Genomic DNA, 56780 nt, shown 5'->3' with positions numbered 1-56780 from the left:
AGGCCGGCCAATCCGGCCTCGCCCACCAGCTTGCGGCTGAGATAACGCAGCAGCACGCCGTAGAGCGGCACAAACAATCCCAGGCTTATCAGCAGCTTGAACACGTAGTCCACGGTAGCAATCTCGACCCAGTGCTCGGCCATGAAGGGATCCGTACTGCACCAGAAAGCGATGGTGAAGAAAGCGATGGTGTCCACCAGGTTGCCGAACAGAGTGGAGGCAGCCGGTGCCACCCACCAGGCTTTCAGCAGCCGCAGCCGGTTGAACACCACCACGTCCATGAACTGACCCACCAGATAGGCCATAAAACTGGCTAACGCAATCCGGGCAACAAAGAGATTGAATTCGGCCAGGTTGCCGACGCCCTGGAAGCTACCCTCGAAGAACAGTACCGACAGGGCATAGGAGATGGCCAGCGCCGGCAACATCACGGTCTGGATGATCTTGCGCGCCAGACCGGCACCGAAGATCCGCACCGTCAAGTCGGTGGCCAGAAAGATGAACGGGAAGCTGAAGGCACCCCAGGTAGTGTGGAAGCCGAAGATGGTGATCGGCAGCTGCACCAGGTAGTTGCTGCTGGCAATGATCAGGATGTGGAACAACGAGAGGCGCACCAGCGCCATCTGGTGCTGAGCAGGGGTCAGATTCATATTGTGACCTTTTTGGTTAATGGGGTTAGGGAACCCATACCGCCACCATTGGCGATAATTGAGGGGCGAGATTATACGCCCCCACACTGATAGTTCAATCCTTATGCGGTTGCTGAGGCTGCCATACCATCCTCACCCCTGATGCTGACGGGCCAGCCAGAGCAGCACCTCGGCATCGACAGGCAGCTCCGCCGCCAGCCAGCAGCCGCTGTAGTGTTCGTACTCGAGCCGAAAGCGGCTCCCCTCGAACTCCAGCAACCAGCTGTGACGATCGGCACCGCACTCCCGCTCGAGCACCACCAGCTCCCACTCCTGCAACAGAGCCTCGGCCAGAGTCGGAAAGCTGTCCCAATCGAGCGCGGGGTTCACCAGCGTCACCACCCCGGCCTCCCTGTCTGTCTGCGCGATACGCCAGTTCATCTGCGGCTCCTCAACTGCTGCAAGAGAGCTCGCCACTGCAATACCATGCCGGTTGCGGAGTCGCGAGATCCTCGTATTCGGGTTGCTCATCATAGGGGTGCTGCAGGGCCGCAAACAGTCGCTCGAACGGCGCCATGTCGCCCTGCTCGGCAGCCTCGATCACCCGCTGGGCCAGCGCGTTGCGCAGCACATACTTGGGGTTGACCGAATCCATCTGCACCTTGCGTACGCCATCCTCGCTCCCTTCCCGGGCCAGGCGCGCCCGATAGGCCTCAAGCCACCCTTGCCAGGCGGCAAGATCCGGCAGCAGAGCCAGCAGGCTGGCGGGCCATGCCCCCTCTTGCGTCACCTCACCGAGACGACGCAGGAACAGGTGGTAATCCACTCCGTGCTCCGTCAGCAGCCGGAACAGCTCGCGGAACAGCGCCGGATCGTCGTCTTCCCACACCGCCAGCCCCAGTTTGGCGCGCATCAGTTCCGAGTAGTGCAGCATCAACTGGTGTTCATACTGGGCCAGGGCCGCAGCCAGCGCGTCCCCATCGACGTGGCCGGCCAGCGCTTGCGCCAGCTTTTGCAAGTTCCAGTAACCGACCGCCGGCTGCTGATCCAGCGCATAGCGACCGCCCGGATCCGAGTGGTTGCAAACAAAGTCCGGCACATAGGCATCGATGAAGCCGTAGGGACCGTAATCCAGCGTCAGTCCGAGCAGCGACATGTTGTCGGTGTTCATCACCCCGTGGCAGAAGCCTGCCGCCTGCCACTTGGCGATGAGCCGCGCGGTGCGGCGTACCACTTCGGCAAACAGCTCGGCACCATCGACCAGCTCGGGGAAATGGTGGCGTAGCAGATAGTCGATAAGGGTCGGGATTCGATCCCCCTGCCCGCTCCAGGCGAAATACTCGACGTGGCCGAAGCGCAGATGACTCGGGGCGGTACGCAGCACGGTCGCGCCTGTCTCCACCTGCTCGCGGTAGACCGGCTCCTGGCTGCCCACCAGCACCAGGGCCCGGGTGGTGGGGATGCCGAGGGCATGCAGCGCCTCGGAGGCCAGATACTCGCGAATGCTGGAACGGAGCACGGCGCGGCCATCGCCGAAACGGGAGAAGGGGGTCTTGCCCGCCCCTTTCAGGTGCAGATCCCAGCGGCTGCCATCCGGCGCCTGCTGCTCCCCCAGCAGCAGGGCGCGGCCATCGCCAAGACGCGGGCTGTAGCCGCCGAACTGGTGGCCCGCATAGACCTGGGCCACCGGCTGCATGCCGGGCAAGGGCTGCCCATGGCCACAGCAGGCCAGCCAGTCGGCCTCGCTCACCGCCCCCAGCCCCAGCTCGCCGAGCAGCGCACGGTTGAGGTGCAGCAGGCCGGGGGCATGCAGTGGCTGGGGTGCAACGGGCTCACAAGCCCAGGGCAGTTCGGTGGCAAAAGTGTTGATCAGCTTCATGGTGGTGCGGTTCGTCCCTGCGTATGCTCGTGTCACTCTTTATACCGCCGTCGGCCAGCACTGGCTAACGGACGATGCGCTATTTCATTTCAAGGAGAAGAAGATGCAAAGATGGTTGGGCACCCTGCCCCTGTTGCTGTTGTTGTGGGGGCCGGCCCAGGCGGCCGATGTCGAGGCAGGCAAAGCCAAGGCCGCCGTCTGCGCCGCCTGTCACGGGGTCGAAGGCAAGGCTCTTATTCCCAACTATCCCCATCTGGCGGGACAAAACGCCGCCTATCTGGTCAAACAGCTGAAGGCCTTCAAGGATGGCAGCCGCAAGGAGCCCTTGATGGTGCCCTTCATGGCGCCACTCACCGATGCGGACATGGAGAACCTGGCGGCCTATTACGCCAGCCTCAAATAACCGGCGCGCCCGGCAGACGGACGCCCGTTGGCGACGCGCCCGGTGCAGCTTCACCAAGCTCCTACCGACGGCAGTAGTCGATGATCAGGTCCATAAAGGCTTCGCCGAAGCGTTCCAGCTTGCGGTGACCCACGCCGTTGACCGCCAGCATTTCCGCCTCGGTCATCGGCATCAGCTGCGCCATCTCGACCAGGGTGGCATCGTTGAACACCACATAGGGCGGCACCTCTTCATCCTCGGCGATCTGCTTGCGCAGGGCGCGCAGCTCCTTGAACAGCCGCTTGTCGTAGTTGGCGTTGTCGAGCAGGCCGTTGCGCTTCTCCTTGCGGCTGGAGATGGGCTGCAGGCGCGGCACCGCCAGATCCAGTTTCACCTCGCCGCGCAGCACGGGACGGGCCGCCTCGGTCAACTGCAGCACCAGATTGCGGGTGATGTTCTGGGTCAGCAGCCCCTTGTGGATCAGCTGGCGGATCACGCTCATCCAGTACTCGTGGCTCTGATCCTTGCCGATGCCGTAGGTCGACAGCTTGTCGTGGCCGTGGTCCTTGATGCGCTGGTTCAGCGACCCGCGCAGCACCTCCACCACATAACCCACCCCGAAATTCTGCCCCACCCGCCAGACGCAGGAGAGCGCCTTCTGGGCATCTTCGGTGCCGTCGTAGCTCTGGGGCGGGTCGAGGCAGATGTCACAGTTGCCGCACGGCTTGTCGTTGTACTCGCCGAAGTAGTTGAGCAGCACCTGCCGGCGGCAGGTCTGAGCCTCGGCGAAGGCCGCCATCACGTTGAGCTTGTACTGCTCCACCTGCAACTGCTGGGGGTTTTCGATGTTGTCGAGCAGCCGGCGCACCCGGCCGATGTCGGCTGGATCGTACAGCAGCAGCGCCTCGGCCGGGGTGCCGTCGCGGCCGGCCCGGCCGGTCTCCTGATAGTAGGATTCGATGTTCTTGGGGATGTCGTAGTGCACCACGAAGCGCACATTGGGCTTGTCGATGCCCATGCCGAACGCCACCGTCGCCACCACTATCTCGATGTCGTCCTTGAGGAAGGACTCCTGAGTGCGCTGGCGCAGCTCGAGCGGCAGGCCGGCGTGATAGGGCGCCGCCTTGCAGCCGTGGCGGGAGAGCCGCTCGGCCACCTCTTCCACCCGATTGCGGCTGGAGCAGTAGACGATGCCGCAGTTGCCCTTCTGGCTCTGCACATAGCGCAGCAGCTGCTCCGCCGCCTTGAATTTCTCCACCAGGCTGTAGCGGATATTGGGCCGATCGAAGCTGGCGGTATGGATAAAGGGGTCGTGGAGTTCCAGCCGATGCAGCATGTCGCTGCGGGTCGCCTCGTCGGCGGTGGCGGTGAGCGCCACCACGGGCACCTGCGGGAACCACTGCTTGAGCCGGCCCAGCGCCGCGTATTCCGGTCGAAAATCGTGTCCCCACTGAGAGACGCAGTGCGCCTCGTCGATGGCAAACAGGCCGAGCGGCAGCTCTGCCAGCCGATCCATGAACTCGTGCTGCAGCAGGCGTTCGGGGGAGACGTAGACGATTTTTATCTCGCCGCGCCGCATGGCGGCAAAATTCTGGATCATCTCCTCCCGGCTCAGTGCCGAGTTGATGTAGACCGCCGCCACGCCGTTGGCGCGCAGGCTGTCCACCTGATCCTTCATCAGCGAAATGAGGGGAGAGACCACTACCCCGAGCCCGGGCCGCAACAGCGCCGGGATCTGGTAGCAGAGCGACTTGCCGCCACCGGTGGGCTTGAGCACCAGCGCATCGCGCCCCGCCACGATCTGCTCGATGATTTCGAGCTGGCCCGGCCGGAATTGCTGATAGCCGAACACCGCCTGCAGCAGGGCAAGCGGATTCTCTGGCTGGGGGTCAGGCAGGGTTTCGGCAATGGCGGTCATGGGCTCTCCTTTGGGGTCGCCATTCTAAAGCAGCAGCCGCTCACAATAAACCTGCCATTGCGACTGTTAAGGAAGTGTTGCAGACTGGCTGGAGTTTTTACTCGGTCGTACTGCCAGGGATCGGACTCAAGGAATGAAACAGATGCTCAAGAAGATGGCGCTCAGTGGCATTGCCAACCTGTTCGCCGAGAGGATGCCGTTCAACAAGCTGATCGGCATGCAGGTGACGCACTACGACTTCGACAAGGTGGAGCTGCGCATCAAGATGGAGGAGAAGCTGATCGGCAACCCCTTCCACAACATCCTGCACGGCGGCGTCACCGCCAGCCTGCTCGATGTGGCCGGCGGCATGATAGTCGCCGCCTCCTGCATCGACGAGCTGGAAGACTTCTCCCCCAGCTACCTCAAGGAGCGCTTCTCCCGCCTCGGCACCATCGATCTGCGGGTGGACTACCTGCGACCGGGGCGCGGCAACGAGTTCATCGCCACCGCCCACATCATCCGGGCCGGCAGCAAGGTCGCGGTTGCCCGCATGGAGCTGCACAACGAAGAAGGGACTCATATCGCCTTCGGTACCGGCACCTACCTGGTGGGCTAAGCCAGCCTATTGCATAAAAACCACGCTGCTAATCTGATTTTAATCATTAGAAACCTTACCCCCTCTGCCGCCACCGGGTTCATACTGAAAGTCGGGATTGTGTGCAGAGGGAGGATTGCAGGCGATGAGTGCGAAACTGGCCACCAAACCATCCAGAGCCTTGTTGAGGCAACTCGAGTCCATGCTCGACGAGGTGCAGACACCCGAGTGTCGCCACTGGCTGGAACAGGAGCTTGAGGGATACTCTCTCTGTTCGCCCCTGCCTTGGTATCGCATCATAGCCTGTCGGCAACGCGGTCACTTCTTGGACCTGAAGACGGGAAAATACCTGACTTGTCATATCAACAGTCAAACGCTAAGCCAACGCGATCTGGCCCAAATTCAGTTCATCTATGCCCGTGAACCCGCCGCCCACTATTTGCTGCAACGCAATTCCGGTATTGAGCCCTGGCCAGAACAGCTGCTGGAAGATTATCAGGAGCAGCTGATCCCCGGCCACCTATGCCTGCAAGCCTGGCATGAGCCCGTGTCTTCATTACGTGAACAACTGATGGAGGGAATCGAACATTTCATTAGTGAGTACCCCAAGCACGCGGCCTTGCAACCTCAACACGGCTTCAAGGCATTGCGGCATCAGCACTGGCATATCTAACAGGCGCCTGGCGCGCAAGGAGGGCACATAGACAGAACCCAACCAGAGATTGCCACAATCTAGAGTGCCGGAGTCAGGATCAGACTCCACCCTGGGCCACCGAGCGGTGGCCCTTTTATTGCCCAGCGCCGGGCAACGGAACTGACGAGACGGATGAAACAGAGAGACAGAGGAGCATTGCAGTTACCCTAGAACGCCGCCAGCCTGAATATCTCCCTCGACTTGCGCAAACGCCAAATGCGAAAAGGCCGCTCTATTGAGCGGCCTTTTCTAATGTGGTCGGTGTGAGAGGATTCGAACCTCCGACCCCTTCGTCCCGAACGAAGTGCGCTACCAAGCTGCGCTACACACCGATGTCTGCGGGACGGGAATTTACCGAAAGCCCCGACTCGACACAAGCCTTTTTTACGTTTGGAAGGAAAAAAATGGCTGTTCGCTCAACTATTCGTCAGTTCCATCCATCCTGAGCCGTCAGCGGCCAAAAAATGGCCTGGCAACGCTTATGACGAAGCGAGCTGGAATTCGGCCGGGCCGAGCAAGCGGCGACGCCAGTCAGCGATCACACCATGCTCCAGCCAGTCTGCCGCATGCTTGCGCCAGTTGGGCGAGAGGGCCGGATTTTCCAGCAGCAACAGCAGGTCCGCCTCGTTGCGCAGCTGGTTGAACAGGATATCGGCGGTACGCTTTACCGTGAGTTCAGGGTAGGGCCTGTCCACCAGCGCCAGCCGCTCCTGCGGCATCACCATCCCCTCTTCCAGCACCCGTAGCAGCCAGCCGCAGCGACCGCTGAGCTGCATCACCTGCGACATCTGGCCATAGCCGAAACGCTGGTTGAGCTTGAAGCAGGGGGATCTGGGCTGGCTTATCTGGATCAGCGCCTCGCCGAGTCGATAGACATCGCCGATGCAGGCCTGCGCCTCGGTCAGCCCGATCCCGGAGAGGTTCTCGCCGAAGGCGGCCGGTTGCCAGGGAGTACGCGGGGCTGGCAGACCCAGCGCCGTCTGCCAGTTGTGCCACCAGGGGTAGTGGTCGGCGGGATAGTGGTGCAGCGCCCGATCCGGGCCGCCATGGTGGCGCTGGTCGCACTGTTCATCGCCAGCCAGACCATTGGCACCGCACCAGAGCGGTATGGTAGTGGCTTGTTTGTGGATGGCACTGACAAGGCCGGGAACCAGTTCGGTACCCTGGCCGCTAAAGATGGAGATCCGCATTCTCATCCTCCGGATTGACGAGAGAATGCGGATCTTAGCACGAGGTCAGGCGACTGCCTGCATCTGGGTGGTCATGGCGATCTCGGCGCGGCGACGTTTCTCCGCCTTGGCCATCAGATACCAGCTGCCGAAGGTGAACAGCGATACTGACAGCAGGATGAGGCTGGCCACCGCGTTGATCTCGGGTTTCACCCCGAGCCGCACCGCCGAGAAGACCTCCATCGGCAGGGTGGTCGAACCCGGGCCGGAGACGAAGCTCGCCAGCACCAGGTCATCCAGCGACAGGGCAAACGACATCATGCCGCCCGCCGCCAGCGACGGGGCAATCATCGGGATGGTGATCAGGAAGAACACCTTCCAGGGTTTGGCCCCCAGATCCATGGCCGCCTCCTCGATGGAGAGATCCAGCTCCCGCAGTCTGGCCGACACCACGATCGCCACATAGGCGGTACAGAAGGTGGTGTGCGCGATCCAGATGGTCACCATGCCCCGCTCGGCGGGCCAGCCCACCAGCTGGGCCATGGCCACGAACAGCAGCAGCAAGGAGAGACCGGTGATCACCTCGGGCATCACCAGCGGCGCCGTCACCATGCCGCCGAACAGGGTCCGGCCACGGAAGTGCGGGATCCGGGTCAGCACGAAGGCCGCCACCGTCCCCAGCGCCACCGCTGCGATGGCGGTATAGAAGGCGATCTCCAGCGAACGCAGTACCGAACCTATCAACTGCTTGTTGTCGAGCAGGCCGAAATACCACTTCAGCGACCAGCCACCCCATACCGTCACCAGCTTGGAGGCGTTGAAGGAGTAGATCACCATGATGATCATCGGCAGGTAGATGAACAGCAGCCCCAACCACAGCATCAGCTTGGCAAAACCAAAGCGCCTCATACTTTACCCTCCAGCTCTTTGGCCTGGTTGCGGTTGAACAGGATGATCGGAATGATCAGCACCGCCAGCATCACCACCGCCAGAGCGGACGCCACCGGCCAGTCGCGGTTGTTGAAGAACTCCTGCCACAGCACCTTGCCGATCATCAGGGTCTCGGGGCCGCCCAGCAGCTCCGGAATGACGAACTCGCCCACTACCGGGATGAACACCAGCATGCAGCCGGCGATGATGCCGTTCTTGGAGAGCGGCACCGTGATCTGCCAGAACCGGGTCAGGTTGCGGGCACCGAGGTCGGAGGCCGCCTCCAGCAGACTCTGGTCGTGCTTGACCAGGTTGGCGTAGAGCGGCAGCACCATGAACGGCAGGTAGGAGTAAACGATGCCGATGTAGACCGCCAGGTTGGTGTTGAGGATCTGCAGCGGCTCGTTGATGAGGCCGATGCCCATCAACAGGCTGTTGAGCAGGCCGTTGTTGCTGAGAATGCCCATCCAGGCGTAGACCCGGATCAGGATCGCGGTCCAGGTCGGCATCATGATGAGCAGCAGCAGAACGGTCTGGGTCTCCTTGTTGGCCCGGGCGATGGAGTAGGCCATCGGATAGCCGATCAGCAGACAGAGCACTGTGCTGATGAAGGCCATCTTGAGGGAACCGAGATAGGCCGCGATGTAGAGCTCATCTTCCTGCAGCAGCAGGTAGTTGCCCATGTGCAGCAAGATGGTGAGCTGATCGTCGGCCCAGCTCACCACGTCGGTGTAGGGCGGGATCGCCACGTCCGCTTCGGCGAAGCTGATCTTCACCACTATGATGAAGGGCAGCAGGAAGAACAGGAACAGCCAGAAGAACGGGATGCCGATCACCAGCTGCCGCCCCCCCAGTGCCTTCAGTCGTCTCAATGCCATCATGATTGCAGCACCACGCCGCTGTCATCTTCCCAGTAGAGGAACACCTGGTCATCCCAGGTCGGCCGCTTGCCGTGGCGTTCGGCATTGGCGATGAAAGCCTGAACGATTTTGCCCGAAGGCAACTGGATGTGATAAACCGAATGACCGCCCAGATAGGCGATGTCATAGACTTCGCCCTTGGTCCAGTTGAAGTCCGGATGCTCGATCTCCACCGGCTTTTGCAGACTCATCAGCAGTTTTTCCGGCCGCAGGGCGTAGGTGACCTTCTTGTTCTCGGCGCGAGAGCTGATGCCGTGGCCCACATAGATGGGCTGCTCCAGATCGGCGCAGGCGATGGTGGCGTGGTCCTGCTCATCCTCCACCAGCAGACCGTCAAACAGGTTGACGTTGCCGATAAACTCGCACACCAGCCGGCTGGCCGGGGTTTCATAGATGTCCATCGGGCTGCCGATCTGTTCGATGCAACCCAGGTGCATGATGGCGATCCGCTCGGCCATGGTCATCGCCTCTTCCTGGTCGTGGGTCACCATGACGCAGGTTACCCCGACTCGCTCGATGATCTCGACCAGCTCGAGCTGCATCTGGGAGCGCAGCTTCTTGTCCAGCGCCCCCATGGGCTCATCCAGCAACAGCAGCTTGGGCCGCTTGGCCAGCGAGCGCGCCAGCGCCACCCGCTGGCGCTGGCCACCGGAAAGCTGATGGGGTTTGCGACGGGCATACTGGGTCATCTGTACCAGCTTGAGCATCTCCTCCACCCGGGCATCGACCTCCGCCTTGGGCAGGCCATCCTGCTTGAGGCCGAAGGCGATGTTCTGCGCCACCGTCATGTGGGGGAACAGGGCGTAGGACTGGAACATCATGTTGATGGGGCGTTCATAGGGCGGCATGTCGGTGATATCGACCCCGTCGAGGAACAAGCGTCCCTCGGTGGGACGCTCGAACCCCGCCAGCATCCGCAGCAGGGTCGATTTGCCGGAGCCGGACCCGCCCAGCAGGGCGAAGATCTCGCCCTTGTGGATGTTGAGGGACACGTTGTCGACCGCCAGCGTTTCATCGAACTGCTTGCTTACCCTGTCTATCTTGACCAGCACTTCTTTGCGTTGCTGGCTGCCCTCGAGGGCTTTCTTGTAGGCACTGGAGGCTATCGCCATTACCAAACTCCCAAAGGTAATACCGGCCGGGGCCGATCCATAAAACAGTCTGGCGCCCCGGGATGGGCGCCAAGGTTAGGTTCCGGACTTGATCTTGGTCCAACTCCGGGTGATCAGGCGCTGCACCGCGCGGGGATGTGCCTGCTGCACATACAGCCGCTCCAGCACCGCCTGGGGTGGATAGACGGACTCGTCATTGCGCACGTGTTCCTCCATGAACTCCCCCGCCTTGGCGTTGGGGTTCGCGTAACCCACATGATTGCTGATCTGGGCAATCACCTCGGGCTGCAGCACGTAGTTGATGAGGGCGTGCGCCTCTTTCACGTTGGTGGCATCGGCCGGGATCGCCATCATGTCGAACCAGAGGTTGCCCCCCTCCTTCGGTATGCTGTAGGCGATCTTGATCCCCTTGCCGGCTTCGTCGGCACGGGCCGCCGCCTGCAGGATGTCGCCGGAGAAACCGGCCGCCACGCAGATGTCGCCGTTGGCGAGATCGCCGATGTACTTGGAGGAGTGGAAATAGGCCACGTAGGGACGCACCTTGAGCAGCTGCTCCTCGGCACGCTTGAGATCCGCCGGATCCTGGCTGTTGGGGTTGAGCCCCAGATAGTTGAGCGCCGCCGGGATCATCTCGTCTGCCGAGTCGAGGAAGGCGACCCCGCAACGGGCCAGTTTCTGCATGTTTTCCGGTTCGAAGATCACGGCCCAGGAATCAATCTTGTCGACCCCCAGCACGGCCTTGACCTTGTCGATGTTGTAACCGATGCCGTTGGTGCCCCACAGATAGGGCACGGCGTACTGATGACCCGGATCCACCTTGTCGAGCTGCTTGAGCAGCACGGGATCCAGGTTGGCCAGATTGGGCAGCAGGGCGGGATCCAGCTTCTGGAAGGCCCCCGCCTTGATCTGTTTGGCCAGGAAATTGTTGGAGGGCACCACCAGATCGTAACCGGTGCGTCCGGTCAGCAGCTTGCCTTCGAGGGTTTCGTTGGAATCAAACACGTCATAGACGGTCTGGATCCCGGTCGCCCGCTGAAAGTCGCTGAGGGTGGTCTCGCCGATATAGTCGGACCAGTTGTAAAAGTGGACCACAGGGGCTGCCTGAGCCACATTTGCCAACCCCAGAGCCAGGGCCATCGTCACTATCTTGGTTGTGTGCACTTACTCAGTCCTCTTAATGTGTGATTTGCCAGTCGCGCATCCTTACGCGCCGTCCAACCTGTCGGGTGGGTCACCTCCCTCCCGGCCGAACTGCGGACCGGGAGGGGCACTCGTCACTTACTTGCCTGACTTGATCTTGGTCCAGCTACGCGTCATCAGACGCTGCACCTTGGCCGGCAGATCCGGGAAGGTGTAGATCTTGGCCAGCGTCTCGTCGCTCGGGTAGATGCCCGGATCGTTGCGGATCTTCTCGGACACCAGCGGCACGGAGGCCTTGTTGCCGCTCGGGTAGCTGACGGCGTCGGAGATCTTGGCGATCACCTCCGGCTTCATCAGGTAGTTCAGGAACACATGGGCCGCTTCCACGTTCTTGGCATCGGCCGGGATGGCCAGCATGTCGAAGAAGCTGCCAGCCCCCTCTTTCGGGATCACGTAGGTCAGGTTGACGCCGTTCTTGGCCTCGATCGCCCGTGACTTGGACTGCTGCAAGTCACCGGAGTAACCGACCGCCACGCACAGGTTGCCGTTGGCCAGATCCGAAATGTATTTGGAGGAGTGGAAGTAGGCGGTATAGGGACGGATGGAGAGGAACAGCTCCTCCGCCTTCTTCAGCTCGTCCGGCTTCTGGCTGTCCGGCTTGAAGCCCAGGTATTGCAGGGCGGCCGGCAGCATTTCGGTCGGCGAGTCGAGGAAGGAGACACCGCACTCCTTCAACTTGGCCATGTTTTCCGGTTTGAACACCAGATCCCAGGAATCCACCGGCGCCTTGTCACCCAGCACGGCTTTCACCTTCTCCGGGTTGTAGGCATAACCGATGGTGCCCCACAGGTAAGGAATGGAGTACTGGTTACCCGGGTCGCTCGGTTCGAGCGCCTTGAGCAACGAGGTATCCAGGTTTTGCCAGTTGGAGAGCTTGGACTTGTCCAGCTTCTGGAACACGCCCGCCTTGATCTGCTTGGCCAGGAAGGGGTTGGACGGCACGACGATGTCATAGCCCGAGCTGCCGGCCAGCAACTTGGCTTCCAGCACCTCGTTGCTGTCGAACACGTCGTAGACCACCTTGATGCCCGTCTCTTTCTGGAAGTCTTCCAGCGTGTTTGGCGCGATATAATCGCTCCAGTTGTAGACGTGCAACACCTTGTCCTCGGCCATCGCCCCGGTACTCATCATGACCAGTGCCACAGAGGCTGCAATCATTCCCGTTTTGAAAGACATCGTCCTTGTCTCCTAAGCAAATTGTATGCGCAAGCCAACCTGCCCGGCGCCCGCCTATCCCCGCAGCTTTGCCGCCGTCAGATCGAGACTGAGCCTGGCCAGATTGACCAATTCATCCACCTGTTCCTCGGTGATCACCAAGGGGGGCGATATGATCATGGTATCGCCGACCGCCCTCATCACCAAGCCATTGTTAAAGCAGAACTCCCGACAGGTCATACCGGCCTGCAGCCCAGCCGGGAAGCGGCTGTTGGTCTGCTTGTCCTGCACTATTTCCAGCGCGGCCACCAGGCCTTTGCCACGGGTTTCGCCCACCAGCGGATGGTCCGCCAGCTCCGCCCAGCGGCGCTGCAAATAGGGGCCGATGGTATCATGAACTCGCTTAACTATGCTTTCGTTTTGCATAAGCGTAATGTTGGCAATCGCCACGGCGCAGGCCACCGGATGACCGGAGTAGGTGAAGCCATGGTTGAACTCGCCCCCCTCTTCCACCAGCACCTTGGCGACCCTGTCCCCCACCATCACGGCCCCCATCGGCAGATAGCCGGAGGTGATCCCCTTGGCCAGGCACATGAGATCCGGCTTGATGCCGAAGCCTTCGCTGGCGAACCAGTGACCGGTGCGGCCAAAGCCGCAGATCACCTCGTCGGCGATCAGCAGGATGCCGTACTTGTCGCAGATGCGCTGGATCTCCGGCCAGTAGCTGTCGGGCGGGATGATGACGCCGCCGGCGCCCTGGATCGGCTCGCCGATGAAGGCGGCTACCTGGTCTACCCCCAGTTCCAGAATCTTCTCCTCCAGCTGACGGGCACGGGCCAGCCCGAATTCATGGGCACTCATCCCCTGCCCCTCGCCGAAGTGATAGGGCTGGTCGATGTGCACGATACCGGGGATCGGCAACCCGCCCTGGGCGTGCATCCCCTTCATGCCACCCAGGCTGGCGCCCGCCACGGTGGAGCCGTGGTAGGCGTTGTGGCGGCTGATGATCACCTGCTTGTCCGGCTGCCCCTTGCTGGCCCAGTAGTGGCGCACCATGCGCAGCACGGTATCGTTGCACTCGGAGCCCGAGCCGGTGAAGAAGACGTGGTTGAGGTGCGGCGGCGTGATCTCGGCCAGCAGGGTCGCCAGCTCGGCAGCGGGCGGGTGGCTGGTCTGGAAGAAGAGGTTGTAGTAGGGCAGTTGCTGCATCTGGCGGGTGGCAGCGTCCACCAGCTCCTGGCGGCCATAGCCCAGGTTGACGCACCACAGGCCGGCCATGCCGTCCAGAATGCGCTTGCCTTCAGAGTCTTCCAGATAGACGCCTTCGGCCCGGGTGATGATGCGGCTGCCTTTCTTGTTCAGTGCCTGAAAATCGGTAAACGGATGCAGGTGATGGCTGGCTTCCAGTTGCTGCCACTCACGGGTGGTATGCTGCATTGCTTGCTCCTCGGTTCCTTCGATTTAAGCGATGTTTGTTGGTCAGTTGATGAGGGGCGGACACTCCCCCGGTCACGGTGACGCACCGGGTGTCGTGCAGTGCCTGCGCCCCAACTGTCTCGATTCACGCGGGAGGGGCCGGCGGCCCCTCCGGGCAGGGTGATGCGCGACCGGCGCGCATCCGGGTCACACGTTCAGCAGCAGGAACTCCCGCTCCCAGCGGCTGATCACCCCGAAGTAGGTCTCATATTCCTTGCGTTTGACCGCTACGAAGGCGCGGGTAAAGCGCTCGCCCAGCATCTCCTTGATGGGGTCGCACTGCTCCAGGTGGCTCAACGCCTCCTCCAGCGAGCGGGGCAGGCTGTAGGGCAGCTCATAGGCGCTCGACTTCATCTCCGGCAGCGGTTCCAGCTTCTCCATCATGCCGAGGTAGCCGCAGGCCAGGGTGGCAGCCAGCGCCAGATAGGGGTTGGCGTCGGCGCCGGCGAAGCGGTTCTCCACCCGACGGGCACTGGCCTCGGAGAAGGGCACCCGCAGCCCGCAGGTGCGGTTCTCCACCCCCCACTGCACGTTGCGCGGCGCGCTCTCGCCAAAGGTGAGGCGGCGGTAGGAGTTGACGTTGGGGGCCAGCAGCGCGGTCACCGCCGGCGTGTATTTCTGCAGGCCGGCGATGAAGTGCATGAACAGCTCGGAGTGGCCACCGTTCTCGGTGCCGAACAGGTTGCGGCCATTTACATCTTCCAGACTCTGGTGAATGTGCATGGCGGAGCCGGGCTCGTCGCTCATCGGCTTGGCCATGAAGGTGGCGTAAATCCCGTGGCGGTGGGCCGCTTCCCGCATGGTGCGCTTGAACAGGAACACCTGATCCGCCAGATCGACAGCGTCGCCGTGCAGGAAGTTGATCTCCATCTGGGCAGCGCCGGACTCGTGGATCAGGGTGTCCACCTCCAGCTCCTGCGCCTCGCAGTAGTCGTACATGTCTTCAAAGATGGGGTCGAATTCGTTGACCGCGTCGATGCTGAACGATTGGCGGGCCGTCTCGGGGCGGCCGTTGCGCCCTACCGGCGGCACCAGCGGATAGTCGGGGTCTTCGTTGCGCTTGACCAGGTAGAATTCCAGCTCGGGGGCCACCACCGGCTTCCAGCCCTGCTTCTCGTAAAATGACAGGACCCGACGCAGCACGGAGCGCGGCGCGATGTCGATCAGCTTGCCATTGATATCGAAACAGTCGTGGATCACCTGGGCGGTCGGCTCCAGCGCCCAGGGTACGAAACGAATGGTGTTGGGATCGGGATAGAGCTGCATGTCCCGCTCCAGCGGGTCGATCATGCTGTCGTCATCCGGATACTCGCCGGTCACCGTCTGGGTGAAGATGACCTCGGGCAGCCGCATGCCCCCCTCGCGCAGAAACTTGTTGGCTGGAATGATCTTGCCTCGGGCATTGCCGGTGAAATCCGGAAACAGGCACTCCACTTCCGTGATGCGATTGCTCTCCATCCAGCCCTTGATACTGTCCATGTTAAACCCCGACTCTACGGTTGCCATTGGCAAGGGTGTCTAATATATGGAACACCCTTGTTATCAAATTGTAATCAACACCACCATAAAAGCCCGCCATCAGGGGCAATGTCAAGCGGTGGTGTTTAAAAAACTATAAATAACGGCGCATATAATGACCATCGCGGGGACAAATACTAAACACCCTGGCGTGATAACGACTCACTGCAAGCCCGGTGCCAACAAGCTTGCAGGATCCCCCATGTTCTCAGTCAGACCCTGTCTGAATCGGGTCATTTTTTTGCAAGGGCGCACAATACTTGTCCTCTTTGCTTTGCATGCCTGCATTTTTTTGGTACAAGGCCCGCCCTGATTTGCACTCTCCTGCTTGGATTTGGTGCAAATTCAGGACACAGGGCTTGGTCTGCAGGCAGACAGCCCCCATAAACAGGGATAATTGGGTTAGTAAACTGACTGGTAGTAAATCGTATGTGTGATTTCATGACTGAAGACCAACTGGCCTTTTACAAGGGACAGATCGAGCGCCAGATCCTCGAACTCGAAGATCGCCTCAACTCCCAGGCCAGCCAGGCCATCGCCACCGATACCAACGAGATGGCTGATGAAATTGACCGTGCCAGCATCGAGGAAGCCCGTCGTCTGGAGCTGAACCGCATCGAGCATGACAAGCTGCATCTGCGCAAGCTGCGTGGTGCCCTCAAGCGCATCAGCGAAGGGGATTTCGGTTACTGCGAATCCTGCGGTGACGAGATCTCCCTCAAGCGGCTGCAGGCTCGTCCCGAGTCCCGCTTCTGCGTTGAATGCCAGAGCACCAAGGAGTTCAACGATACCCACGTGTATCGTCGCGTCGCCTGACGCCTCGCTGCCTGCTCACATTCGCTCGACGAGCGTCGCCAGCGGGGCGGGCATGCAGGTGACAATGAGGACACCAGGCTGCTCACCCTGGCGGGTCACGGCTACGCAGCAAGAGAGTGACAAGTTCTGTTAGACTCCGGGCAAGCCCGGAATCTACAGGAGAGCAGAGAGTGAAATGGTTCCTCAAACTGTGCTTGTGTCTGCCGTTGCTGGCACAAGCACAGACCCTCACGGTCAAGGTTCCCAGCCGGCCGATCAACGACCTCGACAAAGAGTACCAGCTCAAGCTGCTGGAACTGGCGCTGACCCATGCCGGCCAGCCGTTTCGCATCAAGCAGGTCGAACTCAACCTCAACCAGTACAGCCTGCAGCAACAGCTGAGCAAGGGCCAAACCATCAATGTGTTCTGGATGGGCACTTCCAGCGCCCTCGAATCCTCGCTCATCGCCGTGCCGATCCCGCTGTTTCGCGGTCTGGAAGGGCTGCGGCTCTCCTTCATCCACGCCGATGCCCAGGAGAAGTTCAACCAGATCAACTCGCTGGCCGATCTCAAGCAGCTGAAGGCGGCGCAAGGGGTGGGCTGGGCCGACAATAAGATCCTCGAAAACGCCGGCATCCCCACCTATTCGGGGCGCTACAGCAACCTGTTTCGGCTGATCAACGACGGCGACAAGCTGGACTTCTTCCCGCGCAACCTGGTGGAGATCTTCGCCGAGCGCAGCGAGCTGGTGGCGCAATATCCCAATCTGGTCATCGATCAGCACCTGCTGATCCGCTACCCCTTCGCCGAGTTCTTCTTCGTCAGCCCGGAATCCCCCAAGCTGGCCAAGGCGATCCAGACCGGGCTTGAGCGGGCCTATGCCGACGGCAGCTTCATGAAATTCTTCCGGGAGAACCCCAAGATCCGCGAGGCCCTGGCCAGCGCCAATCTCGAACGGCGGGTCACCATCTCCCTGCCCAATCCCGACATGACACCGTTGCTAAAATCCATTCCGGCCCAATATTGGGAGTATCCCCCGCAGGGATAAGAGTCGGCCACCTCAACAGGGGTGGCACCCACAGCGCGCCAGGGAGGTGCCATGAAGGGAATCGAGGAGTGGTTTGAACTGTACAGCCAGAGCCACCGGCACCCGGTCAATGTGGCGATCCACAAGCTGGCAGTGCCCGGTATCTATCTCTGTGCCCTGGCCCTGCTCTGGTGCCTGCCAGCCGGGCCGCTGCCGCCGTCGCTCAACTGGGCCGCGCTGGCGGCCATCCCGGTGCTGGCCTTCTACCTGCGGCTGTCGTTTGCGCTGTTTGTGGGCATGACGGTGCTGACCGCGCTGGGGCTGGTCATTTGCCACAGCTGGCAAGGCCCCTTGCTGTGGCCGGCGCTGGCCGGGTTCGTGCTGCTCTGGATAGCCCAGTTCGTCGGTCACAAGATCGAGGGCAAGCGTCCCTCCTTCCTCGCCGACCTGCAGTTTTTGCTGATCGGCCCCGCCTGGGTGCTGGCCAGCCTCTATCGTCGTTTGGGCATTCCCTACTGAGGGAAGCCAACAGGAGAGACCATGAGACATCCTCAGATCCTTGCTCGCGCCCTGCCACTGCTGCTGGGTACACTGGTTGCCGGCCCGGCGCTGGCCGACAAGGCCGACCCGGTCGGCGAGGTGAGCACCGCCTTCAAGCTGTTTGGCCCCAACCACAAAATCCTGGTGGAAGCGTTCGACGATCCCCGCATCGACGGCGTCGCCTGCTACCTGGCGCGCCCCAAGACCGGCGGCGTCAAGGGCGGGCTCGGGCTGGCGGAAGATCCCTCCCACGCCTCCCTCTCGTGCCACCAGATCGGCCCCATCACCCTGCCCGCCAAGCTGAAAGCGGGGGAAGAGGTGTTCGACGTCAGTACCTCGCTGGTGTTCAAGGAGCAGAAAGTGGTGCGCTTTTACGATCAGAAGCGCAACGCGCTGGTTTATCTGACTTACAGCACCAAACTGGTGGATGGTTCTTACAAGAGCGCGGTCAGCGCCGTGCCCATCATGCCGTGGGGCTGAATCCCCACCATTTATCCCGTGATGACGACCAACATTTGTTGTAATTTAACTACATCATTATCTGCGGAGAGCGCACCATGAGAGTCGCCGTTTTCAGTACCAAGAGCTACGACAAAGAGCACTTCAATCAGGCCAACAGCCAGTACGGTTATGAACTGGAGTTCTTCGACGTGCGGCTGGAGGCCAAGACTGCCCGGCTGGCCCACGGCTTCCCCGTGGTGTGCCTGTTCGTCAACGACGATGCCGACCGTGAGGTGCTGACCGAGCTGGCAACTAATGGCACCAAGGTGATCGCCCTGCGCTGTGCCGGCTACAACAACGTGGATCTGGCCGCCGCCAAGGAGCTGGGGCTGAAGGTGGTGCGGGTACCCGCCTACTCCCCGGAAGCGGTCGCCGAGCACGCGGTGGGCCTGATGATGACCCTCAACCGTCGCATCCACAAAGCCTATCAGCGCACCCGTGACGCCAACTTCTCGCTGGAGGGGCTGGTCGGCTTCAACATGCACGGCCGCACCGCCGGCATCATCGGCACCGGCAAGATCGGCATAGCCACCCTGCGCATCCTCAAGGGCTTCGGCATGCGCCTGCTGGTGAGCGATCCCTATCCGAACCAGGCGGCCATCGATCTCGGCGCCGAGTACGTGGATCTCGATACCCTGTTCCGCCAGTCCGACGTCATCAGCCTGCACTGCCCGCTGTTCAAGGAGAACTACCACCTGCTGAACAAGGAGGCGTTCGCCAAGATGAAGGACGGGGTGATGATCATCAACACCAGCCGGGGCGGCCTGCTCGACTCCAACGCCGCCATCGAGGCGCTCAAGACCGCCCGCATCGGCGCGCTGGGGCTGGACGTCTACGAGGAAGAAGAAGATCTCTTCTTCGCCGACAAGTCCAACGAGGTGATCACCGATGACGTGTTCCGCCGCCTGTCGGCCTGCCACAACGTGCTGTTCACCGGTCACCAGGCCTTCCTGACCCGCGAGGCGCTGCACGCCATCGCCGACACCACCCTCAGCAACATCCGCGCCATCGACAGTCAGGGTCGCTGCGACAACGAGGTGGAGTAAACCACCGCGCAATAAGCGAGGCGCCGGGTTGTGAGACCCGGCGCCTTCGGGTAGGCTACCAGCCCTTTTTTGCTCAGGAGTCTGGCTGCCCATGTTTATCGGATTTGATTACGGTACCTCCAACTGTGCCGTCGCCGTGATGGAACAAGGCAGCCCCAGGCTGCTGAACCTGAGCGGTGCCCACTACCTTCCCTCCACCCTGCACGCGCCCCACCGGGATGCCATCGCCGGCCTGCTGGCCGAAGGGCTGGCCCCCGCCCAGCAGAGCGAGTACCTCAAGCTGCGCGGCCCCGTGGTGACCCGGGCCCAGGCGGTACGCCGCCAGATGCGCGAAGAGGGGCTGATCGACGAGCTCAGCTTCGGCGCCGCGGCGCTGGAGCGCTATCTGGAAGAGCCGGACGACGGCTACTACCTCAAGTCGCCGAAATCCTTCCTCGGCGCCTACGGCCTCAAGGCACCGCAGATCGCCCTGTTCGAAGACATCGTCTGCGCCATGATGCTGCACGTGCGGCGCGAAGCGGAGCAGCAGCTCGGTGCGCCGATCCGCCGCGCCGTGGTCGGCCGCCCGGTCAACTTCCAGGGGCTGGCGGGGGAAGAGAGCAACCGTCAGGCCATCGCCATCCTGAGCGAAGCGGCCCGCCTCGCCGGGTTCGAGCAGGTGGAGTTTCTCTATGAGCCGGTGGCGGCCGGCTTCGAATTCGAGGCCCGCCTGACCGAGGATGCGGTGGTGCTGGTGGTGGACATCGGCGGCGGCACCACCGACTGCTCGGTGCTGCGGATGGGCCCGAGCCACCGCGACCGGCTCGATCGCGACGGCGATCTGCTCGGCCACAGCGGCCAGCGCATCGGCGGCAACGACTTCGACATCCGGCTGACGGTCGAAGGCATGATGCCGCTGCTCGGCATGCACGAGACCCTCAAGACCGGCAAGCCACTGCCCCACCCGCTGTTCTGGGACGCCGCCGCCATCAACGACGTCAGCGCCCAGAGCCGCTTCTACAGCCTGGATACCGCCCGCCAGCTGCAGGATCTACAGCTCGACAGCCAGCCCGGCAGCAAGCTGGGCCGCCTCGCCAGCCTGCGCGCCCACAAGCTCAGCCACCAGCTGGTGTGGCGTGCCGAGCAGGGCAAGATCGCCCTCTCGACGCAGGAATCCAATCACCAATCGCTGAGCGAGCTGGAAAAAGGGCTGGAGGCGGAGCTGACCCGCGAACAGCTGGCCAATGCCTCTGCCCTGCTGCTGGAGAAAATTGGCGAGCTGATGGATGAAGCCATCGCCGCCGCCGGCGTGCAACCGGATCGAGTCTTCATCACCGGCGGCAGCGCCCGCTCCCCGCTGATCCAGGCCTTCATCCGCCAGAAGCTGCCCCAGGTGCCGCTGGAAGGGGGTGATGACTTCGGCTCGGTCGCCTCCGGCCTGGCCCGTTACGCCGAGCGGCTGTTTGGCAACAGTCAGCCCACCCCGATCTGACCCAAGTGCAGCCAGGCATGGGGGTTGTGTTGCCATTTAACGACACAGGCCCCACCCACAGGGCGACAGAAGCAGTCGGGGGCGCTCCCCCTCGCCCTGCCTGAGGGCGCGCACAGAGGGTATGCTTGTCACTCCCACAACCGGAGCCCTTTCATGCCCAGATTCTTGCTACTGCTGCTCGCCCTGCTTCTGCTCAGCGCCTGCAGCAGTACTCCCCGCTTCGCCTCGCAAGACCTGCAGCACCACCACTGGGTGCTCGACAAGCTGGATGGCCAGCCCGTTGCCGCGCCGCGAGACAACCCGCCCGACTTCGAGATAGGTGAGCACTTCACCGTCAACGGCATCGCCGGTTGCAACCGCTACTTCGGACAGGGCCACCTCGAGGGGAACAAGTTCTGGGTGACCAGTCTGGGCAGCACCGAGATGGCCTGTCTGGCCCCGCTCGATGCGGTGGAGCAGGCGGTGCTGACCACCCTCACCGAAGGGGCCACCCTGGACGGCACTACCCAGACCCTGATCCTGCAGGGCAAACGGCATCGTTTGGAATACACCCTGCGCGACTGGGTGCTCTAGGGCTCACAAACCGGCATCACAAACAGGAACATGTGCCCCGCCTGTGGCACAATATGAGGCAGTGCTCGCAATGGAGGCTGCCTCAGCCATGTCGATGGACCGTCTGTTTGACAAGATCAAACAACTCCCCACTATCCCGCAACTGCTGCATGAGTTGATGCAGAGCTTCAGCGATGAAAATGCCCGCATCGACGAGATTGCGGCCAAGATCGCCATGGACCAGGTGATCAGCGTCAAGGTGCTGCGAATGGCCAACTCGGCCGCCCTGCGCCGTGGCAACGAAGTCACCTCCATCGAACAGGCGGTGATCCGCCTCGGTTTCAACCGGCTACGATCTGTGGTGGTCGCCTCCGGCATCATCGGCAGCTTCAAGGCGCCTCCCAGCTTCGACAAGAACAAGTTCTGGACCGAGACCTTCCAGGTCGCCACCATCGCCAAGACCCTGGCCCAGGAGGCCAAGGTGCTCGATCCCGAGACCGCCTTCACCTGCGCCCTCATCCACAACATTGGCGAGCTGCTGATCCAGAGCACCTTGCCGGAAGAGGCGGAGCTCATCAGTCTGGCGATCCAGAAGGGAAGTAGCCGGGTCGAGGCCCAGCGCGAGATGCTGGGTTACGACTATGCCCAGCTCGGCGCCGAGCTGGCACGGCGCTGGAACCTCTCCGAGGCCTTCGTCGATGCCATCTCCCAGCAGCTGGATCCCCTCTCCCACGACCCGGTCAGCAAGGAGGCGGTGCTGATCCGCCTGGCGGTCTTCATCTCCTTCGCCTGGAACGCGGGAGTGCCGGCCCAGGCCATCATCGCCCGCTTCCCCAAGCCACTGGCCGACCAGCTGGGGCTGGATCCCAAGTCGCTCGCCGGCCAGCTCGAAACCTTGCATGAACAGGGCAACGCCCTCGCCGATCTTCTGACTCAATAAGCATCATGACCCATCCATTTCTGTTTCATCCCCAGGTGGCGCCCTGGTTCAAAGAGAGCGCCGATGCCCTGCAACTGACCCTGTTCAGCGAGCTGGATGCCCCGATCCGCGAGGTGTGGCTGCGCCATGAGCCGGACAACGAGGAGTACCTGATCCCGATGACGGCGGTCTCCACCCGCGACCGGCTGCAGGTATGGCAGGCGACCCTGCCGCTCATCAAGGGGCAGGACATTCACCTCTACTGCTTCAAGTGTCTGACCGATGAGGAGCAGTGGTGGCTGCACGGGGCCGGCGTCAGCGCCGCCATGCCGCCGCGCGAACAACATTTTCGCTTCAACAGCCTACACCAGCCACCGGCCTGGGTGCAGGATCAGGTCTTCTACCAGATCTTCCCCGATCGCTTCTGCAACGGCGACCCGTCGCTCAGCGTCAAGCATCACGAGTACGAGTACCGCGGCAAGGCGGTGATCAGCAAGGCGTGGGGCGAGCCGGTCAGCCGCCACGAAGAGGGCCACGGCGCCTGCGAATTCTACGGTGGCGACCTGGCGGGCATCGATGCCAAGCTGCACTATCTGCAATCCCTCGGGGTAACGGCGCTCTATCTCAACCCCATCTTCGATTCGCCGAGCAACCACAAGTACGACACCCAGGACTACTTCAAGGTGGATGCGCACCTCGGCACCAACGCCCAGTTTGCCGAGCTGACCCGCAACCTGCACCAGCGCGGCATGAAGATCATCCTGGATGCGGTGGTCAACCACACCTCGACCGAGCACCCCTGGTTCTGCCCGCCGCTCGGCGCCCAGAGCAACCCAGACTCACCGTGGCGCAGCTTCTACACCTTTGACAACGAGGGGGATTACGTCAGCTGGAAAGGCATCCGCAGCCTGCCCAAGCTCGACTTCTCCAGCGAACAGGTGCAGGATGCAGTCTATCGCGCCGACGACGCCATCCTGCGCTACTGGATGCGCGCCCCCTACCAGATCGACGGCTGGCGCTTCGACGTCATCCACATGCTGGGGGAGCGCGGCACAGCCGAAGGCAACCGCGGCCACGTGCGCGCCATTCGCGGCGCGGTGAAGCAGGAGAACCCGGACGCCTACGTGCTGGGCGAGCACTTCTTCGAGGCAAGCCAGTGGCTGCAGGGGGATCAGGAGGACGGCGCCATGAACTACTACGGCTTCGCCCACCCGATCCGCGCCTTCCTAGCGGGGCAGGACATCGCCTACCACCCCATCAAGATCAGCGCCGAAGAGCTGGATCGCTGGCTCAAGCTGGCGAGGGCCCACATTCCGTTCAAAAACCAGCTGGCCCAGTTCAACCTGCTGGACAGCCACGACACCGCTCGCTTCCTCCACCTGCTGGGGGAAGACAAACAGCGGATGCGGCTCGCGGCCACCCTGCTGCTCACCTACATCGGCGTGCCCTCCATCTACTACGGCGATGAAGTGGGGCTCTCTGGCGGCAACGATCCGGACTGCCGCCGCTGCTTCCCGTGGGAGACCACCGCCTGGGATCACGTGCTGCACGACCACTACCGCCGGTTGATCCAGATCCGCCGACAGCGCCCGGCTCTGCGCCGCGGCGACATCCAGACCCTCTATGCCGGCCCGCACAGCTATGTGTTTGCTCGCACCCTGCAAAGCGATCAGGTGGTGGTGGCCTGCAACCGTCACCCCAGCGAGCCGCGCACCATCAGCCTGCCCCTGTGGCAGACCGCCAGCCCCGCCAGCCGCTTCACCGACGCCTTCAACGGCGACAAGTTCGAAGTGGTGCAGGGCGAGATACAGCTCACCATCCCCGCCAACTCCGCCAGAGTACTGCTCTCCAGCTAGGCGTCAAAAAAGCGGAACCCTGTGTTCCGCTTTTTGTTAAAGCCCCCGAGATCGCATAAAGTTGTTTGAGCTGGGTTGGATTTCTCTATGAATCATCTAGTTAGTTCACTCAGAGTGGAATAAAACTGGCATCATACAAGGCCGCATCAGCCCCTTTTCGGCTAAACTGGCCCAAGGCACATAAATTGCTTGTCACTTGGCATCACTAGCGAGAATCCGTCATGTTCGACAATAAAACCCTATTGATTACCGGCGGCACTGGCTCGTTTGGCAAGATGCTGGTCAAGACAGTGCTGGAACGCTACAAGCCGAAACGGCTGATCATCTACTCCCGCGACGAGCTGAAACAGTTCGAGATGCAGCAGGTCTTCAACGCCCCCTGCATGCGCTATTTCATCGGTGACGTGCGGGATGCCAACCGGCTCACCATGGCGATGCGCGGGGTCGACTATGTGGTGCACGCGGCGGCGCTCAAGCAGGTGCCGGCTGCCGAATACAACCCCATGGAGTGCATCAAGACCAATATCCACGGGGCCGAGAACGTCATCCAGGCCGCCCTGCTCAATCAGGTCAAGAAGGTGATCGCCCTCTCCACCGACAAGGCCGCCAACCCCATCAACCTGTACGGCGCCACCAAGCTGGCCTCCGACAAATTGTTCGTCGCCGCCAACAACATCGCCGGCCAGGATCCAACCCGTTTTGCGGTAGTGCGCTACGGCAACGTGGTGGGATCGCGCGGCTCTGTGGTGCCCTTCTTCCAGAAACGAATCGATCAGGGCGCCACTACCCTGCCCATCACCCACACCGAGATGACCCGCTTCTGGATCACCCTGCAGCAGGGGGTGGACTTCGTGATGAACAACTTCCCGCGCATGAAGGGGGGGGAGATTTTTGTGCCCAAGCTGCCCTCGGTGCGCATAACCGACCTAGCTACCGCCATGGCCCCTCAGCTGGACCAGGAGATCATCGGCATCCGCCCGGGTGAAAAACTGCATGAAGTGATGTGCCCGTGTGACGACTCCTACCACACCTTCGAGTTCGACGACTTTTTCATCATCGGACCGACCATCAACTTCAACAATCGCAACAATGACTTCTCCGTCACCGCCTCAGGTGAAAAGGGAGCCATGGTGGCCCAGGGATTCGAGTACAACTCCCGTGACAACGAGGATTTCCTGACAGTTGAACAGCTGAAAGAATTGAACAGCAAGGTGGTAATGGAATGATCCCATACGGCAGACAGTCGATCAGCGAAGCGGATATCGAAGCCGTGGTCGAAGTATTGCGATCCGATTTTCTCACCCAAGGGCCCGTGGTGCCGCGCTTCGAGCAGGCAGTGGCGGATTACTGTGGTGCCCGCTTCGGGGTGGCGGTCAACTCAGGTACGGCCGCTTTGCATATCGCCTGTCTGGCACTGGGTGTCGGCCCGGGTGACTGGGTCTGGACCTCCCCCATCAGCTTTGTCGCCTCTGCCAACTGCGCTCTCTATTGCGGAGCCCAAGTCGATTTCGTCGACATCGAGCCCGATACCGGCAACCTGTGCGCCATGGAGTTGGAGCGCAAGCTGGTAGCAGCCAAGGCTCAAGGATGTCTGCCCAAGGTGGTCATCCCGGTACACTTCGCGGGCCTGCCCTGCGATATGAAAGAGATCCATCGCCTGGGACAAGAGTACGGTTTTCGGATCATCGAGGATGCCTGTCATGCCCTCGGCGCCCGCTATCACGGTGAACCCACCGGCAACTGCCGCTACAGTGACATCACCGTCTTCAGCTTCCACCCGGTGAAGATCATCACCACCGGCGAGGGCGGCATGGCGATGACCAATGACCCTGCGCTTGCCAAAACCATGAGCATGCTGCGCAGCCACGGCATCACACGGGATCCGGCCGACTTCATCAATGAGCCAGATGGCCCTTGGTACTACGAGCAGCAAATGCTGGGCTTCAACTACCGGATGACCGACATCCAGGCCGCGCTGGGGTTGAGCCAGATGGCGAGTCTAGAAAGTTGGATCGCCAAGCGGGGCGAAATTGCCCATCGTTACTTTGAAGCTTTGTCTCCTGAGCGTCTGCCCCGTTATTTCGGCGAAGAACGACGCAGCGCCTTCCACCTGTATGTACACCATGTTGCCCCCGAACAACGCAGTGACCTGTTCCAGCGACTACACGATCATGGCATCGGGGTCAACGTGCACTATATGCCAATCTACAAGCAGCCTTGGTATCAGCACAAACAGCAAACATCATTACTGCATGCCGAACAGTTCTATGCCAGTGCCATCACCTTGCCGCTCTTTCCGAGCTTGAGCTCTGCCCAGCAAGACCTCATACACGCCTATTTGTTGCCAACATTCTGATCTTGATCCGCGGAGCGCCTTATGCACATTCTGATCTACGGGACCTCGACCCAAGCACTTCATTTCTTACCGGCATTGGCATTGAACCATACGCTGCAGGGCTTTGTTGACAGTGATCCGGCCAAACAGGGCTCGCACTGGATGAACAAGCCGGTGTATCACCCCAGTCAGCTTGCGGGGCTTCAATTTGATAAAATCATTATTGCAAGCTGCTTTGTGAGCGAGATCAACCAGACTCTAGCGAGTTATGGCATCAAGCCGGGGATTCCGGTCGAAGAGTTTGACGAGATCGTCGTGCAAACCAGCCGCGAATATGAAAATGCCCTGCAAGCAGTGCGTTCCAAACGCGAGGATTCGCTGCCGAAGATCCCCTTACTACAGCACCATATCGAGGGTGCAGCCCTGTTGACCGATCGGTTGGCACTGCTCGAGAAATTACCTACCCAGGGCGTCGTAGCCGAACTTGGCGTGGCTGCTGGTGATTTCAGTCGCCAGATCGTAGATATCTGTGCTCCTGCTCAGTTACATCTGGTGGATATATGGAGTTCGGATCGCTACGGCGAAGAGTTGTACCTGAGCGTCAAAAACCATTTTCAGCAGCAACAACAGTGTGGGGAGGTAATTATTCACCGAAAACCCTCTCTGGAAGCGCTGGAGAGTTTTCCGGATCAGACCTTTGATTGGGTATATATCGATACGACACACAGTTATGAATTGACCAGAGAAGAACTCAGAGCCTGTGATCGAAAGGTAAAATCAGCCGGTATTATTGCTGGCCACGACTACATTCAGGGAAACTGGCGTTCCCAATATCGCTATGGCGTCATCGAAGCAGTGCATGAATTTTGTGTGGAATGTAACTACCGAATTATTTATCTGACGATGGACATTTCTGAATGCTTGAGTTTTGCGCTGATTAAAAACAGTGATGATGCTCTCCAATAATAAATTAAATCATGTACACTCCATGCTGCCATGGTCATGGAATAAGGAGATATAAAAGCCTCTTTCATACCTATAAAATGTAAACTATCATTTTTTCACCTGCACGCTATTGATAACTATACATAAAACTAATTATCCGCTCACAGACAGTATCGACCTGAACATTCGACAAATCAAAACACATCGGCAAACGGACAATAGAATTTGCGAAATCATCCGAACTGGGTTGCGGGTGTCTATCATACAGCCCTGAACATATGGGCTGTAATACAAAGATTGATAATTTAAAACAATCTTTATCCCGGCTAAATCGAGATATTGAGTCAATTGACTATGCTGTTGAAGGCTAGCACAGTCAGGATAAAAATATATTGGTATTATTCGTGGCATAATCAGGAATCAATGGCAATTTGATACCACATATAGGGCCTGTAAATATTGATACCCTGCTTCCAATTAGTGCCATTAATCACATCCAACAGCCCTAACTGTACATATAAATAAGCTACAATGATTTTCGGCTGTACCTATACTACGCCTTACTAAATAATGGAGATAATTGCTGAACTAAAGTTTTCAGTAGTTGAGGATTGTCTGATTTTTTATTGGATGTATAAACCGATTAACCATCACGTGATTGAATCGATAATTTTTCATTCATAGAATTGTTAGCCATATCAATCCACTTATGTCAGTTCAATAAAAAGTTTAATTGCCATATAGCCACTCTCGATGCGGTATAGGTTGATATCACATATTACTTACTTAGATAAAACTGACGTTGAATCGTCTGGCTCCAGTAACAACTTTAGCTGCGCCAAGTAGTTGGTCAGGTACCTCAACCCAATTCACATCGGAAGCCACAAACAGTTGATCACAAATATCCTCGAGGCGTGACCCCTCCCTTACGAGGATCAGATCTGCAAAAGCTCCAACCGTCATCGCAATCGGCCGAAACGGTGATCGCTTGATGAAATGAGCTACGGCTTCAAGTACGCCAAGATTCTGCAGCATACCGTCATTCGAAAAGGCACAATCGTTGAGCATGATGCAGCCATCGGGCGAGACAAGCTCCTGATATAACATCAGATCACGCAATACCCACTCATATTGATGGTTTGCATCCACATATACACACTCAAAATGTGCTCCCTCCGCCTTTAGAGACTCAAAGGCAACCTCCGTTGACGCGCGCAACATACGAATATTCGATATCGCTTTGAAGCGTTCACAGCAACTCTCATACAACGCGTCGAAAGTTGTTTGCTCGCGCATTGAGCCACCAAAATAATCGGCGAACACGTCTGGATCACTAACCCAACTTGGCAACTTGTCAAATGGACTGTAAGCTCCTAATTGTGGAAGTGGTGGTAACGCAAGCCAACTATCCACCAATGTCATGTGACTTGGCTGCATAATTTGGTACATCACCATCGCATTCTCACCACGCAAAACGCCAAGTTCAGTCAAACGTGGTTGGATACCAAGTGAAGAAAATGCCGCTGCCAAAATTTTATAAAAATCGTTCCGTGTCCAATTTATTACTTTCAATCGTATCCCCTTATTAGAGATGGCAGAAATCTTGGCCATTACATAATAAACTTGATTGCTTTGCAGTATCGATTATGATTATTAAAAATTATGACTGATTATTTTTAAAGCGATGCTACCTTTTTAGCTCACATATAACCAACTTGCCGTAAATATTGACCAACATTACATATGTTATCATTGGCAACACCAAGAGATTCTAATTGTTTAATAATCGCGGCATAGTAATCCGAAGCAACAAAAAAGAAGGAGTCAAGAATATTAACAGCACTTATATGCTGACATTTCAATGCGCCGACCTGAGTGCCATTTTTACTCCATGAATTGTCTACATAACCAGTAATTTTAATTACACTGTACTCTGGATATTTCCGACAATATTCATTAAATATTTCGTGGAAATTACAGCCTAATCCACCGGCACCAAATATATAAATAGCCCCCTTGTGCTGTAATAATCGCTGCAACAACGATATTGCTATAGGTGCAGGAAAAGCAACATCAAAAACAGCGTAAGTTGTGTGATCTATAGATTTTTTTACCATAGAAAACACCGATTCGGCAGCATGGTTTCGTTTCACATAGTCAATGGTTTTTTGAGAAACATCACACCATGTCATTGAATTCCATGACATGTAATCACTTATTAAATCATAGTATGATTGTCGGCCATAAAGCTTAGTTGTGTCCTCGCCCAGTACATCTAATACTAATCCATAACCGGCGGTAATATTTAGATCCGTCTCATGTAGCCAAGTACCTTTCATTTTTGACATTAAACTAATCGGGCCGACATCAATCAAAATAGTTGGCAACCCTAAAGACCCAAAAAGCAATGGCGTCGTTCCCATCGCAATACCAAAGTCGAACCTCCCCTCAGATATATACTGAGGCATATCAGAAAAAGGTATCTCACCGTCAAAAATGATATTGATCCCATTAATTTCCCCCATCGCACTTTCAATATACTCCTGCGCTTTGCTGTTGCCCTGCCCAACTAAATGAAGCGAGATGGAAAGTTTAGGATTTAACGCAGAGTACTGTTCTAATTCATAGGCAAATTGAACTAAGCCTGGACTTTTAAATGAATCAAAACGACCACACCATAGTATATTTAATTGAAGGCTACCCGGTTTTGATAAACACAATGAAATAATTTTTTCTGTGGGTGTATGGCATATTTTGTCGACATAAAAATTATGCTTAAAAACATAATTCATATACTGTTTAACCAGATACCCGCCCCAAAATAAACTGTGCGCCTTATCCAGTTGGACTAATAAATACTTATATTCATCCCACAAGATATTACGATAGTGAGGATTCATACACTCTTCTTGCACGAAACCAACAGAAGGCTCCCAATGCGTCCACTCTTCATGGTGCATAGTAATTGTTGTCAAGGACCAATTATGTTCCTGATTGAATAAAAATATTGAAAACAGGACATTAGGCACATTATAGGTCACTACTCTAAGAAAACCATGCCTGCTTGCGCGCAACTGAGCACCATACTGGGAAATTATCTCTCTAGCGATAGGTGTCTTCCATAATGAGTAATCCATATCTTCTGGAATATAAATAACATCAATACTATGAGTGGCTTTGTCAAAGTAGTTAGCAACGTAATCGCCTTTATTTGCTAATACCGCGACCTCCTCCCCCATAGATAGCAGGTATTCAATGACGCGAATGAAATATGTTTGAGCACCACCAAGCTCTGGATTTCTAATAAAGAATAGGTATGTATTTTTCATGTATACTCTCACTCCACATCACCCATGAGGGGCTGCATAAAAAATGCAACATATGAAATTTTCTTAACACTACTTCCAGATCATCAGTTATGCTTTAACCAAACGTTAGGCTTTTTAAAATAACAAATATCGAATCTATTTATAGACTATTTAGTTCAATCAATGCGACTCGCATGGTAAATTTGATCATAAATAGTCTCTAGTCGTTGCATGCAGCTTTTAATATTCATATTTTTTAATATATGGTCTCTAGCATTAGCGCCCAATCTTTCTGCAAGCACATGGTCTGATAAAACCCTATCCAAAAGCCTGGATATCTCGTTAATATCTTTCTCTTCATGCGCATAGCCAGTAACACCATCCACTATGCCTTCAGTCGCCCCACCACGAGCAGATGTGATAACTGGCACACCACAAGACTGTGCCTCTAACACAACGATGGGCAAGCCTTCAGCATCACCATTTTCTGCAGTAATACTTGGCAGGCATAGAACACGAGACATTGATAGCTCCTGCTGTATCTCTTCTCGACCGATTGCCCCTAAGAATTCCACCCGGATGTTATGTTTAATGGCAAAGCTTTTGAGCATTTCCTCTTGCGGTCCCGAGCCGACCACCACTAATTTCACATTTCGATACTTATCCTGAATTTCCAAAAATGCCGAGAGAAGATACTGGCATCCTTTTTTTTCCACTAGTCTCCCGACAAACAGGACTTGATTTCGCTGCGACATAGAGATATGTGATGGCTTAAACCGATCGCAATCGACACCAATATAGCTAACATTTATCCTTTCCTCAGGTATTCCAAACTCAACAGCACGGGCCTTTATTGCCTCAGAAACCGCTAAAAAATAGACATTATCTTCTTTTGCCATGGCAATTAATTTATCAGGATAAGAGGCCATAGATCTTCCACCAAGCCCATTATGCCACCATTCCTTATAGATATTTATATCATATCCATGCAATGTAATTATCAGTGGCACATCTATTTCCTTGGCTAACGGATACACCCTCAATCCATCAACAGCAAAATGCGCATGAATTAAGTTATATCCAGCCCTTCTATATGAGTCAGCTCTAGATAACAGCGCTGAATTTATATAATCATTCAACGCTCTCTGCCTTGAGAGCGCATAATGATCAGCTTCACTCTCCAATAGAGTTTCAACATTTAACCCATCAAGTGATAGTCCACTTTCCAGCTTAGCTTCACCTAACATAGTAGCAGACCAATTTTTAAGATGACGAACTTGATCTGAAATAAATGTTTCAGAATATGGTAAAAGAAGAGTTCGAAATATAATAATTTTTTGCATTATCGTGAAACCCCTAGATTATATCATTCAACTTGTCAAACGCCCAAACAGACTATTAATAAATAAGCGCTAAAATTATTTATTACTATACCCATTGGAAATTCACATACTGGCATCGTCAACAGTTGAGGGACTTGCTCTGCATATAGAATATAGGAATATCACTTTCGGATTGGCAGACCATTGCGTGATATCAACAATACGCATGGGAAACCACCACTACCTGTCCATTAAATATCTATCACTATTTTTATTCTGTATGCTTGGCTCAACGATAGCATATCGGCATACTATCTATAAACTTACGCCCTTCAACCCAGTATGGATGAACCCACTCATCATCGCGGACAACATATTCCTCTTTTGAATATATAAATGGTTGTATATTTGGGTCGACATCAAAAGAGCTTACTATTTCAACAGATGAAAATATCATCTTGTACCTGTCATAATAATCTACCCCAGGTGCACGAACATGATAATCTTGCAACGGGTCTGGTTCATCATACTCCACTGTATGCTCACGGATAATAGGAACTGGTAATATAGCCATTCCATTTGGCTTTAGTATTCTATATATTTCTGTCAAAGCCTTTATATCATTTTGAATATGCTCCAACACATGTGAAGCGAAGATAAAATCAAAACTCTCGTCACTGAATGGTAATGATTGGATATCAACCTTATAATCAACACCATTCATCATTAGATCAGCAGTTTTATACTGTCCAAAATGGGTTGAGAAATAAGTTCGCATACATAACTCTGGCGCAAAGTGCAAAGCACTCATGCTTTTCATTGTCTGTTCATCAAACCTTTGTTGCAATACGAAAAATTGGAAACGATGTCGCTCAAGACTAAAGCAATTAGGGCATTGAGCATGCAAGCGACCACGAAATATACGTAGCTCCCCATGATAGTCACACAATGGACAATGAAATTCGCTATTTCCCATTTCGGGCTCCTAACTAACAGAAAAATGTATACATACCAAATAATAATTAATATATGATGACACAACATATTCATCTTTAAAATTATAAGGATATAATTTTATTCTATTATTTAGATTGATATGTAAGGCAACGAATTAAAAAATCAAATCCAAAGTTTTTTTTATCCAGCAGACTTTTCAACCCCATAAACTTTAAATAATTAAATACACCAACTAGACCATAAAATTTACAGTATGACATATATCGTGCAGACAAACTTGATATCAATAAGCGCTGAAAAAACATTTCATTTTTTTCATTATTTGAAATTAGATTTGAATACAAACGACCGATTTCAATAAGGCTATATTGCGACGGTTTATCACCCGAGAAAAGAACCAAATCCTCCAAAACACGCTCATCCACATTGAGTCCAAACGAAGCGAACTGCTTTGCCACAATTATCTTTGCTGAATACTGCTGCCTTCTGGCATTGGCACTTGATTCTTGCTGTGAATGTGTTCGATATATCAGCAAGCATTCAGGCAACACCTTTAGTTTGGATGCATCTCTCATCGCCACCCAAAATGCATAATCGGTAGCACTAACCACACCGCAACGTTCAAAAGAAAAATCTATTTTTTTAGCGATAGCAGTTCTTGCCATAGCAACAGGATTGATAATCACATTACCCGTAAGCATATTAACTGCGATCTTATCTGGGTCTGATTCTGGAATATATTTTCCCAGTGAGTCGAAGTCGATATACCCTGCGCTAACTGCCCCTACATCAGGATGAGCATCAAGATAATCAATTTGAGATTTGAAACGATGTGACAGTGAAATATCATCAGCATCCATCCATGCAAAATACTCTGTATCCACCAACGACAATAGTGTATCACGACATTTTGCTATTCCCTGATTGTTTAGATTAGATTTAACAACCATTCGCTTATCAAGAGCGGCGAATTCTTCAATAATAGACAAGGAACTATCCGTTGAACCATCATTAAGGATGATGAAATTAAATTCATCATACGTCTGAGATAATATAGAGCAAATCGCTGCAGATATATATTTTTCTGCATTAAAAACTGGCATAAGAACAGTTAGCTTATTCATGTCAATACTGGCCTTATTATATTACGATGCAGGGCAACCCTTTGAGACTTTCATAAATTTCATCATAGAATGCAACGGATGCAATAATAACTAACGCAACATTTTTAGTAACTATGTCATTAGGGTGATATATCGGTATGCCGCAATCTGATACACTGTTGAAAAGTGATTTATCAAAGTAGCACTTGATCTCATAACCAGCAGCCTTACATATTTCATGAATCCGAACACCATATTCTCCAGCACCGTATATTCCGATCCGACCACTATATTTTTTAGCATGTAAGAGTATCTTAATTACCCATTCATCTTCTATTTTGTTCTTCATTGCATTCAAAAACTGCTTATAATTATTGATCTCTATTGTGTTTATATTAATTTTTACACTCGAGTAATTATCCAGCACGCTGTTCAAATATTCAACAACTGGAGAAAACAACGCAATAGACGCGAAGTTTTTCTTTATGAAAGATAATTCATCCCTAGGAAAGTTCTCCCAATGCTTGGCCAGTTCACCATTGATAATTGTTATAATATCTTGTGCTATCAACTGATGTTCTGTCTGCAACCACTTATGTATTTTTGCCAAACCTGAAAGCATTGGAATTATGTATTCAACAGAAACCTCTGGTTTGCATTTCAATAAAAACGATACATTGTGTAACCAGACCTCAACACGCGACAGTTGCATGCCATATTTATTTTTTGACATGGTTCCAACGCGTCTAAAATAGACAACGCCACACTGATGAGACGAATAAAACTGACTACCTGCGATAGCTAATCTAAATACAAGATCATAATCCTCACAGCCATTAACAACACGGCTATCCGTCGAGAATCCACCTATTTTTTCCAGAGCAGATTTGAGAAACATATAACTATGAATTGGAGCCAGATTATCCATCATCAAAGCGGATAAAGGATCACCGAAAGCAGGTATAATCTTTGCCGTGGCATTAGTGTCTTCATCATGCTCAACAAAGCCAATGACACTTATAACCTCAGTGCCATTATAAAAATTGGCTACCTGAGCACTGATGCATCCTGGTAATAATGTATCATCAGCATCAAGGAACTTTATAATAGTCCCACTACTATGAACTAATCCTGTATTTCTTGCAGACGACAGACCCTGGTTGGGCTGCCGAATTAATTTAATAAGAAAAGAATATTTATCCTGAGTAATCTGTACCGGTTGCGCGGAACCATCATCAACCACAATGACTTCTATATCTTGATAATCCTGCTTGTCAATAGATTCAAGTGCCCGGTTTAAATACTCTTCTTGCTGATAGCATGGAATTACTATTGATACGCGCATACTTGAACCCTTATGATAACTACTACTGCTTTCTAAAAATCACATCAACATGTATAGAGCCATTTTCTGAAATTGCTTCTACACATACAAGATCTCTTATTAAATCACATATATTCACTCTCTCCCTCTTATTCCAGACATATAGACTTCCGTTTTCTATACAAAAATTCCATTGATGCATTCCGTTATACTTCTCATGCTCAGCCTCATTAGCTGAATGCTGAATATATATATAGCCACCAGGTCTAGTAACTTCTATCATATTCATGATACATCTTATCGGGTCATAGCTATGATCCAATGTATTTCTAGCATATGTAATATCAAATGAATTCTTAGCAAAGCTATCCAGTATATGTTCTGTTTCACATAGTTCTGTTAGTATCGGAGGAGGAGATGGATAGCTAAATTTATGATATTCGTCTGCTAACGCATCTATCGCCGTTATTTTTATTCTTTTATTAGTATGCTTCTTTCCTAAGATGGTGAGTGGCCCAGCGCCACAATCTAGGATAGTAATATCAGTTCCATCACAAGAACTGACAAGATCATGTAGCGTCCCACGCAGAGGAAGATCAGGATCTAGTCTGTCAAGAAAATCCCGTGGCCACAATCCCCCGCACTCTCTTACCCATGAAGACCAAAATTGCACTTCAGATAAAACCCCTTTCGCCCACTCTTTTTTTTTCATTTCCGCCCCATTTCTGTACCATGAACTAAATAATTACTGATTTATAAGTTGTCACAGCATTTATTTCCATTGTGATTTCATCTCTATAAGGGATTGAAGCAATTATTACTGCATCAACGCCTTCTACTTTTACAAGATGAGGCTTTATCTCTATCCCCATAAACTCACCACCCACATTTTTATCAACAATATATATTATTGAGTATTCATTCATGTTATTTATTATTTCATAGCACAGGCGCCGCCCTCTCTGGCCAGCCCCCCAAACGGCGATACATGCCCCATTAGGGAATATTTTTTTAAGGCGAGACAAAATATCCATATCATCTTGGTCAAGATATGCCTGCAGTGGCTCACCTGCATACTCAGTCTCAGCACGACTTGCTAGATAACTATCTTTAAAAGGGTGAGCACAATATGTGTGCCAAGGCTTTTCCTGACCACAAAAATGCACGAGGATGGGTACGAGCATGTCTTTTTGTACAAGGTGATTAGGTTGGGCATTCCACTTCTCATCGAGATAAAGAACCTTATTCTGCAAAATAATGTTTAAGGCATCCTGATCATTATGCTCAAAACCATTATTATCAATGAGCAGATCCAACGCCTGCTGACTGATATTATTCCCCCGCCATTTGCTAAGGTCCATCAAAATGAAGCCTGCATTGAAATATCTACCAGATAATATCCCTCGCTCCTGCTGCTTCTTTTTATCCCCCCCCAAAATATGATCAGATACTACGGCAGCAACGGAGCCCCCCATATCTACCGACCAAAGTGGGCTGATATCCCCCACCGCAATCATGTCTGCATCAATGAACAAGACCTTCTCAACATTATGCAAGACTTCAGGTATGGCAAATCTATAATAAGTGACCTCATTCAATCGATTATTGTAGAGGCTACTGATAGGTATTTTTTTATAATCAGGTATATTTTCATGAAATATAACATTCAAATCATTGTAAACTAGTGACGATAATTTAGATATATTTTCTTTATTAAGTCGACCTAAAATGTGGCATTTTAGCTGAAAGTCGTGCTTAAGATGTATCCCTAGACTATGGATCAAAGCAGCTAAATGAATAGCAAAACCATTATCAATGCAGAAGGCAACATGGATCGTTTTTTTCATTTGGTTACCTGTTCAAGTTCATGCGACATGTAGTCTATTTTCCAAAAATTTTCTCATGTACTCGTTCTGGTTCATTTCTATGTTGCCACGCAAATTCATGACGCTCATCAAAAAACCACTGAGACTGAACCGAGTCCGTGATGAACGAATCAAACAACGCCCAGTTTCTGGCGCGTAAAAAATACAGCGCAGTGGAAAACCAAAGATGGCTTTTCCCCTTTTTCACCAACAGCTCATCCATTCCTACCTCAAGTGCCAAGTCACACGCGACCAACATATCTTGCAAGGCAAGCTTACGACGTTCATCTGAAGCACGAATAGTTCCACAAATGCTGTCGCTATGGACTCTATAACGCCCATACACCTGTGAAATACGGTCTATTCTTCCTCCCAAATAAAATGAATTGAGAATATGCCAGGAGTAATCGTTCACTACATGGCAATCAAGATTCACTGCATCCAACATTCTTTCATGTCGACGGAAAGCACAGGAACTGGTATTGAAAAAGAGTCCGTACTGGACTAGGTGTTCCGGACCCGCTCGCTCAGGGATATATTTCGCGTTGTAATAATCCCTGCTGAATAGCGAGGTGGTACGATTTGAGTCGCTATCAAATACTTCAGCCTCATGATAAACGAAACCACAATCGGGATGCCTATCCAGATGATTGGTCAGCGCCTGCAGCTTGCCGGGAAGAGCCAAATCATCTCCATCGACATAAACCATGTACATTCCCCGAGCTTGTTCCAGCAAAGCACGTATGGTCAGGCACACCCCTTTGTTTTTTTTGTTTTGCAAGATACGCAATCCCGGCCACTGCTGTGCCAGCCGTTGCATGATGGACCAGGAGTCATCACTCGAGCCGTCATCGATGGCGATCACCTCGAACTCGAAATCCGTCTGCTGCTCGAGCAGGCTGAGCAGGCAGGGTTCGATGAAGCGCGCCAGATTGTAGACGGGCACCAATACGCTGACTTTCATAGGGAAATCCAAGGGAAAATGAATAGAAAAGAAGCGGATGGGAGAAAATGGGCAAGGCTACCGCACGGTCCCTGTCAACCTTTCTCCCTCTCTGTCAGGTTTTACTGCAAGAGGTATGCCTGACCAAGCTAATCCATTGAAGCTGCTGGATTTATGTGAGCCGCACCCGATTATTCGCGTCGGCTGAGGCCACGGCTGCACAGTTGCAGCATGTCGATGCCATCCCAGTGCCATTCGAATGCGAGCGCCTGTCCCGGCGCCACCACCCGGTCAATCCGGCAGGTGGGGGCAGTCGGCAGCGCCGCTTCGACCTCGGCCCTGTCACCGCCGACCCAGACGCAGGTCTGCATGTCCCAGGGCTGTGCCAGCAGCTCATTCAGGGTATCGGCCACAAATTCGGCAACTGTACCTCCTCCGACGTGTGCGAGCCGCAGCTCGCTCGCCGGAGTCAATAAGGTGACGCCGGACAAGCGGGTCACCTTCATTCCCCCCAGCTCGGCGGCATTTTGTTGACTGTGGATGAGCCGTTCCATCGCCAGGGCGGGATCGGCAGCAAAGGGGGCAAACAGGGCTTCCAGCAGGCGGCGGCGCAGTCCCTCGTCGGGTTCACCCAGCCAGCAGAGGGTGGTCGGCGAGGCGCAGGCCTGCTGGTTGAAACGGGTGCAGTCCTGCTGCAGGGCATCCAGCGTCCGTTGCCACTCTTGCGGATCCAGTCCGGCCAGCCAGCGGCTGTCGAGTACCGCCATCGAGCGGCGATCCGGAAACACCACTTCCTGCGCCGCCGGCGCCAGTGAAATGGCCCGCACCTGGCGAATGGTCTCGTCGCCACCCCAGATGATGCGCAGCCGGCAGCGCGCCGACAGCCAGGTTGTGATGCCCTCGTCGTGGTCATAGCGAATGAAGCGGGTACGGGCGGCGATCTCTTGCCATTCACCGAGGCTGAACAGTTCATTGAGGATCGCCAGCATGGCCTCCTGCTGCGGATCGCGGCGTGACGACAGCCGCACCACGCAGGGATTGCCCATCAACAGAGCCATCAACCAGGAGTAGAAAGCCACCGTCGGCACGTTGGAGGGCACCAGGTGAAAGGTGACCCCCAGCGGCCCCCGTCCCTGCAAGCGCTGCTGTTCTCTGGCCAGCTGGCGCGGTCGCAGCCAGAAACCGAACGCGGCCAGATCGGGGTGGCGACGCCCCTCCTGTTGCAGGCGGGCCGACAGCGCCGCCACGAAGTCGCAGATGACGGGAGCAAAGCAGGGCAGCGGCTGCGGGCAGAAGGTTTGCCAGCCCGTCGTCGGGGCCACGAAGCCGACCGCCGGCCCCTCCTGCCAGAGCCCGGTGGTCACCCCGGACGGGGTCATTGGAAGGTGTCGCTGCATCCCCTCACCTCGGCGCCGTGCTGGCGTCCCGCTACGTGAAAATAACGGCCATGGCGGCCACAAGGGCAGTCATCCTCCCCCAGCAGCACGCCGAGATCCTCGCTCAGCAGGCTGTGGCCGGGATAACTGCCGGGAATGGCGGAGAGCACCTGCAGCAGGCCTGGGCTGCCAATCCCGAGCGGCTGATGGGTGAGCGGATCGCGCACCTGTACATCGGCAAACACGGGAGCATGCAGGTGACCCTGCTCGCACTCGACGAAGATGGAGCCCACCTGCTCCACCATGCCATAGAAGTTGTGCACCCGACCCAGCCCCAGCTGTTCGCGGCAACGGGCCTTGAAGGCAGGATTGTCCACCGCCAGGTGCTGCAACTTCTTCCAGCCGCCGCTGTGAAACAAAATACCCTGTGTCAGCGGCAGTTGCAGGCCGCGCTCGCGCAGCGGCTCCAGCAGGCATTGCCAGACCATGAAGGTGAAGCCGAACAGCAGCACCGGCTGGCCGGCATATTTGTCACAGAAGGCCTCGATGACAGGCCAGTTGGGCCGCATCTGCTCGTCGAGAGCATAGGTGTGATCACGGCCTAGGAAGGAGAGCCCCAGCGCGCCCGCGCCACGCGCCGAAAAGCCGCTGCGGCTCTGGATGAGGGCGGGTTGCTCCACCAGCAGCATGGGCAGGCGCTGCTTGCCGACAAACTCCTGCAGGATCTTCACCAGCACCTTGCTCTGCAGGGCGGCTGTCTCCCTGTCTAGCACGATCCGTGATGGTGAGCCCGTGGTGCCCGACGAGGTGAGCACCTTGAACACCTCGCTCTGCGGCACGCTCTGCCATTGGGCCAGTTTGAACAGCCGGGCCGCCAGATAGGGCAACGCACCGTAGTCGGTCGCCGCGGCCGTCCAGCCGAAGGCTTGCAGCACATTGTCATAGGCCGTGCAGTGGGCCCGATGATGCGCAGTCAACGCGTTGAGCCGCGCCAGCAGCAGCGCCTGTTTGGCGGCCTGGGGCAGCGCGAAGACCGGCGCGCTCAGCAAGTGCTCCATCACGCCTCCCCCGCCAGTCTGGTCAGGGCGGCGTAGTCAATCTTGTGGTTGGCGGTGCGCGGCAGCTGTGCCATCTGTATCACCCGCACCGCGCGCGGCGGGGCCTGCAGCCACTGCGCCAGCTCGCGCTGCAAGCCGTCGGCCGCCTGGTCACCGCGCGGCTCGACAGCCACCAGCAGGCAGTCGTCACGCCCGCCGCAAGCCCCCGTCCAGCCCCAGCGATGGAGCTGGCTCTCGACCTCCGCCAGGCTGACCCGCTTGCCGAACAGCTTGAGAAAACGGCTGAGCCGGCCGCAGATGTAGTAGCGGCCCGCCTCATCGCAACGGGCCAGATCGCCGGTGGCCAGCTCCTGCAGCTGGGCGCCCAGCGCCAGATCCTCGGCCGTGCCAGCGTAGCCCAGCATGACGTTGTCGCCGCGATAGACCAGCTCCCCCTCCCCGGGTTTGCCCCCCTCCAGCGCGCGCAAAGCGAACTGGCCGCCGGGAATGGCGCGGCCGATGGCATCCGGATGAGCAGCCACCTCGGGCGCCGCCAGCCAGGCCATGCGGGCGGTGGCCTCGGTCTGGCCGTACATGACGAAGAAGCGCCGCTCCAGCCGCAGGGCCTGCTCGGCAAACTGCTGCGCCAGCGCGGGTTCGAGACGCCCGCCCGCCTGGGTCAGGGTCTGCAAAGAGGGGTAGCGGGCCCAGTCAAAGCGCAGCCGGGCCAGCATCTGATAGGTAAAGGGCACCCCGGCAAAGCTGCTCACGCCGAGCAGGTCGACCTGCTGCCAGAAGTCGCGCTCCAGCACGCTCCCTTCGTGCTGCACCAGGGAGGCGCCCACCAGCAGATGGCTGTTGAGCACCGACAAGCCGTAGGAGTAGTACAGCGGCAGGCTGGTGATGGCCCGCTCAGCCGCCGTCAGCGCCAGATAGTCGGCGATGGAGGTGGCGTTGGCAACCAGATTGCGCCCCGACAGCCGCACCCACTTGGCGCTGCCGGTGCTGCCCGAGGTCGGCAGCATTACTGACAACGCAGGGTGCAGGGCGGGCGTCGTCGCGGCAAGCCGCTCCAGCTCGCCGGCGTCATTGACCCGCCAGCTCACGCCAAACTGCCGGCAGCTGGCATCGTGCTGGCTCGCTGGGAGGGCCGGGTCTGCCAGCATCACGACATGCCCCAGCTTGAGCGCAGCCAGATAGTGCAGCAGGTGGGCGGTGCGGGTGAAAAAGGGCAGATAGACCAGGCTGCGCTCGTCCGGATAGCTGGCCGCCAGCCGCGCCAGCCGCCGTGCCAGCTCGCCGTAGGAGAGCCAGCCCTCTTGCGGGTCACGCCAGGCCAGCGCCAGGTTGTCTTCCCGCAGGTGGCTGAGCAGTGTATGCGCGTGTTCCATCAGACCGTCATGCCTCCATCCACACCGATGACCTGGCCGGTCACATAGCTTGCCAGGTCGGAAGCGAGGAACAGCGCCACCTTGGCCACTTCGTCCGGCGTGCCGATGCGCCCCATGGCGATGCTGGCGAGCCGCTCGGCAAACTTGTCGTCCGGGATGACGTGGGCCATCTCGGTGTCGATGAAGCCGGGGGCGATGGCATTGACCCGGATCCGGCTGGCGGCCAGCTCCTTGGCCAGCGACTGGGTGATGCCGATCACCGCCGCCTTGCTGCCGGCATAGCTGCAAAGGCCGGCGGCACCCACCCGCCCCATCAGGGAGGCCAAATTGATGATGCTGCCGCCACCGCTGCGCTGCATCAGGCGGGCGGCATACTGGCTGCAATAGACCACGCTGAAGGTGTTGTGACTGAAGGTCTGCTCCAGCTGTGCCTGATTGACCATACCGAGCAGCCCCTCTTCCAGCATGCCGGCATTGTTGACCAGCACGTCCAGCTGGCGCGTCTGGGCAAACAGCTGCTGAAAGGCCTGCTTCACCACCTGCGGCTGTGCCACGTCGACACAGAGCGGCTGACAAGGCACGCCGAACTCGGCGCCGAGCTCATCGGCCAGCCTGCTCATGGCCGCCTCATCGCGTCCCGCCAGCCACAGTTCGGCCCCCTGCGCGGCAAACAGCCGGGCAATGGCGAGCCCGATGCCGCGCCCGGCGCCGGTGATCAACACCCGCTTGCCTTGCAGCAGCCCCTGCATCAGAGGGCGACCCCATACTTGGCGAGGATCTCCCGCGCCTTGGCGACCGAGCTCATGTCGATGATGTCATCGGTATCGAGCAGCACGCCGTAGCAGTCCTCCAGCTGGGCGATCAGGCCCATGTGGGCAACGGAGTCCCACTGGGGAATGCTGTTGTAGGCCAGCTGGTCGCTGACACTGCCGACGTCGATGCCGAGGGCATCGGCAAAAACCTGTTCCAACGCTGTAGTCATCTGAAAAATCTCCGTAGCCGTTCTCGGGCGGCATAATAGTCGGCGGGCTGCAGTTCGAGGGCGATGAAGTCGCCCTGTTGCCCCTGTTGGCGATAGCCGAGCTGTGCGTTGAGGCGCAGGGCGGCGTCGTTGCCGGTGCGCACCAGAGTGCGGATGCAGCCGAGCCCGAAGGTATCGAAGCCCTGATCGAGCTGTGACAGGGCGGCGGCGACGGCCAACATGGGGTGGCGCACGCTGGAGCGGCCCAGATAGAGGCCGGCATCGGCCACCGGCTGCCCCTGCAGCGATTGCCGCACCTCCCCTTTCAGGTTGACGTAGCCGGCCCGCAGGCCGCGGCACCAGAGCACCCAGTGCTGCTGGTCAGGCCGTTCCAGGCTGCTGACGAACCACTGCCGTTGCTGGCGGGGGGAGATGAGCGCCTGCTCCACCATCTGCAACCGCACCTCGTCCTGGTTGCGCCAGCGTCGCAGGGTAGGCAGATCCCAGGGCTGGAGCGGGCGCAATTCGACACCATAACTCATGTTCAATACCAATGACGTTCCATCACTTGCCCATGTTATCGACCATCGCCGGGCAATTCCGTAGCAAAGCTCAATAATATAAGATGAAAACTCGGTATAATCTCAAAAATAATCAACGAGTTGTCATCAATTATCCGGCCCGGCGACCACGTCGGGCTCCTCAGGGAGAGAGCATCATGGCCATCGCCATCATCCCGGCACGGGGCGGCAGCAAGCGCATTCCCCGCAAGAACATCCGTCCCTTCTGCGGCTTGCCCATGATTGCCTACGCCATTGAGGCGGCCAGAGACTCGGGCTGTTTCAGTCGTGTGGTGGTCTCCACCGATGACAAGGAGATTGCCAAGGTCGCTCGTCAACTGGGGGCGGAAGTGCCATTTTTGCGGCCAGCCAACCTCGCCGATGATCATACCGGCACCACCCCTGTGGTCATCGACACCATCCAGCGGCTCGACCAGCTCGGCATCCAGGCAGAGCACTACTGCTGCATCTATGCCACCGTGCCGCTGATCCAGGCCGCCGACCTGCGCGCCGCCCACGCTCGCCTGCTCGCCAGCCAGGCTCCCTTCGTCTACACGGTGGCCGAGTTTGGCTTCCCGATCCAGCGCGCCGTGCGCATGGATGAGCAGGGCCGGGTCACCCCCTTCTGGCCGGAGCAGATGGCGAAACGCTCCCAGGACCTGGAGCCCGCCTATCAGGATGCCGGCCAGTTCTACTGGGGCAGCCGCGCGGCCTGGCTGGGGGGGATCAGCCCGGTGGGGGGAGAAGGGATCGGCCACATACTGCCAAGGCACAGGGTGGTCGACATCGACACGCCGGAAGATTGGCACCTGGCCGAACTGCTCTATCAAGTGCTGGCCCAAGATGACGTTTAAGGTTGCCTTCCGGCTCGACGCCGGCGCCAATATCGGCCTGGGCCACCTGATGCGCTGCCTGGCCATCGCCGATCGGCTGCACGCCGCCGGGGCCGAGTGCCACTTCCTCTGCCACGATCTGCCGGCGCACCTGCTGTCGTTGCTGCGGCCCCATCACCATCATCCCCTGAGCACGCTGGACGACGCCGGCCCGTTGCCCCACCTGCAGCCCGACTGGCTGATCGTCGACCACTACCAGATTGACCGGCGGCTCGAAACCCAGCTGGCCGCCCACTGCCACCGCGTGCTGGTAATCGATGATCTGGCCGATCGACCGCACCACTGCCAGCTGCTGCTGGATCAGGGCCCCTTGCGCCGCGCCGCCGATTACCAGCCGCTCACCCCCGCCGATTGCCGGCTGCTGCTGGGCACCGACTATGCCCTGCTGCGCCCCGCCTATCGCCAGCTGGCGCGGCAACACGCCAGTCAGTGGCAACGGGGCCTTATCTGCTTTGGCGGCGCCGACCCGGCGGGTGCCTGCCTCGTCACTCTCAACAGCCTGGCTCGGCTGCCCTGGGCCCGCACCATCCAGTGGACCCTGGTGGCGGGCGGCGCCAATCCCTTCTGGCCCGAGCTGGAGCAGAGAGTGGCCGAACTGGCCGACCTCGACCTGGTGCTGCTGCGCCAGAGCGACCAGATGGCCGACCTGATGAGCCGGCACGACTTCGCCATCGGCGCCGCCGGCGGCATGACCTGGGAGCGGGCCTGTCTCGGCCTGCCGACCCTTGCGGTACCCATCGTCGACAACCAGCAGTTCAACGACCAGGTGATCGCCCGCTTTCAGCTGGCCGAGCGGCTGACCCTGAGCGAGCTGGCCGAGCCTGAGCGGCTGCTGCAGGCCCTGCAACGGCTTGAGCGGCAGGCCGACGACTACCGCCGCCGTGGCCAGCAGCAGGTGGACGGGCTGGGGCTGGATCGGCTCACCGCCCGGTTGCTGCAACAATCGGATTATCAACTGTTACCAGATGGCCAACAGTGGCAACTACGCCATGATGACCAGCCGCTGCTCACCCTGACGCTGAACGGCCAGCGGCTGACATGGCAGGCCACCCGGCCACTTCAGCCCACGGAGTGGCAAGAGCTGGCACATCGCTTGCAGACAATTTTCTCCCAATTTCCCCTCTATCTTGCCGAGCCACCGCAGATAGCGCCGGCTGCCCCCTGGCAGCCGGCGCCGCAAGGCTGGCAACTTGGCACAGGAGTCTGAACACAGATGCAGATCGCCCATCAATCCATCGGCCCGGCGCAGGCTCCCTATGTGATCGCCGAACTGTCGGCCAACCACAACGGCAACCTGGATCGCGCACTGGCCATCATGACCGCCGCCAAGGAGGCAGGAGCCAGCGCGGTCAAGCTGCAAACCTACCGGCCCGACACCATCACCCTCAACAGTGATCGGCCAGAATTTCAGATCCACGGCGGTTTGTGGGATGGCCACAACCTCTATGACCTCTATGAGTGGGCGCACACCCCCTGGGAGTGGCATCAGGCGCTGTTTGCCAAGGGGCGCGAGCTGGGCCTGACGGTCTTCAGCAGTCCGTTCGACTTCAGCGCGGTGGATCTGTTGGAATCCCTCGGCTGCCCGGCCTACAAGATCGCCTCCTTCGAGCTGGTGGACTTGCCCCTTATCCGCTATGCCGCCCAGACCGGCAAGCCACTCATCATGTCCACCGGCATGGCGAACGAGGCCGAGATCGCCGCCGCGGTCGAGATGGCACTCAAACACGGCAACGGCCAGCTGGCCCTGCTGCACTGCGTCAGCGGCTATCCGGCGCCGGCAGCCGAATACAACCTGCGTACCATCCCTATGTTGCGCCAGCGCTTCGGGGTCGAAGTGGGGCTCTCCGATCACACCCTGGGATCGGCCACGGCCATCGCCGCCACCGCGCTCGGGGCCACCCTCATCGAGAAACACTTCACCCTGGCCCGCGCCGACGGCGGGCCGGATTGCGCCTTCTCCATGGAACCGGCCGAACTCACCGAGCTGGTAGCCTCGGTCAATACCGCTCATGCCGCCCTCGGGGTGGCCGATTACCAGCTCACCGCCAGTGAACAGGGCAACCGCGCGTTTCGCCGCTCCCTCTATCTGGTCAAGGAGATGGCCGCCGGCGAGGTGCTCACCGCAGAGCATATCAAGTCGGTGCGCCCCGCCCTTGGCCTGCCCCCCGCCGATTACGATCGGCTCATCGGCAAGCGGGTCAACCGCAGCCTGAGTGCCAACCAACCGCTGAGCTGGGAGTGGATAGACAACGATGAGTGATGATCTCTTCAACCAGCACGGCAGGCTCATCAGCCAGCGCTGGCCCGCCCTCTGGCCCCGCCTGCTGGCACAGGACGTTGAAAGCCTGCCGGCCGAGCTGACCGAGGGGCTCGGCTCCACCCTCAGCCTCCACGGCATCCAGCTCACCAGCCGGCACGACCGGGTGAAGGAAGCCGAGCTGCAGGCCGCCAGCCTGCCCGAGCAACCGGTGCTGCACCTCTACGGCACCGGGCTCGGCGATCTGCCGCGCACCCTGCTGGGGCGCAGCAGCCTCAAGCGGCTGGAAGTGAAGATCATGAATGGCGCCCTGTTTGCCCTGGTACTGCGGCTGCTGGACCAGCAGGACTGGCTGACTGACCCCAGGGTCGAGCTGATGATGGCTAGCGACGAAGGGGAGGTGCGGCTGCCCTTCTTCGCCCTGCCGCCCGAGCTGCTGCTGGTGGAAGATGCCGCCGCCCGCATCCGCGACCGGCTGGTGAGTGAAATCGACTTGCCGTTCGCCCGGGCCAGGTTCGACGCCGAGCACCCCGACGTCACCCGGCGGCTGGCCGAAAACCGCGATCTGCTGGCCGGCGACGGCGATGTGGCGTCCCTGTTCGGTCTGGCTCAGGGCAAGCAGGCGCTGATCGTGGCGAGCGGTCCGACCCTGCAGCACAACCTGGCCACCCTGCAGGCCCAGTTGCAGCGCCGTCGTCAGGACTACCTGCTGATCAGCGTCGATACCGCGCTGGCGTTTTTGCTTGGCCACGGCATCCGGCCCGACATCGTCGTCACCATAGATGACGCCATCGACGGCAACCGGCTGCCCGCCGCCCAGTCGGCCCAGACCACCCTGGTCTATTACCCCACGGTTCCCACGGCAGCCCTGCTGGCCTGGCAGGGGCCGCGCAAGACCGCCTACTCCCGCAGCCCCATGTATCAGCAGCTGCGGCAGACGCTCCCCAAGGGCGTGCTGCACTCGGGCGGCAGCGTCATTCATCCCGCCGTGGATCTCGCCGTGCAGATGGGTTGCCACCAGGTCATCCTGCTGGGTACCGACTTCGCCTTTCCCGGCGAGCTCACCCACTCGGGCTGGGCCGACGGTGCCCTCGGTCCCAGCGCCGCGCTGGCACTCAGCTGGGCCCTCGACGGCCATGGCCGGCGGGTCAAGACCAATCCGAACTTTTCCGCCTACCGCACCGAGCTCGAGCGCTACATAGCGCGCCACCCCGAGGTGCAATTCTGGAACTGCAGCCGGGAAGGGGCGGAGATCGCCGGCTGCCGCTATCACCCGGAGTACGTGCAATGAAAAACGGCCAGATCACCCGCCTAACCGCCCTGGCGCACCAGTTTCGGCTGGGGCAGTCGGTCGCCGCCAGTCAGGCATTGCCGGAACTGCTGCAAGAGGTGATCATCGAGCAGGGCAACCTGCCGCCCGGGCTGGTAGCAGCCCTGCTGCAGTGCCAGGAGCGCCAGGACTGGCTGGGACTGGCCGACTACCTCGAATATGAAGTGGTGCACTACCTGTCGACCCCGGCCGGCGACACCACCACAGGAGACCACTGATGATCAAGGCAATGTCCAACGCCTCCGAGCAGGAGCTGTCACGCCGCCAGACCTTCAGCGAGTTGCTGCACGCCAGCCCGCTGCCCGCGGCCGAGCTGCAGAACAACCTGGGCCTCTACCTCAAGCGCCAGTCGCTCTCCCGTATCCTGTTCATGCACGAGCTGTATCAGAAGATCGTGCCGGTCCACGGCGTCATCATGGATTTCGGCACCCGCTGGGGTCAGAACCTGGCGCTCTTCTCCTCGTTTCGCGGCATGTATGAGCCTTACAACTACAACCGCAAGCTGGTGGGATTCGATACCTTCAGCGGCTTCCCTTCCCACGCTCCGCAGGATGGCAGCGACGCCGCCATCCTGCCCGGTGCCTACGGGGTGACGCCGGGCTATGAGCAGCATCTGGCCCAACTGCTCGCCGCCCATGAGGCGGAAAGCCCGCTGGACCATATCGTCAAGCATGAGCTGGTGAAGGGGGATGTGACCGAGACGCTGCCGGCCTATCTGGCTCGTCAGCCGGAGACCATGGTTGCGCTGGCCTATTTTGACTTTGATCTCTACGAGCCGACCCGCCGCTGCCTCGAGCTCATCAAGCCGCACCTGACCAAAGGCTCGGTGCTGGCATTCGATGAGCTCAACTGGCCCGCCTTTCCGGGGGAGACCCTGGCCCTCAAGGAGGTGCTGGGGCTGGATCGCTACGCCATCCGCCGCACCCCGCACAACCCGGGGCCGGCCTATCTGGTGATCGAGTAGTCCGGTTGCGGGCTGAGGCGACGCAGCAGCCTGGCATCCAGCAACATCCGCGCCAGCGGTTCCACCCGCCAGAACGGCGCCCCTATGGTCTCGGCGATCTCGAACAGGGTCAGCTTGCCGTCGCTGTAGGCCAGCAGATTCATCATCTCCCGCACCTGCCAGCCCGAATAGCGGGTCGACAAGTCCGGGTAGAGCCCCCGCTTGCCGAGCTGGGGCTCGCCCAGCACGGTGACCTCGCAGCGCTCATCCAGCTCCAGACACTCGATGGCCCGGCGCAACGCCATGAAGCCGCCCGCCAGACCGGCCGGCGTCACCAGCGAGAGGTCATCGAGCGAGGTGTGGTACTCGGCATAACAGCCGTATCGGCTGCGCATCACCGAGGTGACCGGTAGATCGATGCCGGGTGCGCACAGCTGCCGCTCGTTGGAGCCCCGCTCCAGGAAGCTGTAAGCCTGGTAACCCGGCGCCAGATGGCCGAGCACATGCCGACCGATGCGATCCGCCAGCGTGTTGCCCTGGCGGGAAGGCAGGAAGGAGTAGCTACGGTCATCACCAAGGCAGGTCAGATTGAAGCCGGCCAGAGTGCGCTGCTTGAGCTGGTCCAGATGGCGGGAGAGATAGACGATGGCCCCCAGGGTTTCAGGGACCAGCATCAGCCGGTAGCTGTAGCGACGTGTTGGCAGTGACGCCAGCCAGGCCATCAGGAAGACGCCGACGCAGGGGCCGGAGAGCTCGTTGTTGGCCATGGAGGGGTGGCAGGTGTAGCTCGACAGCAGGATCTCCTGCTCGCTCTCCCCCGGCAGCACCCAGTCACCATAGGTGAGCGAGCCTGGTGCCAGGGTGGCATCGATCACCACCTGATATTCCCCCTCCGGCAGCGCCTCTCGCAGCCGATGGGGCAGACAGAAGCCCCAGCGGCGCTTGTAGTAGGAGGTCACATAGGGAATGGCGTCCGGCTGCTCGGGCAGAGAGTGAAGATGGGGCTGCAACTCGGCCAGCGAGAGGGTGCAGCGCACCGGCTCCGAGTAACCGACCAGATGCAGGTTGTGGTCCTGGAAGTCCACCACCCTGCGTCCATCCGGCCCCACTATGTAGGCCTCCCGCACGTTCCACTCGTCAGGCACGGTCCAGTCGAAGCACTCGGTGCCGCTGGCCACTTCATGGATCTGCAGCTCGGGCAGGCAGTGCTCGCGCCACAGGGCCAGCGACTGCCGTACCCCGTCCCCGGTCAGGCTGCGGTTGAGTGGAAACTGCAGGGTAAGCAGCCGATGCAGCTGTTCACCGATCTGTGCCTGGTCGTCCCAGTCGGTGGGCAGATAACCGCTCTTGGGTGAAAAACTCATGGGGTAGGTGCCTCGATCAATTCGACAATGTGGCCAAGCGGGCTCAGGAAAAACTGGACATGGGCACCGCCAAAGGCGATGGCTGGCTGGCTAGGCCCGAGGGGCAGGTGGCGCCGTGCGCGCAGCCGTTCGGCGCTCTCCTGCAGGTTGTTCACCCGATAGGCAAGGTGGTTGATGACGTTGCGCCGGGTCTTGAGCACCTGGGCAACCGGGCTCTCCTCGCCGGCCGGGGCGACCAGCTCGTAGCAGAGGCCATGGTCGTCATGCACGAACTGCACCCAGACCCGTTGCAGCGGATCTTCCACCGCCGCCGAGAAGCGGCTCAGCCCCAGCACGTCGCGGCAATAGGCCACACCGCTCGCCAGGTCCGGCACCACCAGTCCGATGTGATCAAACTGCATGGGACTCTCCTCCCGCCCGGATCAGGGCGTATGGGGCGGCCGCCAGCAACTCGCTGGCAGCCAGGATGAAGTCGCGGCACGACACCGCCCAGACCGGCACCCGCTGGCACAGCGTCTGGCGCCAGGCTCCCCGCTCCTGCAACAGGGCCACCAGCCGGGAGAGGTCGATTTCGCTGGCCAGCGACAGATCGCGCACATAGTAATCAGCCTGCCACTCCCGCACGCCGCCGTCTACGCACACCCGGCCAGCAAACATCTTGTGATAGCGGTAGGAGACGGCCAGCCGCTGCTCCACGTAGTGGGTGAAGGTGATGCGGTCGGGGTGGCAACCCAGCCCCAGCAGCCAGCCGTCCTGCTCCGCCAGCCAGCCAAACGGGCTCTCCTGACCGAAACAGTCGTGACACTCCCGGGCCACCAGCGCAGGCCCCTGCGGGCCGCTGATTGCCATGCTGAAGACGGGATCGAGCGTGCGCACCACCCCTTCGCGCTGACGGAACAGCTCCGTCATCAAGCCCACCTTGCTCGGAGTCTGCGCCGGATCGAAGCACTCGTCCGCCATCGGGCTGTAACTGAAGGTCGGCACCAGCAGGTGCCCGCCCAGCCACTGCTCCAGGCATGTCCAGAAAGCCGCGATGCCTGCGGCGTTGCCCATGCCGGCAAACTGGGCCACCACCATGGCATCCGAGTGCACCATCAGGGCGCCGCCTCTGGGGATCCCCAGCTCGGTCAGCGCCCGCTCGAGTGCCTGTTTCACACGGCAACCCCTTTGCGCAGCAGGGCTTGCTGGATGTCGGCCAGACTCTTCAACTCGGCCAGCTCGTGCGGCTCGAACCGCACGGCATAGTGCTGTTCGACCAGCAACAGCAGGTTGAAGTGACCCAGAGAATCCCACTCGGGAAAGCTGCCGAGGGCAGACTGTGCATTGACGCTGGCCTGGGGGAACTGCTGGTGTGCCAGCGCGATAAGGTCATTCATTGGCGTAGAACTCCAAAAACGGGAGAGAAAGAGAGCAGAGATCCAGACTGAGGAACACCTCGTCCGCCAGCGGCAGCAACCCCGCTGGAGTGGTTATCGGCCGGGTTGGCAGGCTCGCCAGAAAATCCCGTGCCGGCTGGTTGCGGGTGGTGGCAACCAGGCTGATGACCAGCTCGGTCACGCCTTGCGCCCGCAGATGGTTTGCCAGTTGCGCCAGCAGCCAGTATTCAAAGCCGCGCCCCAGCACCCGGCAGCTGATGGCCAGGGTATCCAGCAGCGCCCTGCCCTCGTCGAGCGGGCGCACCACCAGCAGGGCCGTCATGCCGTGATCGGCGAATCGGTCTCGCAGGCTGGTCAGCCAGACGTCACCGCCCTCGGCGGCCAGCCGGGCCAGCTCCGCCGCCTGATAGCGGCGGCCGGAGAGGTTGAACTGATTGGTCTTCTGGCTGAGCTGTTCGGCTCGCAACTGGTTGCCCGGGGAGAGCGGCTGCCAGTCGGCCTGCAGCGCCAATTGCCGCAGGAAGGCGTGCTCGTCGCCCAGTTGCCGGCGCACCGCCTCGGCCTCGGCCTGGGCCTGATAGGAGTGCTGCCGCAGGCCGTCATCCCGGCTCTGGTGGCGACTGCACAGGGCCGGCAGCGTCAGCAGGGCATCCGGCCAGCTCCAGAGATCGACCGGCGGGGTCATCACCATCACCTCGGGGCAGTTGGCCCGCACCTCGGCTCGCTCAAGCTCGCTGTCATCCCAGAAGACCAGGCTGTCCAGCCCGACATTGAGGCGGGCGGCCAGCCGCCGCAGCCCCTGGGATTTTGGCTCCCAGCCGATTTCGGCGGCGGCGATCTGCGCCCGTGTCAGCACCATGCCCGGATGCTCGTCAAACAGCCGCCACACATCGTCCGCCAGATTCTTGGAGCAGAGCGCCAGCACTATGCCCTGCCCGTGCCAGTGGCTGGCCGCCTGCTGGAAGGCCTGGTAGAGCCGGCCCATCCCGTCCTGTCCCAGCAGGACGCCGCCGACACCGTCTTCGCCGACCACGCCGCCCCACAGGGTATTGTCGCAGTCGAGCACCAGCACCTTGTGGGCGGGTTGCTGCAACCGCTGCAGCAAGGGGAGAATCCACTGCGCCAGGCTGGCCAGACCGGCCATGGAGAAGGGGCAGGACATCAGATAGAGGTTGCGCCGATCGAAGCAGTGCTGGCGGCCATACTGTTGCAGCCAGAGTGGCAGGTGCAGGTCGTCCAGGCCGGGTTGCTGCAGGCGCAGGCGGGCCATCTGCTGCTCGAACGCACTGGCCAGCACGGCCAGCACGGCAGGGGCCGTGCCATAGACACAGAGCGGCGCATGGCTGCAGGCCCCCACCAGTAGATGATCCTGCGGGCGGCGCTGCAGATGCTGCAACAGAGGCTGGCAGAGCGCGTCGACGAAGGCGGCAACCGCCAGCAGCTGCTCATCCTGCGCCAGACGGCCCCACTCCTGCAGGGTCCGGGCAGGCACCAGATCTTCCCACAGCCAGATAATGATATGGGTCCCGGCCGCAGCCTCGGTGCTCTGGTGCATCAGGGTCTGCAGCCACTGGCCATGAGGGGCAACCTGCACTTCGCCGTATTCAGCCAGGGGTCGCCAGGCGAGGTTGCCCGGCATCAAGAACGAACTGCCACTGAGATGAAGCATGGTCATGGCCTTCCCCACTGCGCTACCGGAACCATCCCGGCGACCGACAAATGGGATGATCGTGTTTGATCTTCATGAAAAACAAAAGCTTTTTTGGCCGTATTCAGTAGTTGATGCTGACGTAGGGTACCTCGTCCACCTGCCACAACTGCTTGAGGTAGACGGTCAGCACGAAGAAGAAGTTGGCCAGCAGGTTGGCGAACCGATAGAGGATGGGGTCGAAGCGCACCCCGCTCTCTTCCAGTCGCACCAGCAGCCGCACCACCTTCTTGCTGCCGCAGCGGCACAGGTGCAGGGTCGGGATCGGCTGCGGCCCTTGCGGCAGCACGAAACCGGTGACCCGGCCGCGGCTCGCCTCGTTGTAGTGATCGTAACGCCCCTTCAGCCAGTCCAGATCCTCCTCGAAGATGCCGAGCCTGCCGCGCACCGAGCCGTTGAGGTTGTAGATAAGCCGCTGCAGCGCCGCAAGATCCGCCTGCATGGGCGCAATCTCGGCATCCGGAGCCAGGTGTGACAACACGGCGCCCACCTGGCAGCAGAGCTCGTCGGTGGCGATCTCGTAGTCACACTGGAACTGGGTCTCGAAGATGAAGGGGTAGCAAAGCTCGCGCTTGTCTCTGGGCTTTTTCGGGTTCATGGGCTGGCCGGATCGGGAAAAAGGCCAGTTTGCCAGCCCCCGCAGGAGCTGGCAAACGGCCGGTCATGGTCCTCGATTCGAAACGGTTCAGACGCTCTTGCTGCTGGCATCCGTCGCCGGCTGGAACTGGCCGATCATCCGCAGCGCATCCAGCATCCGCTGGTTGAAACTGGTGAAGCTGCCCACCTGGGCCGGATCGCTCTGGCCACGGGCCGCCAGCACCGCCGGCGTCAGCGCCTGCTGCTGGGATGCCGGTAGCAGAGAGTCCGCCTGCTGCTGCACCTGATCCAGCTTGGGCAGGTAGTCCGCCAGCGGCTTGAGCATCTCCTGCAGGGAGTGCGCCCCCTGATAGGTCTGGCTCAGCTTGAGGCTCTGCTTGAGCTTGAGCGAATAGGAGGCCAGCTGGCTGTCATCCAGTTTCAGATCGCCCGCCTTCTTCAACAGGTCGTCGAAATTGCCGGAGAAGAAGTTGCCGGCCAGATCGTCGATCCCCTTGACCAGCTTGCCGATGGAGTCCATCTCCTCGCTGCTCAGGTTGCCCTCCAGCGAGAAGCTGAAGCTCTGGCTCGACTTGAGGCTGAACTGGCTGCCGCTGTCATCCTTCTGGGACTTGGTCTGCCAGCTGTCGTTGAAACGCAGCACCACCTTGTCGCCATCCTTGGTCTGGATCTCCAGCGAGCCCTGCTGACGGCTGGCCATCTCGGCCTGGCCCATGTCGGTGGTGGAGACCTTGCCGAAGAACTCCTTCTCGAACTGATCGAGCCCCTCCTGGATCAGCTTGTAGCTCTGATCCATGCCGGTCTTGATGTCGGAATTGTCCGCCCAGTCGCCGAGCTGCTTCCTGGCATCGCCAAAGCCCTTGTCCACTCCCTTGCGGGCCTGCTCCATCATGCCGGTCAGGCTGTCGTCCGACTTGCCGTCGGCCCGGGCAGCCCCCAGCCGGCCGGTGACAAACTGCAGTACGTTGTCGGCCACCGACTGAAAGTCGAACAGGGTATCCGGGGTCACCGTCTCCGGCTGATCCTGCGCCTTGGGCGCCTTGTAGCCCTGGCCATTGATCTCCAGCGCGAACTGCAGCGCCTGCTGCACCAGCACCTGCGCCCATTTCGGCGCCTTGTGCAACGAGACTTCGTCCTCGTTGCTTATCGGTTTCGAGTCCGCCTGCTGGGGCGATTTGGGAGCAACACCCACTCCCTTGGGTTGGGCCGCGCCCACTCCGTCGATCTGCATAATGTGTCCTCCCACCATGCCTGTAGATCAGCTATCGGCCTGACTGCACACTTCTTGACCACAAAATACTGGACAATCTGCGGCGGCCTTTTAAAATCGGGCCCCTTTGGGTGGCTGCAGGCTTCCCCCGATTTCGACCCGGCCAGACCGGTGTGCATGTGAGGTAAATCATGACCCAATCCCAGCAGGTTTCCGCCGACCCGGCGCCCCTTCGAACCCCGGCCGATTACCAGGCCCAGCTCGACGAGAAGCGCGAGCGCCTCTGCGGGTTGTTTGCCGATTTCACCCTGCCTGCGCTGGAAGTGCACGCCTCCCCCGCCGAACACTACCGGATGCGCGCCGAGTTTCGCATCTGGCACGACGGTGACGACCTGTATCACTGCATGTATGCGCCGGCTACCAAGGAGATCATCCGGGTCGATCAGTTCCCCACCGCCAGCCGCCTCATCAACCAGCTGATGCCGGTGCTGCTGGAGGGGCTGCGCCCGCACCCCGTGCTGCGCCGCAAGCTGTTCCAGATCGACTACCTCTCCACCCAGTCCGGCCAGATCTGCGTCAGCCTGCTCTACCACCGCAAGCTGGAGAGCGAGTGGCAGCAGGCCGCCGAAGCGCTGCAGGCCGACCTGCGGGCCAAGGGGTTCGATGTGCAGCTGATTGGCCGCGCCCACAAGCAGAAGATTTGCCTGGGGGAGGAGTTCGTCGTCGAGCGACTGACCGTGCAGGGCCGCGAGCTGGTCTACAAGCAGGTGGAAAACAGCTTCACCCAGCCCAACGCCGCCATCAACGAACAGATGCTGGGCTGGGCGCTGGACGTGACCAAGGGGAGCGAGGGCGACCTGCTGGAGCTCTACTGCGGCAACGGCAACTTCTCCATCGCCCTGGCGCAGAACTTCCGCAAAGTGCTGGCCACCGAGATCGCCAAGCCGAGCGTGGACTCCGCCCAGTTCAATATCGCCGCCAACGGCGTCGACAACCTGATCATCCTGCGCATGTCGGCCGAGGAGTTCACCATGGCGATGCGCGGCGAGCGGGAGTTCAACCGCCTCAAGGGGGTGGATCTCTCCGCCTACCAGTGCAACACCATCTTCGTCGACCCGCCCCGGGCCGGTCTCGACGACGCCACCGTCAAGCTGGTGCAGGATTACGACAACATCCTCTACATCTCCTGCAACCCCGAGACCCTGCAGGCCAACATGGCGGTGCTCGGCGACACCCACGAGATCGCCCGCTTCGCCCTGTTCGATCAGTTCCCCTGGACTCACCATATGGAAGCCGGGGTCTATCTCAAGCGCAAGGCAGGTTGATGCCGCCGGGGCATAATTCCCAGCTCGACCAGCAAAACAAGACAGGGCCCGCGGGCCCTGTTTGATTATTTAACCCTGTGCAT

56 protein-coding genes and 1 tRNA gene (1 of these 57 only partly in view) are annotated in these 56780 nt (G+C 58.3%); 22 read left to right on the top strand and 35 right to left on the bottom strand.

From position 1 onward, the window contains the following. From QLG02_RS08655 to QLG02_RS08645, 3 genes are all read right to left on the bottom strand, one after another. On the bottom strand, positions 1-650 hold the 5' portion of the coding sequence (locus tag QLG02_RS08655; RefSeq protein ID WP_257685835.1) for a 7-cyano-7-deazaguanine/7-aminomethyl-7-deazaguanine transporter. It extends 25 nt beyond the left edge of the window; 650 of the gene's 675 nt are visible here — the first part of the coding sequence; the start codon lies at positions 648-650; the stop codon falls past the left edge of the window. 132 nt (positions 651-782) lie between these two features. Then, positions 783-1070, bottom strand: coding sequence for a DUF3630 family protein (locus QLG02_RS08650; protein WP_257685836.1), 288 nt, complete (start codon positions 1068-1070; stop codon positions 783-785). Positions 1071-1080: 10 nt separating this feature from the next. Continuing rightward, positions 1081-2508 (bottom strand): protein adenylyltransferase SelO, encoded by a 1428-nt coding sequence (locus QLG02_RS08645; RefSeq protein ID WP_257685837.1) that lies wholly within the window; start codon positions 2506-2508, stop codon positions 1081-1083. Positions 2509-2611: 103 nt separating this feature from the next. Here QLG02_RS08645 and QLG02_RS08640 point away from each other — a divergent pair, with 103 nt between their 5' ends. Further along, positions 2612-2911 carry a c-type cytochrome gene (locus QLG02_RS08640; protein ID WP_282464989.1) on the top strand — a complete coding sequence of 100 codons (300 nt, stop codon included), beginning with the start codon at positions 2612-2614 and terminating at the stop codon, positions 2909-2911. 61 nt (positions 2912-2972) lie between these two features. Here QLG02_RS08640 and recQ read toward each other — a convergent pair whose 3' ends face one another. Beyond that, positions 2973-4808 carry an ATP-dependent DNA helicase RecQ gene (gene recQ / locus QLG02_RS08635; protein ID WP_011707789.1) on the bottom strand — a complete coding sequence of 612 codons (1836 nt, stop codon included), beginning with the start codon at positions 4806-4808 and terminating at the stop codon, positions 2973-2975. Between the two features lie 133 nt (positions 4809-4941). Between recQ and QLG02_RS08630 the strand changes: the two genes are divergently transcribed. Both QLG02_RS08630 and QLG02_RS08625 read left to right on the top strand, forming a co-directional pair. Beyond that, positions 4942-5406, top strand: coding sequence for a thioesterase family protein (locus tag QLG02_RS08630; protein WP_029306122.1), 465 nt, complete (start codon positions 4942-4944; stop codon positions 5404-5406). A 124-nt stretch (positions 5407-5530) separates the two neighbouring features. Continuing rightward, positions 5531-6058 carry a hypothetical protein gene (locus QLG02_RS08625; protein WP_011707791.1) on the top strand — a complete coding sequence of 176 codons (528 nt, stop codon included), beginning with the start codon at positions 5531-5533 and terminating at the stop codon, positions 6056-6058. A 276-nt stretch (positions 6059-6334) separates the two neighbouring features. Here the strand turns inward: QLG02_RS08625 and QLG02_RS08620 are convergent. From QLG02_RS08620 to QLG02_RS08580, 9 genes are all read right to left on the bottom strand, one after another. Next, positions 6335-6411 (bottom strand) — tRNA-Pro (locus QLG02_RS08620). 147 nt (positions 6412-6558) lie between these two features. After that, positions 6559-7269 carry an MOSC domain-containing protein gene (locus QLG02_RS08615; RefSeq protein ID WP_282464988.1) on the bottom strand — a complete coding sequence of 237 codons (711 nt, stop codon included), beginning with the start codon at positions 7267-7269 and terminating at the stop codon, positions 6559-6561. Positions 7270-7314: 45 nt separating this feature from the next. After that, on the bottom strand, positions 7315-8157 hold the full coding sequence (locus QLG02_RS08610) for an ABC transporter permease subunit (RefSeq protein ID WP_011707793.1): 843 nt from the start codon (positions 8155-8157) through the stop codon (positions 7315-7317). Next, complete coding sequence (locus QLG02_RS08605; protein WP_017409743.1) at positions 8154-9059, bottom strand: ABC transporter permease subunit; 906 nt, start codon at positions 9057-9059, stop codon at positions 8154-8156. The genes QLG02_RS08610 and QLG02_RS08605 overlap by 4 nt, the downstream gene beginning before the upstream one ends. After that, positions 9056-10210, bottom strand: a complete 1155-nt coding sequence (gene potA / locus QLG02_RS08600) for a polyamine ABC transporter ATP-binding protein (RefSeq protein ID WP_011707795.1) — start codon at positions 10208-10210, stop codon at positions 9056-9058. The genes QLG02_RS08605 and potA overlap by 4 nt, the downstream gene beginning before the upstream one ends. Positions 10211-10285: 75 nt before the next feature. Further along, positions 10286-11371, bottom strand: coding sequence for a polyamine ABC transporter substrate-binding protein (locus QLG02_RS08595; protein ID WP_011707796.1), 1086 nt, complete (start codon positions 11369-11371; stop codon positions 10286-10288). Between the two features lie 117 nt (positions 11372-11488). After that, on the bottom strand, positions 11489-12586 hold the full coding sequence (locus QLG02_RS08590; RefSeq protein ID WP_016352333.1) for a polyamine ABC transporter substrate-binding protein: 1098 nt from the start codon (positions 12584-12586) through the stop codon (positions 11489-11491). A gap of 54 nt (positions 12587-12640) precedes the next feature. Next, complete coding sequence (locus QLG02_RS08585) at positions 12641-14002, bottom strand: aspartate aminotransferase family protein (RefSeq protein WP_042067130.1); 1362 nt, start codon at positions 14000-14002, stop codon at positions 12641-12643. 186 nt (positions 14003-14188) lie between these two features. Then, complete coding sequence (locus QLG02_RS08580; protein ID WP_011707799.1) at positions 14189-15520, bottom strand: glutamine synthetase family protein; 1332 nt, start codon at positions 15518-15520, stop codon at positions 14189-14191. Between the two features lie 468 nt (positions 15521-15988). Between QLG02_RS08580 and QLG02_RS08575 the strand changes: the two genes are divergently transcribed. The 12 genes from QLG02_RS08575 to QLG02_RS08520 all read left to right on the top strand — a co-directional run bounded on the left by QLG02_RS08575 (position 15989) and on the right by QLG02_RS08520 (position 27568). Continuing rightward, positions 15989-16375, top strand: a complete 387-nt coding sequence (locus QLG02_RS08575; protein ID WP_010635769.1) for a TraR/DksA C4-type zinc finger protein — start codon at positions 15989-15991, stop codon at positions 16373-16375. A gap of 170 nt (positions 16376-16545) precedes the next feature. Beyond that, positions 16546-17403: a hypothetical protein gene (locus QLG02_RS08570; RefSeq protein ID WP_017409742.1), complete on the top strand. Its 858-nt coding sequence runs from the start codon at positions 16546-16548 to the stop codon at positions 17401-17403. Between the two features lie 51 nt (positions 17404-17454). After that, a complete protein-coding gene (locus QLG02_RS08565) occupies positions 17455-17901 on the top strand; it encodes an Mpo1-like protein (RefSeq protein ID WP_282464987.1) in 447 nt (148 codons plus the stop codon). A gap of 21 nt (positions 17902-17922) precedes the next feature. Continuing rightward, positions 17923-18402, top strand: coding sequence for a CreA family protein (locus QLG02_RS08560; protein ID WP_282464986.1), 480 nt, complete (start codon positions 17923-17925; stop codon positions 18400-18402). Positions 18403-18479: 77 nt separating this feature from the next. Next, a complete protein-coding gene (locus QLG02_RS08555) occupies positions 18480-19469 on the top strand; it encodes a 2-hydroxyacid dehydrogenase (protein WP_024945568.1) in 990 nt (329 codons plus the stop codon). Positions 19470-19560: 91 nt separating this feature from the next. Continuing rightward, positions 19561-20940 (top strand): molecular chaperone, encoded by a 1380-nt coding sequence (gene yegD / locus QLG02_RS08550; protein ID WP_282464985.1) that lies wholly within the window; start codon positions 19561-19563, stop codon positions 20938-20940. Positions 20941-21093: 153 nt separating this feature from the next. Further along, positions 21094-21513 (top strand): META domain-containing protein, encoded by a 420-nt coding sequence (locus tag QLG02_RS08545; RefSeq protein WP_016352339.1) that lies wholly within the window; start codon positions 21094-21096, stop codon positions 21511-21513. A gap of 70 nt (positions 21514-21583) precedes the next feature. Further along, positions 21584-22432, top strand: coding sequence for an HDOD domain-containing protein (locus QLG02_RS08540; protein ID WP_017409738.1), 849 nt, complete (start codon positions 21584-21586; stop codon positions 22430-22432). A 5-nt stretch (positions 22433-22437) separates the two neighbouring features. After that, entirely contained in the window at positions 22438-24267 is a 1830-nt protein-coding gene (malZ, locus tag QLG02_RS08535; protein WP_045788795.1) for a maltodextrin glucosidase, read from the top strand. A gap of 221 nt (positions 24268-24488) precedes the next feature. Continuing rightward, positions 24489-25493, top strand: a complete 1005-nt coding sequence (gene pseB, locus QLG02_RS08530; protein ID WP_024945564.1) for a UDP-N-acetylglucosamine 4,6-dehydratase (inverting) — start codon at positions 24489-24491, stop codon at positions 25491-25493. Then, complete coding sequence (gene pseC, locus QLG02_RS08525) at positions 25490-26623, top strand: UDP-4-amino-4,6-dideoxy-N-acetyl-beta-L-altrosamine transaminase (protein ID WP_282464984.1); 1134 nt, start codon at positions 25490-25492, stop codon at positions 26621-26623. The genes pseB and pseC overlap by 4 nt, the downstream gene beginning before the upstream one ends. 21 nt (positions 26624-26644) lie before the next feature. Beyond that, the gene (locus QLG02_RS08520) at positions 26645-27568 is read left to right on the top strand and encodes a class I SAM-dependent methyltransferase (RefSeq protein WP_282464983.1); all 924 of its coding nucleotides are present in this window, start codon (positions 26645-26647) and stop codon (positions 27566-27568) included. Positions 27569-28333: 765 nt separating this feature from the next. Here QLG02_RS08520 and QLG02_RS08515 read toward each other — a convergent pair. From QLG02_RS08515 to QLG02_RS08445, 15 genes are all read right to left on the bottom strand, one after another. After that, positions 28334-29158: a class I SAM-dependent methyltransferase gene (locus QLG02_RS08515; RefSeq protein ID WP_282464982.1), complete on the bottom strand. Its 825-nt coding sequence runs from the start codon at positions 29156-29158 to the stop codon at positions 28334-28336. Positions 29159-29247: 89 nt separating this feature from the next. After that, positions 29248-30876 carry a hypothetical protein gene (locus tag QLG02_RS08510; protein WP_282464981.1) on the bottom strand — a complete coding sequence of 543 codons (1629 nt, stop codon included), beginning with the start codon at positions 30874-30876 and terminating at the stop codon, positions 29248-29250. Positions 30877-31031: 155 nt separating this feature from the next. Continuing rightward, on the bottom strand, positions 31032-32198 hold the full coding sequence (locus QLG02_RS08505; RefSeq protein ID WP_282464980.1) for a glycosyltransferase: 1167 nt from the start codon (positions 32196-32198) through the stop codon (positions 31032-31034). A 268-nt stretch (positions 32199-32466) separates the two neighbouring features. Further along, complete coding sequence (locus QLG02_RS08500) at positions 32467-33153, bottom strand: class I SAM-dependent methyltransferase (protein ID WP_282464979.1); 687 nt, start codon at positions 33151-33153, stop codon at positions 32467-32469. A gap of 106 nt (positions 33154-33259) precedes the next feature. Continuing rightward, positions 33260-34258 (bottom strand): glycosyltransferase family A protein, encoded by a 999-nt coding sequence (locus tag QLG02_RS08495; RefSeq protein WP_282464978.1) that lies wholly within the window; start codon positions 34256-34258, stop codon positions 33260-33262. Positions 34259-34274: 16 nt separating this feature from the next. Then, positions 34275-35582 carry a glycosyltransferase gene (locus QLG02_RS08490; protein WP_282464977.1) on the bottom strand — a complete coding sequence of 436 codons (1308 nt, stop codon included), beginning with the start codon at positions 35580-35582 and terminating at the stop codon, positions 34275-34277. Between the two features lie 22 nt (positions 35583-35604). Continuing rightward, positions 35605-36273, bottom strand: a complete 669-nt coding sequence (locus QLG02_RS08485) for a methyltransferase domain-containing protein (protein ID WP_282464976.1) — start codon at positions 36271-36273, stop codon at positions 35605-35607. A 25-nt stretch (positions 36274-36298) separates the two neighbouring features. Continuing rightward, positions 36299-37408, bottom strand: coding sequence for a glycosyltransferase (locus QLG02_RS08480; RefSeq protein ID WP_282464975.1), 1110 nt, complete (start codon positions 37406-37408; stop codon positions 36299-36301). Positions 37409-37442: 34 nt separating this feature from the next. Further along, positions 37443-38390: a glycosyltransferase family A protein gene (locus tag QLG02_RS08475; RefSeq protein WP_282464974.1), complete on the bottom strand. Its 948-nt coding sequence runs from the start codon at positions 38388-38390 to the stop codon at positions 37443-37445. Positions 38391-38560: 170 nt separating this feature from the next. Continuing rightward, positions 38561-39748, bottom strand: coding sequence for an acyl-CoA reductase (locus tag QLG02_RS08470; RefSeq protein ID WP_282465020.1), 1188 nt, complete (start codon positions 39746-39748; stop codon positions 38561-38563). Continuing rightward, the gene (locus tag QLG02_RS08465; RefSeq protein WP_282464973.1) at positions 39745-40803 is read right to left on the bottom strand and encodes an acyl-protein synthetase; all 1059 of its coding nucleotides are present in this window, start codon (positions 40801-40803) and stop codon (positions 39745-39747) included. Before QLG02_RS08465 ends, QLG02_RS08470 begins: the two co-directional genes overlap by 4 nt. Beyond that, positions 40803-42173, bottom strand: coding sequence for an AMP-binding protein (locus QLG02_RS08460; protein WP_282464972.1), 1371 nt, complete (start codon positions 42171-42173; stop codon positions 40803-40805). Before QLG02_RS08460 ends, QLG02_RS08465 begins: the two co-directional genes overlap by 1 nt. Further along, positions 42173-42922, bottom strand: a complete 750-nt coding sequence (locus tag QLG02_RS08455) for an SDR family NAD(P)-dependent oxidoreductase (protein WP_282464971.1) — start codon at positions 42920-42922, stop codon at positions 42173-42175. Before QLG02_RS08455 ends, QLG02_RS08460 begins: the two co-directional genes overlap by 1 nt. Then, positions 42922-43155 carry an acyl carrier protein gene (locus QLG02_RS08450; protein WP_005306726.1) on the bottom strand — a complete coding sequence of 78 codons (234 nt, stop codon included), beginning with the start codon at positions 43153-43155 and terminating at the stop codon, positions 42922-42924. The genes QLG02_RS08455 and QLG02_RS08450 overlap by 1 nt, the downstream gene beginning before the upstream one ends. After that, a complete protein-coding gene (locus tag QLG02_RS08445) occupies positions 43152-43688 on the bottom strand; it encodes a GNAT family N-acetyltransferase (protein ID WP_282464970.1) in 537 nt (178 codons plus the stop codon). Before QLG02_RS08445 ends, QLG02_RS08450 begins: the two co-directional genes overlap by 4 nt. A 164-nt stretch (positions 43689-43852) precedes the next feature. Between QLG02_RS08445 and pseF the strand changes: the two genes are divergently transcribed. Genes pseF through QLG02_RS08415 form a run of 6 tightly spaced genes read left to right on the top strand, consistent with a single transcriptional unit; the run spans position 43853 to position 49138 of the window. Then, entirely contained in the window at positions 43853-44548 is a 696-nt protein-coding gene (pseF, locus tag QLG02_RS08440; RefSeq protein ID WP_282464969.1) for a pseudaminic acid cytidylyltransferase, read from the top strand. Next, positions 44538-45794, top strand: a complete 1257-nt coding sequence (pseG, locus tag QLG02_RS08435; RefSeq protein WP_282464968.1) for a UDP-2,4-diacetamido-2,4,6-trideoxy-beta-L-altropyranose hydrolase — start codon at positions 44538-44540, stop codon at positions 45792-45794. Before pseF ends, pseG begins: the two co-directional genes overlap by 11 nt. Before the next feature lie 6 nt (positions 45795-45800). Further along, the gene (gene pseI, locus QLG02_RS08430) at positions 45801-46847 is read left to right on the top strand and encodes a pseudaminic acid synthase (RefSeq protein WP_282464967.1); all 1047 of its coding nucleotides are present in this window, start codon (positions 45801-45803) and stop codon (positions 46845-46847) included. Further along, on the top strand, positions 46840-48135 hold the full coding sequence (locus tag QLG02_RS08425; protein WP_282464966.1) for a 6-hydroxymethylpterin diphosphokinase MptE-like protein: 1296 nt from the start codon (positions 46840-46842) through the stop codon (positions 48133-48135). The genes pseI and QLG02_RS08425 overlap by 8 nt, the downstream gene beginning before the upstream one ends. Then, positions 48132-48392, top strand: a complete 261-nt coding sequence (locus tag QLG02_RS08420; protein WP_282464965.1) for a hypothetical protein — start codon at positions 48132-48134, stop codon at positions 48390-48392. Before QLG02_RS08425 ends, QLG02_RS08420 begins: the two co-directional genes overlap by 4 nt. Further along, positions 48392-49138, top strand: coding sequence for a class I SAM-dependent methyltransferase (locus QLG02_RS08415; protein ID WP_282464964.1), 747 nt, complete (start codon positions 48392-48394; stop codon positions 49136-49138). Before QLG02_RS08420 ends, QLG02_RS08415 begins: the two co-directional genes overlap by 1 nt. On the opposite strand, the gene QLG02_RS08410 is transcribed toward QLG02_RS08415, so the two are convergent. The 7 genes from QLG02_RS08410 to QLG02_RS08380 form a co-directional block, all read right to left on the bottom strand. Next, positions 49120-50481, bottom strand: coding sequence for a DUF4910 domain-containing protein (locus QLG02_RS08410; RefSeq protein WP_282464963.1), 1362 nt, complete (start codon positions 50479-50481; stop codon positions 49120-49122). The two genes, QLG02_RS08415 and QLG02_RS08410, sit on opposite strands and share 19 nt — an antisense overlap. Further along, positions 50478-50882 carry a VOC family protein gene (locus QLG02_RS08405; protein ID WP_282464962.1) on the bottom strand — a complete coding sequence of 135 codons (405 nt, stop codon included), beginning with the start codon at positions 50880-50882 and terminating at the stop codon, positions 50478-50480. Before QLG02_RS08405 ends, QLG02_RS08410 begins: the two co-directional genes overlap by 4 nt. Next, a complete protein-coding gene (locus QLG02_RS08400; RefSeq protein WP_282464961.1) occupies positions 50872-51636 on the bottom strand; it encodes an AAC(3) family N-acetyltransferase in 765 nt (254 codons plus the stop codon). Before QLG02_RS08400 ends, QLG02_RS08405 begins: the two co-directional genes overlap by 11 nt. Then, positions 51633-51857: an acyl carrier protein gene (locus QLG02_RS08395; protein WP_024945539.1), complete on the bottom strand. Its 225-nt coding sequence runs from the start codon at positions 51855-51857 to the stop codon at positions 51633-51635. The genes QLG02_RS08400 and QLG02_RS08395 overlap by 4 nt, the downstream gene beginning before the upstream one ends. Next, positions 51850-53532, bottom strand: coding sequence for an HAD-IIIC family phosphatase (locus QLG02_RS08390; protein ID WP_282464960.1), 1683 nt, complete (start codon positions 53530-53532; stop codon positions 51850-51852). Before QLG02_RS08390 ends, QLG02_RS08395 begins: the two co-directional genes overlap by 8 nt. A gap of 97 nt (positions 53533-53629) precedes the next feature. Continuing rightward, positions 53630-54163 carry an ATP--cob(I)alamin adenosyltransferase gene (locus QLG02_RS08385; RefSeq protein ID WP_282464959.1) on the bottom strand — a complete coding sequence of 178 codons (534 nt, stop codon included), beginning with the start codon at positions 54161-54163 and terminating at the stop codon, positions 53630-53632. Between the two features lie 87 nt (positions 54164-54250). Continuing rightward, positions 54251-55393: a DUF5610 domain-containing protein gene (locus tag QLG02_RS08380; RefSeq protein ID WP_282464958.1), complete on the bottom strand. Its 1143-nt coding sequence runs from the start codon at positions 55391-55393 to the stop codon at positions 54251-54253. A gap of 170 nt (positions 55394-55563) precedes the next feature. On the opposite strand from QLG02_RS08380, the gene trmA reads away from it, so the two are divergent. Beyond that, entirely contained in the window at positions 55564-56697 is a 1134-nt protein-coding gene (trmA, locus tag QLG02_RS08375) for a tRNA (uridine(54)-C5)-methyltransferase TrmA (protein WP_282464957.1), read from the top strand. Positions 56698-56780: the final 83 nt, after the last annotated feature.

The organism is Aeromonas sp. V90_14 (assembly GCF_029967615.1).
Taxonomy (GTDB): domain Bacteria; phylum Pseudomonadota; class Gammaproteobacteria; order Enterobacterales; family Aeromonadaceae; genus Aeromonas; species Aeromonas hydrophila.
Note: the sequence above shows the minus strand (reverse complement) of the source record. Positions and strands in the feature narration are given on the sequence as shown.

Bases quoted from the DNA above. Each gene is read 5' to 3' on its own strand.
- QLG02_RS08650 (WP_257685836.1), bottom strand. From the start codon at position 1,070: ATGAACTGGCGTATCGCGCAGACAGACAGGGAGGCCGGGGTGGTGACG.
- QLG02_RS08645 (WP_257685837.1), bottom strand. From the start codon at position 2,508: ATGAAGCTGATCAACACTTTTGCCACCGAACTGCCCTGGGCTTGTGAG.
- QLG02_RS08640 (WP_282464989.1), top strand. From the start codon at position 2,612: ATGCAAAGATGGTTGGGCACCCTGCCCCTGTTGCTGTTGTTGTGGGGG.
- recQ (WP_011707789.1), bottom strand. From the start codon at position 4,808: ATGACCGCCATTGCCGAAACCCTGCCTGACCCCCAGCCAGAGAATCCG.
- QLG02_RS08630 (WP_029306122.1), top strand. From the start codon at position 4,942: ATGAAACAGATGCTCAAGAAGATGGCGCTCAGTGGCATTGCCAACCTG.
- QLG02_RS08625 (WP_011707791.1), top strand. From the start codon at position 5,531: ATGAGTGCGAAACTGGCCACCAAACCATCCAGAGCCTTGTTGAGGCAA.
- QLG02_RS08615 (WP_282464988.1), bottom strand. From the start codon at position 7,269: ATGCGGATCTCCATCTTTAGCGGCCAGGGTACCGAACTGGTTCCCGGC.
- QLG02_RS08610 (WP_011707793.1), bottom strand. From the start codon at position 8,157: ATGAGGCGCTTTGGTTTTGCCAAGCTGATGCTGTGGTTGGGGCTGCTG.
- QLG02_RS08605 (WP_017409743.1), bottom strand. From the start codon at position 9,059: ATGATGGCATTGAGACGACTGAAGGCACTGGGGGGGCGGCAGCTGGTG.
- potA (WP_011707795.1), bottom strand. From the start codon at position 10,210: ATGGCGATAGCCTCCAGTGCCTACAAGAAAGCCCTCGAGGGCAGCCAG.
- QLG02_RS08590 (WP_016352333.1), bottom strand. From the start codon at position 12,586: ATGTCTTTCAAAACGGGAATGATTGCAGCCTCTGTGGCACTGGTCATG.
- QLG02_RS08585 (WP_042067130.1), bottom strand. From the start codon at position 14,002: ATGCAGCATACCACCCGTGAGTGGCAGCAACTGGAAGCCAGCCATCAC.
- QLG02_RS08580 (WP_011707799.1), bottom strand. From the start codon at position 15,520: ATGGACAGTATCAAGGGCTGGATGGAGAGCAATCGCATCACGGAAGTG.
- QLG02_RS08575 (WP_010635769.1), top strand. From the start codon at position 15,989: ATGTGTGATTTCATGACTGAAGACCAACTGGCCTTTTACAAGGGACAG.
- QLG02_RS08565 (WP_282464987.1), top strand. From the start codon at position 17,455: ATGAAGGGAATCGAGGAGTGGTTTGAACTGTACAGCCAGAGCCACCGG.
- QLG02_RS08560 (WP_282464986.1), top strand. From the start codon at position 17,923: ATGAGACATCCTCAGATCCTTGCTCGCGCCCTGCCACTGCTGCTGGGT.
- QLG02_RS08555 (WP_024945568.1), top strand. From the start codon at position 18,480: ATGAGAGTCGCCGTTTTCAGTACCAAGAGCTACGACAAAGAGCACTTC.
- yegD (WP_282464985.1), top strand. From the start codon at position 19,561: ATGTTTATCGGATTTGATTACGGTACCTCCAACTGTGCCGTCGCCGTG.
- QLG02_RS08545 (WP_016352339.1), top strand. From the start codon at position 21,094: ATGCCCAGATTCTTGCTACTGCTGCTCGCCCTGCTTCTGCTCAGCGCC.
- QLG02_RS08540 (WP_017409738.1), top strand. From the start codon at position 21,584: ATGGAGGCTGCCTCAGCCATGTCGATGGACCGTCTGTTTGACAAGATC.
- malZ (WP_045788795.1), top strand. From the start codon at position 22,438: ATGACCCATCCATTTCTGTTTCATCCCCAGGTGGCGCCCTGGTTCAAA.
- pseB (WP_024945564.1), top strand. From the start codon at position 24,489: ATGTTCGACAATAAAACCCTATTGATTACCGGCGGCACTGGCTCGTTT.
- pseC (WP_282464984.1), top strand. From the start codon at position 25,490: ATGATCCCATACGGCAGACAGTCGATCAGCGAAGCGGATATCGAAGCC.
- QLG02_RS08520 (WP_282464983.1), top strand. From the start codon at position 26,645: ATGCACATTCTGATCTACGGGACCTCGACCCAAGCACTTCATTTCTTA.
- QLG02_RS08515 (WP_282464982.1), bottom strand. From the start codon at position 29,158: ATGGCCAAGATTTCTGCCATCTCTAATAAGGGGATACGATTGAAAGTA.
- QLG02_RS08510 (WP_282464981.1), bottom strand. From the start codon at position 30,876: ATGAAAAATACATACCTATTCTTTATTAGAAATCCAGAGCTTGGTGGT.
- QLG02_RS08505 (WP_282464980.1), bottom strand. From the start codon at position 32,198: ATGCAAAAAATTATTATATTTCGAACTCTTCTTTTACCATATTCTGAA.
- QLG02_RS08500 (WP_282464979.1), bottom strand. From the start codon at position 33,153: ATGGGAAATAGCGAATTTCATTGTCCATTGTGTGACTATCATGGGGAG.
- QLG02_RS08495 (WP_282464978.1), bottom strand. From the start codon at position 34,258: ATGAATAAGCTAACTGTTCTTATGCCAGTTTTTAATGCAGAAAAATAT.
- QLG02_RS08490 (WP_282464977.1), bottom strand. From the start codon at position 35,582: ATGCGCGTATCAATAGTAATTCCATGCTATCAGCAAGAAGAGTATTTA.
- QLG02_RS08485 (WP_282464976.1), bottom strand. From the start codon at position 36,273: ATGAAAAAAAAAGAGTGGGCGAAAGGGGTTTTATCTGAAGTGCAATTT.
- QLG02_RS08480 (WP_282464975.1), bottom strand. From the start codon at position 37,408: ATGAAAAAAACGATCCATGTTGCCTTCTGCATTGATAATGGTTTTGCT.
- QLG02_RS08475 (WP_282464974.1), bottom strand. From the start codon at position 38,390: ATGAAAGTCAGCGTATTGGTGCCCGTCTACAATCTGGCGCGCTTCATC.
- QLG02_RS08470 (WP_282465020.1), bottom strand. From the start codon at position 39,748: ATGACCCCGTCCGGGGTGACCACCGGGCTCTGGCAGGAGGGGCCGGCG.
- QLG02_RS08465 (WP_282464973.1), bottom strand. From the start codon at position 40,803: ATGGAGCACTTGCTGAGCGCGCCGGTCTTCGCGCTGCCCCAGGCCGCC.
- QLG02_RS08460 (WP_282464972.1), bottom strand. From the start codon at position 42,173: ATGGAACACGCGCATACACTGCTCAGCCACCTGCGGGAAGACAACCTG.
- QLG02_RS08455 (WP_282464971.1), bottom strand. From the start codon at position 42,922: ATGCAGGGGCTGCTGCAAGGCAAGCGGGTGTTGATCACCGGCGCCGGG.
- QLG02_RS08450 (WP_005306726.1), bottom strand. From the start codon at position 43,155: ATGACTACAGCGTTGGAACAGGTTTTTGCCGATGCCCTCGGCATCGAC.
- pseF (WP_282464969.1), top strand. From the start codon at position 43,853: ATGGCCATCGCCATCATCCCGGCACGGGGCGGCAGCAAGCGCATTCCC.
- pseG (WP_282464968.1), top strand. From the start codon at position 44,538: ATGACGTTTAAGGTTGCCTTCCGGCTCGACGCCGGCGCCAATATCGGC.
- pseI (WP_282464967.1), top strand. From the start codon at position 45,801: ATGCAGATCGCCCATCAATCCATCGGCCCGGCGCAGGCTCCCTATGTG.
- QLG02_RS08425 (WP_282464966.1), top strand. From the start codon at position 46,840: ATGAGTGATGATCTCTTCAACCAGCACGGCAGGCTCATCAGCCAGCGC.
- QLG02_RS08420 (WP_282464965.1), top strand. From the start codon at position 48,132: ATGAAAAACGGCCAGATCACCCGCCTAACCGCCCTGGCGCACCAGTTT.
- QLG02_RS08415 (WP_282464964.1), top strand. From the start codon at position 48,392: ATGATCAAGGCAATGTCCAACGCCTCCGAGCAGGAGCTGTCACGCCGC.
- QLG02_RS08410 (WP_282464963.1), bottom strand. From the start codon at position 50,481: ATGAGTTTTTCACCCAAGAGCGGTTATCTGCCCACCGACTGGGACGAC.
- QLG02_RS08405 (WP_282464962.1), bottom strand. From the start codon at position 50,882: ATGCAGTTTGATCACATCGGACTGGTGGTGCCGGACCTGGCGAGCGGT.
- QLG02_RS08395 (WP_024945539.1), bottom strand. From the start codon at position 51,857: ATGAATGACCTTATCGCGCTGGCACACCAGCAGTTCCCCCAGGCCAGC.
- QLG02_RS08390 (WP_282464960.1), bottom strand. From the start codon at position 53,532: ATGACCATGCTTCATCTCAGTGGCAGTTCGTTCTTGATGCCGGGCAAC.
- QLG02_RS08385 (WP_282464959.1), bottom strand. From the start codon at position 54,163: ATGAACCCGAAAAAGCCCAGAGACAAGCGCGAGCTTTGCTACCCCTTC.
- QLG02_RS08380 (WP_282464958.1), bottom strand. From the start codon at position 55,393: ATGCAGATCGACGGAGTGGGCGCGGCCCAACCCAAGGGAGTGGGTGTT.
- trmA (WP_282464957.1), top strand. From the start codon at position 55,564: ATGACCCAATCCCAGCAGGTTTCCGCCGACCCGGCGCCCCTTCGAACC.